43 protein-coding genes, 3 tRNA genes, 1 other RNA gene and 3 pseudogenes are annotated in these 52,280 nt (G+C 64.6%); 20 read left to right on the top strand and 30 right to left on the bottom strand.

What is annotated here, in order from left to right; translation table 11 throughout:
* Positions 1-43: 43 nt before the first annotated feature.
* The 4 genes and pseudogenes from NYP18_RS13840 to NYP18_RS13825 all read right to left on the bottom strand — a co-directional run.
* Positions 44-730 (bottom strand): annotated as a pseudogene (locus NYP18_RS13840) (transposase family protein); the annotation flags it as partial.
* A 139-nt stretch (positions 731-869) separates the two neighbouring features.
* A pseudogene (locus tag NYP18_RS13835) lies at positions 870-1,958 on the bottom strand (IS1380 family transposase); the annotation flags it as partial.
* Between the two features lie 788 nt (positions 1,959-2,746).
* On the bottom strand, positions 2,747-2,989 hold the full coding sequence (locus tag NYP18_RS13830; protein ID WP_259428780.1) for a hypothetical protein: 243 nt from the start codon (positions 2,987-2,989) through the stop codon (positions 2,747-2,749).
* A 50-nt stretch (positions 2,990-3,039) separates the two neighbouring features.
* Complete coding sequence (locus tag NYP18_RS13825) at positions 3,040-4,869, bottom strand: glycoside hydrolase family 15 protein (protein ID WP_259428779.1); 1,830 nt, start codon at positions 4,867-4,869, stop codon at positions 3,040-3,042.
* A gap of 479 nt (positions 4,870-5,348) precedes the next feature.
* On the opposite strand from NYP18_RS13825, the gene NYP18_RS13820 reads away from it, so the two are divergent.
* Positions 5,349-6,155: a YwiC-like family protein gene (locus NYP18_RS13820; RefSeq protein ID WP_259428778.1), complete on the top strand. Its 807-nt coding sequence runs from the start codon at positions 5,349-5,351 to the stop codon at positions 6,153-6,155.
* Between the two features lie 83 nt (positions 6,156-6,238).
* Here the strand turns inward: NYP18_RS13820 and NYP18_RS13815 are convergent.
* Positions 6,239-6,311 (bottom strand) — tRNA-Asn (locus NYP18_RS13815).
* 222 nt (positions 6,312-6,533) lie between these two features.
* Here NYP18_RS13815 and NYP18_RS13810 point away from each other — a divergent pair.
* A tRNA-Ile gene (locus NYP18_RS13810) sits at positions 6,534-6,607 on the top strand.
* 202 nt (positions 6,608-6,809) lie between these two features.
* Here NYP18_RS13810 and NYP18_RS13805 read toward each other — a convergent pair.
* Positions 6,810-7,850 (bottom strand): 2Fe-2S iron-sulfur cluster-binding protein, encoded by a 1,041-nt coding sequence (locus tag NYP18_RS13805; protein WP_259428777.1) that lies wholly within the window; start codon positions 7,848-7,850, stop codon positions 6,810-6,812.
* Positions 7,851-7,855: 5 nt separating this feature from the next.
* Positions 7,856-9,067 carry a cytochrome P450 gene (locus tag NYP18_RS13800; RefSeq protein ID WP_439648103.1) on the bottom strand — a complete coding sequence of 404 codons (1,212 nt, stop codon included), beginning with the start codon at positions 9,065-9,067 and terminating at the stop codon, positions 7,856-7,858.
* 143 nt (positions 9,068-9,210) lie between these two features.
* Here NYP18_RS13800 and NYP18_RS13795 point away from each other — a divergent pair, with 143 nt between their 5' ends.
* Entirely contained in the window at positions 9,211-10,167 is a 957-nt protein-coding gene (locus NYP18_RS13795) for an AraC family transcriptional regulator (RefSeq protein ID WP_259428775.1), read from the top strand.
* Between the two features lie 59 nt (positions 10,168-10,226).
* Here the strand turns inward: NYP18_RS13795 and NYP18_RS13790 are convergent, their stop codons facing one another.
* On the bottom strand, positions 10,227-11,204 hold the full coding sequence (locus tag NYP18_RS13790) for a UTP--glucose-1-phosphate uridylyltransferase (protein WP_259428774.1): 978 nt from the start codon (positions 11,202-11,204) through the stop codon (positions 10,227-10,229).
* A gap of 54 nt (positions 11,205-11,258) precedes the next feature.
* Positions 11,259-11,646 (bottom strand): annotated as a pseudogene (gene tnpA, locus NYP18_RS13785) (IS200/IS605 family transposase).
* A 47-nt stretch (positions 11,647-11,693) separates the two neighbouring features.
* On the opposite strand from tnpA, the gene NYP18_RS13780 reads away from it, so the two are divergent.
* The 4 genes from NYP18_RS13780 to NYP18_RS13765 all read left to right on the top strand — a co-directional run bounded on the left by NYP18_RS13780 (position 11,694) and on the right by NYP18_RS13765 (position 14,687).
* Positions 11,694-12,842, top strand: a complete 1,149-nt coding sequence (locus NYP18_RS13780) for an RNA-guided endonuclease InsQ/TnpB family protein (RefSeq protein WP_259428773.1) — start codon at positions 11,694-11,696, stop codon at positions 12,840-12,842.
* A 390-nt stretch (positions 12,843-13,232) separates the two neighbouring features.
* On the top strand, positions 13,233-13,601 hold the full coding sequence (locus NYP18_RS13775; protein ID WP_259428772.1) for a hypothetical protein: 369 nt from the start codon (positions 13,233-13,235) through the stop codon (positions 13,599-13,601).
* A 45-nt stretch (positions 13,602-13,646) separates the two neighbouring features.
* Positions 13,647-14,003, top strand: a complete 357-nt coding sequence (locus tag NYP18_RS13770; RefSeq protein WP_259428771.1) for a hypothetical protein — start codon at positions 13,647-13,649, stop codon at positions 14,001-14,003.
* Between the two features lie 270 nt (positions 14,004-14,273).
* Positions 14,274-14,687: a hypothetical protein gene (locus NYP18_RS13765; RefSeq protein WP_259428770.1), complete on the top strand. Its 414-nt coding sequence runs from the start codon at positions 14,274-14,276 to the stop codon at positions 14,685-14,687.
* A 91-nt stretch (positions 14,688-14,778) separates the two neighbouring features.
* On the opposite strand, the gene nrdF is transcribed toward NYP18_RS13765, so the two are convergent.
* The 4 genes from nrdF to NYP18_RS13745 all read right to left on the bottom strand — a co-directional run bounded on the left by nrdF (position 14,779) and on the right by NYP18_RS13745 (position 17,499).
* On the bottom strand, positions 14,779-15,780 hold the full coding sequence (gene nrdF / locus NYP18_RS13760; protein ID WP_259428769.1) for a class 1b ribonucleoside-diphosphate reductase subunit beta: 1,002 nt from the start codon (positions 15,778-15,780) through the stop codon (positions 14,779-14,781).
* Positions 15,781-16,029: 249 nt separating this feature from the next.
* Positions 16,030-16,842: an HAD-IIA family hydrolase gene (locus NYP18_RS13755; RefSeq protein ID WP_259428768.1), complete on the bottom strand. Its 813-nt coding sequence runs from the start codon at positions 16,840-16,842 to the stop codon at positions 16,030-16,032.
* Positions 16,843-16,973: 131 nt separating this feature from the next.
* Positions 16,974-17,117: an antitoxin VbhA family protein gene (locus tag NYP18_RS13750; RefSeq protein WP_259428781.1), complete on the bottom strand. Its 144-nt coding sequence runs from the start codon at positions 17,115-17,117 to the stop codon at positions 16,974-16,976.
* A gap of 139 nt (positions 17,118-17,256) precedes the next feature.
* A complete protein-coding gene (locus NYP18_RS13745) occupies positions 17,257-17,499 on the bottom strand; it encodes an acyl carrier protein (protein WP_259428767.1) in 243 nt (80 codons plus the stop codon).
* 32 nt (positions 17,500-17,531) lie between these two features.
* Between NYP18_RS13745 and NYP18_RS13740 the strand changes: the two genes are divergently transcribed.
* Together NYP18_RS13740 and NYP18_RS13735 are read left to right on the top strand one after the other, a co-directional pair.
* Positions 17,532-18,533 carry an alpha/beta fold hydrolase gene (locus tag NYP18_RS13740; RefSeq protein ID WP_259428766.1) on the top strand — a complete coding sequence of 334 codons (1,002 nt, stop codon included), beginning with the start codon at positions 17,532-17,534 and terminating at the stop codon, positions 18,531-18,533.
* Positions 18,534-18,539: 6 nt separating this feature from the next.
* A complete protein-coding gene (locus tag NYP18_RS13735) occupies positions 18,540-19,349 on the top strand; it encodes a serine hydrolase domain-containing protein (protein WP_259428764.1) in 810 nt (269 codons plus the stop codon).
* 9 nt (positions 19,350-19,358) lie between these two features.
* On the opposite strand, the gene NYP18_RS13730 is transcribed toward NYP18_RS13735, so the two are convergent.
* Genes NYP18_RS13730 through NYP18_RS13720 form a run of 3 tightly spaced genes read right to left on the bottom strand, consistent with a single transcriptional unit; the run spans position 19,359 to position 23,256 of the window.
* Positions 19,359-20,318: a formylglycine-generating enzyme family protein gene (locus tag NYP18_RS13730; RefSeq protein WP_500784499.1), complete on the bottom strand. Its 960-nt coding sequence runs from the start codon at positions 20,316-20,318 to the stop codon at positions 19,359-19,361.
* Positions 20,311-22,113: an arylsulfatase gene (locus NYP18_RS13725; RefSeq protein ID WP_259428762.1), complete on the bottom strand. Its 1,803-nt coding sequence runs from the start codon at positions 22,111-22,113 to the stop codon at positions 20,311-20,313. The genes NYP18_RS13730 and NYP18_RS13725 overlap by 8 nt, the downstream gene beginning before the upstream one ends.
* A 30-nt stretch (positions 22,114-22,143) precedes the next feature.
* Entirely contained in the window at positions 22,144-23,256 is a 1,113-nt protein-coding gene (locus tag NYP18_RS13720; RefSeq protein WP_259428761.1) for an NAD(P)-dependent alcohol dehydrogenase, read from the bottom strand.
* A gap of 172 nt (positions 23,257-23,428) precedes the next feature.
* Here NYP18_RS13720 and NYP18_RS13715 point away from each other — a divergent pair, with 172 nt between their 5' ends.
* The 3 genes from NYP18_RS13715 (at position 23,429) to NYP18_RS13705 (ending at position 27,630) form a co-directional block, all read left to right on the top strand.
* Entirely contained in the window at positions 23,429-24,895 is a 1,467-nt protein-coding gene (locus NYP18_RS13715) for an aldehyde dehydrogenase (protein WP_259428759.1), read from the top strand.
* Positions 24,896-25,019: 124 nt separating this feature from the next.
* Entirely contained in the window at positions 25,020-25,844 is an 825-nt protein-coding gene (locus NYP18_RS13710) for a PaaX family transcriptional regulator (protein ID WP_259428758.1), read from the top strand.
* A 118-nt stretch (positions 25,845-25,962) separates the two neighbouring features.
* Positions 25,963-27,630 carry a (2,3-dihydroxybenzoyl)adenylate synthase gene (locus tag NYP18_RS13705; protein WP_259428757.1) on the top strand — a complete coding sequence of 556 codons (1,668 nt, stop codon included), beginning with the start codon at positions 25,963-25,965 and terminating at the stop codon, positions 27,628-27,630.
* Between the two features lie 4 nt (positions 27,631-27,634).
* Here NYP18_RS13705 and NYP18_RS13700 read toward each other — a convergent pair whose 3' ends face one another.
* From NYP18_RS13700 to NYP18_RS13680, 5 genes are all read right to left on the bottom strand, one after another.
* Entirely contained in the window at positions 27,635-28,321 is a 687-nt protein-coding gene (locus tag NYP18_RS13700; RefSeq protein WP_259428756.1) for a DUF1707 domain-containing protein, read from the bottom strand.
* Positions 28,322-28,399: 78 nt separating this feature from the next.
* Positions 28,400-30,052 carry a (2,3-dihydroxybenzoyl)adenylate synthase gene (locus NYP18_RS13695; protein WP_259428755.1) on the bottom strand — a complete coding sequence of 551 codons (1,653 nt, stop codon included), beginning with the start codon at positions 30,050-30,052 and terminating at the stop codon, positions 28,400-28,402.
* A 51-nt stretch (positions 30,053-30,103) separates the two neighbouring features.
* Positions 30,104-31,903, bottom strand: coding sequence for a CoA-binding protein (locus tag NYP18_RS13690; RefSeq protein ID WP_259428754.1), 1,800 nt, complete (start codon positions 31,901-31,903; stop codon positions 30,104-30,106).
* Positions 31,904-31,905: 2 nt separating this feature from the next.
* The gene (locus NYP18_RS13685) at positions 31,906-33,435 is read right to left on the bottom strand and encodes an FAD-dependent monooxygenase (RefSeq protein WP_259428753.1); all 1,530 of its coding nucleotides are present in this window, start codon (positions 33,433-33,435) and stop codon (positions 31,906-31,908) included.
* Between the two features lie 88 nt (positions 33,436-33,523).
* On the bottom strand, positions 33,524-34,333 hold the full coding sequence (locus NYP18_RS13680) for a PaaX family transcriptional regulator (RefSeq protein WP_259428752.1): 810 nt from the start codon (positions 34,331-34,333) through the stop codon (positions 33,524-33,526).
* A gap of 120 nt (positions 34,334-34,453) precedes the next feature.
* Between NYP18_RS13680 and NYP18_RS13675 the strand changes: the two genes are divergently transcribed.
* Positions 34,454-35,815: an MFS transporter gene (locus tag NYP18_RS13675; protein ID WP_259428751.1), complete on the top strand. Its 1,362-nt coding sequence runs from the start codon at positions 34,454-34,456 to the stop codon at positions 35,813-35,815.
* A gap of 184 nt (positions 35,816-35,999) precedes the next feature.
* On the opposite strand, the gene aceE is transcribed toward NYP18_RS13675, so the two are convergent.
* Positions 36,000-38,753, bottom strand: a complete 2,754-nt coding sequence (gene aceE, locus NYP18_RS13670) for a pyruvate dehydrogenase (acetyl-transferring), homodimeric type (protein WP_259428750.1) — start codon at positions 38,751-38,753, stop codon at positions 36,000-36,002.
* 480 nt (positions 38,754-39,233) lie between these two features.
* On the opposite strand from aceE, the gene NYP18_RS13665 reads away from it, so the two are divergent.
* Both NYP18_RS13665 and NYP18_RS13660 read left to right on the top strand, forming a co-directional pair.
* Entirely contained in the window at positions 39,234-39,611 is a 378-nt protein-coding gene (locus tag NYP18_RS13665; RefSeq protein ID WP_259428748.1) for a DUF3052 domain-containing protein, read from the top strand.
* 82 nt (positions 39,612-39,693) lie between these two features.
* Positions 39,694-39,769 (top strand) — tRNA-Val (locus NYP18_RS13660).
* 837 nt (positions 39,770-40,606) lie between these two features.
* On the opposite strand, the gene NYP18_RS13655 is transcribed toward NYP18_RS13660, so the two are convergent.
* The 5 genes from NYP18_RS13655 to NYP18_RS13635 form a co-directional block, all read right to left on the bottom strand.
* Positions 40,607-41,317 (bottom strand): hypothetical protein, encoded by a 711-nt coding sequence (locus NYP18_RS13655; protein WP_259428747.1) that lies wholly within the window; start codon positions 41,315-41,317, stop codon positions 40,607-40,609.
* Positions 41,318-41,321: 4 nt separating this feature from the next.
* Complete coding sequence (locus NYP18_RS13650) at positions 41,322-42,074, bottom strand: hypothetical protein (RefSeq protein ID WP_259428746.1); 753 nt, start codon at positions 42,072-42,074, stop codon at positions 41,322-41,324.
* Between the two features lie 76 nt (positions 42,075-42,150).
* Positions 42,151-43,101 carry an SURF1 family cytochrome oxidase biogenesis protein gene (locus tag NYP18_RS13645; protein WP_259428745.1) on the bottom strand — a complete coding sequence of 317 codons (951 nt, stop codon included), beginning with the start codon at positions 43,099-43,101 and terminating at the stop codon, positions 42,151-42,153.
* Between the two features lie 34 nt (positions 43,102-43,135).
* Positions 43,136-43,639, bottom strand: a complete 504-nt coding sequence (locus NYP18_RS13640) for a low molecular weight protein-tyrosine-phosphatase (RefSeq protein WP_259428744.1) — start codon at positions 43,637-43,639, stop codon at positions 43,136-43,138.
* Positions 43,614-44,270 carry an HAD hydrolase-like protein gene (locus NYP18_RS13635; RefSeq protein ID WP_259428743.1) on the bottom strand — a complete coding sequence of 219 codons (657 nt, stop codon included), beginning with the start codon at positions 44,268-44,270 and terminating at the stop codon, positions 43,614-43,616. Before NYP18_RS13635 ends, NYP18_RS13640 begins: the two co-directional genes overlap by 26 nt.
* A 53-nt stretch (positions 44,271-44,323) precedes the next feature.
* Here NYP18_RS13635 and NYP18_RS13630 point away from each other — a divergent pair, with 53 nt between their 5' ends.
* The 4 genes from NYP18_RS13630 to rnpB all read left to right on the top strand — a co-directional run bounded on the left by NYP18_RS13630 (position 44,324) and on the right by rnpB (position 47,835).
* The gene (locus tag NYP18_RS13630; RefSeq protein ID WP_259428742.1) at positions 44,324-45,457 is read left to right on the top strand and encodes a Nif3-like dinuclear metal center hexameric protein; all 1,134 of its coding nucleotides are present in this window, start codon (positions 44,324-44,326) and stop codon (positions 45,455-45,457) included.
* Positions 45,458-45,467: 10 nt separating this feature from the next.
* On the top strand, positions 45,468-46,190 hold the full coding sequence (locus tag NYP18_RS13625; protein WP_259428741.1) for a zinc ribbon domain-containing protein: 723 nt from the start codon (positions 45,468-45,470) through the stop codon (positions 46,188-46,190).
* Positions 46,190-47,377, top strand: coding sequence for a bifunctional RNase H/acid phosphatase (locus NYP18_RS13620; RefSeq protein WP_259428740.1), 1,188 nt, complete (start codon positions 46,190-46,192; stop codon positions 47,375-47,377). The genes NYP18_RS13625 and NYP18_RS13620 overlap by 1 nt, the downstream gene beginning before the upstream one ends.
* Before the next feature lie 60 nt (positions 47,378-47,437).
* Positions 47,438-47,835, top strand: an RNA gene (gene rnpB, locus NYP18_RS13615) — RNase P RNA component class A.
* Here the strand turns inward: rnpB and NYP18_RS13610 are convergent.
* Complete coding sequence (locus NYP18_RS13610) at positions 47,829-48,038, bottom strand: hypothetical protein (protein WP_259428739.1); 210 nt, start codon at positions 48,036-48,038, stop codon at positions 47,829-47,831. The two genes, rnpB and NYP18_RS13610, sit on opposite strands and share 7 nt — an antisense overlap.
* Before the next feature lie 31 nt (positions 48,039-48,069).
* Here NYP18_RS13610 and NYP18_RS13605 point away from each other — a divergent pair, with 31 nt between their 5' ends.
* Positions 48,070-49,467 (top strand): RNB domain-containing ribonuclease, encoded by a 1,398-nt coding sequence (locus NYP18_RS13605; protein WP_259428737.1) that lies wholly within the window; start codon positions 48,070-48,072, stop codon positions 49,465-49,467.
* A 182-nt stretch (positions 49,468-49,649) separates the two neighbouring features.
* Here NYP18_RS13605 and NYP18_RS13600 read toward each other — a convergent pair whose 3' ends face one another.
* Both NYP18_RS13600 and NYP18_RS13595 read right to left on the bottom strand, forming a co-directional pair.
* A complete protein-coding gene (locus tag NYP18_RS13600; RefSeq protein ID WP_259428736.1) occupies positions 49,650-51,584 on the bottom strand; it encodes a metallophosphoesterase in 1,935 nt (644 codons plus the stop codon).
* 332 nt (positions 51,585-51,916) lie between these two features.
* Positions 51,917-52,280 (bottom strand): aromatic-ring hydroxylase C-terminal domain-containing protein (locus tag NYP18_RS13595; protein WP_500784498.1); only part of this gene is annotated, 364 nt, incomplete at its 5' end.

The raw sequence follows: 52,280 nt of genomic DNA, 5'->3' as shown, positions 1-52,280 counted from the left end.
CTACCGGATAGACCCAACCCCGCTACCGAAAAGAGCTCCATAACACCTGCTTCCGGAAGCTGGGGTCGCGTTCCTGCAGCCACGTGCGCAGCACTTCTGCGCTGCGTCCGGGGCGGATGTCCAGCAGTCGGGCGGGCCCGCGGCCGTCGACCAGGGGGGTGAGGTCCACAAGGATGGTCACCAGGTTGGACGGCTGACCTGGCTTTCGGGTGTGTTTCCAGACGTGCTCATCGACGCCGAGGATGCGGACGCCATCGAGGTGGTGCGGGTCTTCGTAGACAAGACTGTGGCAGGCATCCAGTGCGACCTGGTTGACCAGGTCCCAGCCGATGCCCAGTGCCTTGGCCGTGGCAGACACACTCATCCGGTCAATCGCCAGGCGCTGCAAGATCCAGCGGGTGACCCGGTGGGTGAGCTTGGCACCGTCATCCGCGCAGGCCAGGGATGCCTGGAAGATCTTCCTCGGACACGACGTGGCTGTGCACAGGAAGCGGGGGACGCGGACATCCAGCCGGGTGGGGAAGCCGACGACGGGAAGATCAACGAGTCGGCGGAGGATGTGGTCACGCAGCTTCCCGGGGTGCCCGCAGTCGGGGCAGGTGGTGGTCACGGCCACCGGGGTGGCGTCGATGATGGTGATGGTGCCGGCATCGGCGGCGCCGGTGATCGTCAAGCCGATCTCGGCGGTGCGGCAGATGGTGTCGGCGACGAGGTTGCCAGTAGTCTGCAAGGTGCGGGTCCCTGGTGTGTTCAGATGGTTGTGTAGGAACTTTCATCTTCACACCGGGGACCCCTATATGTTGTGGTGACCCGCTGAACCCGTGGTGGTCTTCTTCACCCCGCTACGCACTCCGAAACCGGAAGAGCCTCTTATCCGCGGCCACGGTATCGAGGAGGTCTGGGTCAGCGGTGGTGAACACCGCGTGGAAACGATGCAGGTCAAACAGTCCCGGCTGATCAATATCTTTCTTGTTCAGTTCCGGGATCCGGCGCACCACCAGCCGTCCCGGAACCTGATCAGCCTCCTTCTTCGAGGCGAACGCGGTGAACGGTACTTCCGCGACCTCGGCCGAGGAGATCCATCGCTGGGTGTCCTCATCAAAAAGCGCGTCGGTGTACCGGATGGTTGTCCACGCCCCATCAGCGATGGTGGCGATGGCTCGTTTCACGTTGGGGTCCATCCGTACCGTAACTGACACATCCGCCCCGGCCTTGATCGCCGCGCGGATGCTGGGGCGACCGTAGAACGCGGAGTCCGCCCGCATCAGGAGTTTCTGGTGCTGGAGTCCTGGTAAACGCCGGGTGGTGGTGATCGCATCGGCGATCAGGCGCCCAGCACCGCGCGGGGAGCCGCACGAGCCGCGGCGCAGGCGTTGGGCCACAACCACCGGAGCAGAATCCTTCGTGGTCACCGTGGCCAGCAGGGCGTTGAGCCCACGGATACCGGAGTAACCGAAACCGGCACCTTGTTTCTGATGCCCGTGGACTTCGATGATGGTGTCGTCGACATCAATGAAGACATACCCACCGTCACGTCCCCTGCTGCTGGTGGTAGCCGGGGCGGGCACCAGGCCCGGTGCCTGGTCAGCCAGGCCCATCAGGAAGCGGGAAGCGACCGCATCCAGCTGGCGCACGTGTCCGAAGGTGAACGACCGCAGGAACGACCCCAGGGTCGACGGTGCGTAGATCCGGGTGAACAGTCGGTTCATGCCGCCGTGGCGCAGCTGGTCCATATCGTTGATGGAGTCGGCACCGGCGACCATGCCGGCGATCAGGGTGGTGATCTTCGCCCCGGCGTTGGCGCCCTTGTCGCCTGCGACGGTCATTCGTTGCTGCGCCAGGGTGGACAGGCCTGCTTTATCGGCCAGGCGCATGACCGGGACCAGGCCTGCGGCCGACACGAGGTTGGGGTCATCGAAGGAAATAGATAGTGCGGCGGGAGTGTGAGATAGTTGCACCTGTGAGGTGCCTTTCTGGGCAGGAGAATCGAACTCTAGACAAGCTTGATTATCCCAGTTCAGAAGGGCATTTCTCTTTTTCCACGCCGCCTACCGCTAAATCACATCGGTGAATCCAGGCTAAGTCAGGTTCCAGGAGGGTCAGTCCAAAGCCTCACAAGCCCATAGTGAAGGGCCGAATATCCGTTTACCGCCTACACTTAACTACGTGGACATCGGAAGAGGGCCAGCCGCGAGGCGGCGGAGTAGGATATCGCGACGGATTATGGCCGGTGTCCTAGTTTTTTTGTCCCTAACTGTTGGTGTTCCCGCTTGGTTGCTCTACCCTCCCAAAGAAATGCCCGTTCCCAGCGATGCGGTCATGGTGATCGCTGGCTACTCCGATGGGAGACACGAATTAGGAGCTCAATTGATTGAGGATGGAGTATCACAGTATTTTGTGGTCTCTAATCCATCGGGCACCAAGGATAGAGTCGGTTCAGCACATTGTCGTGGGATAGATATGCCTGAGGCAGCACTCGAGACGTGGTGTCTCACGCCCGACCCCGTCACGACGACTGGCGAGGCCCTCACTATGGGGAAGATGGCCGAAACGCAAGGTTGGACCACCGCGACTGTCGTGACCGGTCGAATGCACGCCCGTCGAGTGCACACAATGTTCGAGCAGTGCGCGAACATAGATGTGGTGGTTAAATACCCGGATTATATTCGTTGGAACCGGGTCCCCTACCAAATCGGTCACGAGGTCGGCGGCTACATCAAGTTCTGGCTTACCAACCCTTGCTGAACTAATCCTGATCCGGCTCCAGCACCGCAGACCCATCCTCGCCCCGCAGGTTTTTGACTTCCTTCATCCGCGGCTGGGGGTCCAGGCGGTCGGCAATCGCTTTGCGGGTGGCCTTGACTGCTGCCTTGGTCGCCGGGGAGTTGATGGCGGTTTCGTAACCCTTCTTGATCTGTTCGAATCGGCGGCGTCCGGCTCTGGTGCCCAGGACGTAGCCGGCGGCTGCTCCGATGACCAACTGGATCATGTGGGGTACTGCTCCTCAAAGAAGTGGTGTGGAAGAGATCTCCGCCCAGCCTACCGTGAGGCTTCCGGATCGACGGGTGTCTCCGGGTGGCTGATGGCTGCTGCGGCGCGGATGAGACCGAGGTGGGAGAAGGCCTGGGGGTAGTTGCCGGCGAGTCGCTGGTGGGTGGGGGAGTATTCCTCGGCGAGCAAACCGAGGTCGGAGGAGACGGCGAGGATGCGTTCCATCATCTCGCAGGCCTCGGTGAGACGACCGGAGTGGGCGTACTGCTCGATGAGCCAGAAGGAGCACAGGAGGAAGGGGTATTCTTCGCCGGCGATGCCGTCGACGCCGGTGCCGGTGGGGTAGCGGTGGAGGAAGCCGTCGTCGCTAAGAAGTTCTTTTTCAATGCGGTCGACGGTGGCGAGCATGCGGGGGTCGGTGTAGGGGAGGAAGCCAACCTGGGCGAGCTGGAGGAGGGAGGCATCGACGGCGGTGCTGCCGTAGGTCTGGGTAAAGGACTGGAGTTGGTCATTCCAGCCGTGGGTGAAGATTTCGTCGCGAAGCGACTCGCGCAGCTCCCGCCAGCGCTCGACGGGGCCGGTGCGACCGTGGTTCTCCACGGCCTTGATGCCGCGGTCGAAGGCCGCCCACATCATCGCGCGCCCGTGGGTGAAGTAGGCGGGTGCGCTGCGCATCTCCCAGATGCCGTGATCCTTGGCCTCGAACATCTCCTCCTGGAAGGCGAGGATGGACCGCTGCAGGTCCCAGGAGAATTCGTCGTCGTCGATGCCGGCGATACGCAGCGTCTCCAGGGCGATCATGACCTCGCCGACCACATCCGCCTGGTACTGCTCGGCGGCGCCGTTGCCGATGCGCACCGGGCGCGAATCCTCATAACCCGGCAGGTGATCGAGTTCGAATTCGGGCAGGTGCCGCTCGCCGCGCAGACCGTACATGATGCGCAGCTGCTTCGAATCACCGGCGATGGCGCGCAACAGCCAGTTGCGCCAGTCGGTGGCACGCGCCGTGAAACCGGATTCCACGAGTACCTCAATGGTCCAGGCGGAATCCCGCAGCCATACATAGCGGTAGTCCCAGTTGCGCTGCCCGCCGAACTCCTCCGGCAGGGAGGTGGTGGGGGCGGCGACGATGCCGCCGGTGCGGGCGTCGGTAAGCGCCTTGAGCACCAGCAGGGAACGTTTGACCTCCTCCTGGTACTCACCGGTGTAAGTGTTGCCGGCAGCCCAGCTCTCCCACGTGTGCTGCGTGATGTCGCGCGCCTTGGAGTAATCGGGGGCGGAGGGAATCTGCAGATGGGAGGGGAACCACGTGAGTACCCACTCGAGCTGATCGCCCTCCTGGAGCGTGAATTCCCCGAGGTGGGCGTTGGAGTCCTCATTGAGGGTGAGATAGGGGCCGATGAGGTGGACCGAATCTGGGCCGGCGACGCTGAGGATCTCGCCGATGTTCTCATCCGGATCATTCACCCAGTAGCGGTAGTAGGGGGTGGCACGGCCGTAATCAAAACGCAGGCGCAGGGCGGTGCGGATGTCGACCGTGCCGGAGATGCAGTGGACCACCCGCATCATGTCGGTGAAGCGGTACTGCTGGGTGCCCGGATCAATGGGCATGAAGTCTGTGACGGTAGCGACCCCGGTGGGGGTGGTCCACGTGGTCTCCAGCACGAAGGAATCACCGATGTAGCGGCGGCTGGAGACATGCCCACCTGGGGCCTCGATGGTCCAGTGACCGTGCTCCTCCGTGCCGAGCAGGGCCGTGAACACCGCCTGCGAATCGAACCTGGGTACGCACAGCCAGTCGATGCTGCCCTCCTTTGAGACCAGCGCGGCGGTGCGCATGTCGGAGAGCAGGGCGTAGTCCTCGAGCGGGGTGGTCATGGTGCCCAGCCTAGATATGGTTTCGGGCGCAGGCTCCGCTGTGGCGGTGGGTGTCTGGAAGGTCGCTGAAAATATCCCGGTGGAAATATCACGATAGGCGAATATTTAAGAAGAAGTGCGGGACTTTAAGTACGTAGCGGGGTATTTTCATATCAGCAGGTATCTGACCAGGAGGTGGCGGTGAGCGGGGAGTACGCGGGGCGTTTAGCCGGAGGAGCATCAGCCGCTCTGGCATTCATCGCCCTTGTCTACGCCAATGTCGGAGAGCTGGACATCATCGGTGAGGCCTCTCGATGGGGCACGGCGATGAATGAGACGGGTGCCCCGGAAGGAGTTTGAGCGGGATATATCAAACTTTCGGTTGATATAGGGTAGGGGGCATGACAACCACAACTCAGGAGACAGCATCATCCGGGAGGGCGCGTCGGGGTGGGGCGCGTGGGAGTGGGGTGCGGCGCAGGAAGGGTATTTCTCCGTGGGTGCCCAACCAGCATGGCGCATGGGCGATGCTCATCAGCCCGGCTGTCCTGGGGCTGATTTCCGGGGTGACTATGGGGGTTCGTACGGGTGCTCCCGTGGGCTATCTTGCGGTGCTGTCCGCTGTCCTGGTGGCGTGGTTCTTCGGTTATTTCGCCTTCTTCGCCTTCGGCCTGGCGGTGAAGGCGCGGAATCCGAGGCGTCGGGCCCGGTACCTGAAACCGGTGTATGTGTACGGAGCGGTAGCTTCGGTGGGGATCGTAGGGGCGCTGTTGCTGCAGCCGGAACTGTCCTGGTGGGCGGTGCCTTTCGCGCCACTCGTAGCTGTCGCGGTGGGGGAGACGCTGGCGGGCAGGGGACGCTCGACGCTGTCGGGTGTGGCCACGACCGTGGCTTCAGCACTGCTTTATCCGGCGCTGACCATGGTGGGACAGATGGGAGCTGCGACGCCGCTGGATGTTGGGCCGCTGGCCTGGACGAGCATGCTCTTCCTGGCGGTGTATTTCTCCGGGACGATCCCCTTCGTGAAGTCGATGATCCGGGAGCGGGGCAACCCGCGGTATCTCGCCGGCTCAATCAGCTACCACGGGGTGGCTGTGCTGGCGGTTCTGGGGATGGCCTTGCTGTGGAGTGTGGGCTGGGTGGCTGGCCTGCTCATGGTTGCAGCGATGCTGATTGCGCTGTTCCGGGCAATCTACATCCCGCTGGCTGCCCGGGCCGGTGCAGACTGGAACGCTAAACGTCTCGGTATGGCGGAGGTGCCGGTACTGCTGGTGGCGTGTGCGGGTGTGCTGGCGACACTGGTTTAGGTTCCGGCGGTTGGGCTGGGATGGCTCCGGTCGACACCCCAGACGCGAAAAGAGCCGCCGGAAATCCGGCGGCTCTTGATCTGCTCCCCCAACTGGGCTCGAACCAGTGACCTTTCGATTAACAGTCGAATGCTCTGCCAACTGAGCTATAGGGGATTAAATTGTGGTGCTGGGGTTTGCTCTCGCTCCCCTGCAACGTTTCATTACTATATGGCAGCTTCCTGAAACCCACAAATCCCCAGCTTGAAGGACCTTTTTAAGAAGAGCTTGTTGATCTAGTGAAGATCGGCGTCAGTTTGGAGTGGGACGGCAGGAGAGTGAAGGGCCGGCAATGTGTCCGCTCATGAGTGTTGTAGATATACTGAGCAGGTTCACAAAGGGGCCATAGCTCAGTTGGTTAGAGCCGCGGACTCATAATCCGTAGGTCGCGGGTTCAAGTCCCGCTGGCCCCACAATGTCGTGCACCGGGACCTATTCCCGGCTCAGGCCCTTCCACCTCAACGGTGGGAGGGCCTGAAACTTTTCGTTGGTTCGAACTGTTGAGGGTAGTGGCGGTGTTTTTCTCCACTGACCTGCCCTCCGGGCCCAGACAAGCCCTCAGGATGCCGCTGCCCGTCAGGGTGACGATCCCGGATCGGCCCGGCTGTTCACTGTCTACACCGCAACCGGAACCTCCTCGGTGACGGCGGTGGTGTACTTCTCCCACTGGATCTGCCGGGGCGACATACGGCGGCGTTTGAAGGCGCGTCGGCCGGCGTCAACCAGTGCGGGCGGGCCACAGAGGTAACCGGACCAGCCGCGCAGCGTGCCGAATTCCTCGGGGATCATCTCGGAGGCGTAGCCGGTGCGTCCCTCCCACGTCTCGCGGGTCAGGCAGGGTTTGACGTGGAGATTCGGGTGGCGGGCCTCCAGCGTGGCCAGCAGCTCCCGGGCGTAGAGTTCAACCTCGGTGCGGGCGGACTGGTAGAGGTGGACCTCCCGTTCCGGGCGGGCGGCCAGCAGGGTCTGCAAGATGGGCAGGATCGGGGCCAGGCCGGTACCGCCGGCGATCATGATCACCCCGCCGTCGGACTCGGTGTCGGTGCAGCGGAAGTCTCCGAGCGGGCCGCTGATCTCCACCTGCTCGCCAGGGGTGATGCTGCCGAAGACCCAACGGTCGGAGGCCACGCCGCCGGGATCGCGCTTGATGTGCAGCTCGATCTCGTTGACGGTGCCGTCAGCGCCGGGCATGTTGGCGATGGAGTAGTGACGTTTGTCAGCGGTGCCGGGGACGGTGAGCTCGACGTACTGGCCGGGGGTGAAGGCCAGCGGGGCGTCGAGAAGCAGGATGAGCCGGCGGGTCTGCTCGGCGATGTCCTCGACGCTGGCCACGGTGCTCACGAAGTCGCGCAGCGGATGGACAGTGCTCGAGCCGTCCGCGCCGTGGGCGGGTTCGATGAGCACGTCGCCGCACGGGGTGGCCTGGCAGGCCAGCGCCATGCCCTGGCTGCGGTCGGTGGGGGAGAGGGTGACGTGCGGGCTGTCGCGGTGGTCGACGCTGCCCTCCACCACGCGGACGGTGCAGCTGCCGCAGGTGCCCTGGTTGCACGAGTTGGGCAGCCAGACGCCCTGGCGGAGGGCGGCATCAAGAAGCGGCTGGTCGGGGGAGCAGGGGACCTTTTCCCCGGAGATGATGGAGACGGTGTGCTGAATCATGGTTCTTAGACCTCCCACTGTGCGGGCAGTTCGGTGGGGCCGCGGAAACCCCAGCCCCAGAAGTTGATGTCGTGATCGGGCTTGAGCTCAAGGTTCGGCAGCGTGTCCAGGAGCTCCTCCAGTCCGATGCGGCAGACGTGGTTGGCGAAGTAGATGCCGGCGCAGGCATGGTTGCCCGCCCCGAATGCCAGGTGGGGCAGCGGCGGGCGGCGCAGGTCATATTCCGAGGGTGCCTCGTAGGCGTTGGTGTCATGGTTGGCGGAGCCGTAGGACATCATCACCGGCGTGTTTGCCGGGAGATGGACACCGTCGATCTCGATGTCCTCCTCACAGATACGGGCCGTGGCCGACCAGATCGGTGAGGTCCAGCGCATTCCCTCCGCGATGGCGCGGGGCAGCAGCGCCGGTTCATCGATGACGGCCTCGATCTGCTCGGGCCGGGAGAACAGCCCCGCCAGGGTGGAACCCATCGCGTGGCCGGGTTCCTGCAGCGCGCCGAGCAGAAAGACATACAGGGTGGGGTAGAGGTACTCGCGGTCGCGGGTCTGTCCCTCCGGCATGCCGTCATGCAGCCAGTGCGACATCGCCGAATCATCCGGGTGCGCAATCCACTGGTCAATGAGCGGATCAACAATGGCCCGGATCTCCGCCTTCGCCGCATCACCGTCATCGAAACCTTCCGGGTTGGCGAAATCCCCGTTCTCATCCAATGCGGCGTTGGTGAAGGAACGGCTCAGGCGGTGGAACCAGTCGCGCAACGTGGACTCGTCGACCGACCTCAACCCGAGCAGGTCCCCGACGGCGCGGACCGAGACCTTCTCGCAGTACTCGGCCATCAGGTCGGCTGAGCCGGTCATCTCAATCTCCGCCACGAAGCGCTTCGCGACGGGCCGCACCACCCCCTCCACCCATCTGTCCACCTCCGAGGGCTGGAGGGCGGGGTCGACCATCGACCGCAGATCATCGTGGATTTCACCGTTGACGCCGATCACGGCCGGGTGCCCGAAAGTCCGGCCGCCTGCCCGGGTGATCACCGCACCGAATTTGGGGTGCTTGGCGATGGTCTCGCACATCCGCCGGGTCGAGGCGACATAGGAACCGAGAACCGGCACATACGCGAGCGGAGCCTCATTTCGTAGGCGCTCGTAGAACGGGTAGGGGTTGCGCTCCAGCTCCGCCATGGTGATCTCGGCGATCCACCGGGGAGTCTCCTGCATGGTCAGTGTCATCTGTGCATCCTCTCTCACGGGCGATGTGGGGAATGTCCCTATGCGGTGCATGTTATGGTGTGCATCACATCTGCTCTATCCGTTGTGCGCACCGGCTATCCGGAATGCGCACCCTTTCCCGGAGGGGATTGATGACTGAAGTCAGTACCGTGCAGGATCTGCGTTCCACCTGCCTGAAGGAGATGCAGGCGGCCGTCGCGCGTGCCTATTTCCCGCATGAACTGCAGAAGCTCGGGCGGGAAGCCGCCCCGGGCTTCGTGCGCACACTGGATCTGGGGCCGTTGACCCTGGGGAAAATCCGGTGGGGTGCTGACATCGCGCTGGACTGCGATTACGCAGAGGACGCCTACGAAGTAAATATCGTGCTTTCCGGCCACCTGTCCTGGACGCGGGGCTCCCGCAGCTGGTCCGCCGGCCCCGGGGAAGCCGCTGTCTTCCTTCCTGGCAAGCACAGCACCATCACTCATTGGGACGCAGATGCGACGGTGCTGGGCATCAAGATCGGCCGGGCGGCACTCCATCAGCATCTCCCGGCCGGCTCCGCGGTTGCCGGATCATTTGAGGAGACGGTGCCCCCTTCGCTCGACCTGCGGACTGAGCAGGGGAAGTCGTGGGTGAACTTCATCCGATCCACTGCTGGACATGTCATCTCCGATCCCGTTGCGACCGCTTTACCTGCAGTCCGGGATTCGATGGTGGCCTCCATCGCCGCCCCCATGGCTGTATTCCTGTCGCCGGCTGAAGCGAGTGCCCCACCGGGCCCCTATATGATCCGCCGCGTCCGGGATGCAGTGGAGCAGGATCCTTCCCGGCGTTGGACCCTGGATGATCTGGCCGCAGTCTCGGGGGTGGGACGCCGACGCCTGCAGCAGGTATTCCGGGAGTACGTCGGGGTATCACCTACTGCCTGGCTGCTGCGTGTCCGCCTCGACCGCGCGCATCAGTTACTTGCCGCCCCCAGCGGCGGCGGAGGGAGCGTCAGCGAGGTGGCATACGCCTGCGGATTCAACCACCTGGGCCGGTTTTCCCAGGAGTTCCGTGGACGCTTCGGATGCACCCCCTCGGAGGTCAGGGCGCAGAAGGGGTAAGGCACGCGGTTTTCGGACCTTGACCTCGTGCTGAAGGGGCCGGGGCAGATCGGCTTTGTCTAACGAAGCGCCGCCGGTTCGGGGGATCGGGCGCTCTCGATCTCGTCGTCGACCACATGCTCGGCGAGGATGGCAGTGATCGCCCGCTTCAACCCCGGACCATACGTCGGATGCGACAGACCGAAATCCACACACGCCGGGATATACCCCGCCGGATTACCCAGATCATGACGCTTACCCTCATGCACCACGATATGCACCGGATGACCCTCCCTAATCATCAACTCAATCGCATCCGTGAGCTGGATCTCCCCACCCTTGCCAGGTTCAATCCGACGCAACGCATCAAAAATGCCGCGGTCCAGCAGATACCGGCCCGTGGCCACCAGGGTTGACGGCGCATCCGCCGGATCCGGCTTCTCCACCATCCCCACCACACGCTTGACCCGCTCAGCCGGCAGATCACAGTCCGCCGGGATCTCCGCGATGTCGAACACCCCGTAGTTGAAGACCTCATCCCGGGGCACTTCCACCGCGCACAACACCGAACCCCCCAGCTCGGCGCGGACCGCGGCCATCTTCTCCACCACCCCCATCGGCAGCACCAGATCATCCGGCAGCATCACCGCGACGACATCCTCGTCATCATCAAGGACACTCTCGGCCAGGCCCACGGCATGACCCAGGCCCAAAGGCCGGGCCTGTTCCACCGCCACCGGGGTCATCAGCTTGCCGGCACGCTGGACCTTCTCGACCTGTTCGAACTTCCCCCGTGCGGTCAGTGTCTCCACCAGGTTGGGGAACTGCTCGAAATGCCGCATGACCTCCTGCTTATTGGGGGCCACGATCACCGCCAGGCGGGTGGCGCCCAGGGCGTTGGCCTCCTCGGCGATCAACTCGATACCGGGGGTGTCCACGACCGGGAGCAGCTCTTTCGGCACGGTCTTGGTGGCCGGTAGGAAACGGGTACCCATGCCGGCGGCAGGCACAATCACGGTCTTCACGCCATGCCGATGAGTGGAGATAGAAGAGTTCATCTAAGGTCACCCCTGGAAACCCCTGCCTTCAGGCATGGGGAGGAAAGGGGTGCGCTAGACGTTTCGCTGGTTTTCGACATACTGCTTGACAACCTCCACAGTTGCGCCGCCGACAGTTGCGACGAAGTACGAGTTGGTCCAGAGCGTGGGAAGCCTGGACTTGAGGGACGGGAACTTTTGACACAGAGCATGTGAGGACCTTCCTTTGATCTGTTTGACGAGCCGGTGGATGCCGTAGTGCGGATCGCATTCGATGAGTAGGTGCGCATGATCGGGCATGGTTTCCAGCTCCATGATGGCGCATTCCCGTGTCGGTGGCGACCTCCCAGGCGATCTGTGTGAGCCTGTCCGCCACATCGTCGGTGATGACGGGGCGACGGCATGTCGGGCACTATACGAGGTGGTATGCACGGCGGTACACGACGTTGTTGTCCGATCTGATGTGATACCTCTGGACGGTCTATAGCGTAGTGGGGTATAGCTGAGGGTGTGGACGAGATCGTGCGTTACACCTACCGCCTCAGGCCCGGTGTGCAGGCGCAGCGATCGCTTCTCCAGGAATGGGGTCGCTGTCGATTCCTGTGGAACGAGGCAGTCCACCAACAGAAAACCGGCAACAAGCCGACTCTGACGAAACTGGGGAAACTGCTCACCGAGCTGCGGGGCAGGAACGCGTGGATGCGGGAAGGATCCCAGGTCGCCCAACAGGCCACGCTCCGCTCTTATGCGCAGGCACTCCAGCAGTCCTACACAATCAAGGGCAGGGGTCGGCCCACCTACAAGACGAAGAAACGCACGTCGGCGTCCCTGGAGTACAACACCCGCGGGTTCTCGATCCGGGACGGTCGACTGCGACTGCCCAAGGGTGTGTCGATTCCGGTGGTGTGGTCGCGGGAACTGCCCTCCGACCCGACCAGTGTGCGCGTCTACCAGGACAGCCTGGGACACTGGTACGGCTCGTTCGTGGTCCGCCGCGAAGTAGAGCCAGCACCAGAGGCCACCGGTGGAATCGGTATCGACTGGGGCGTGTCCACCACCGCGACGACCACCGACGAACACTACGACCTGCCCTATCTCGGGCACCGGAGACGCTGTGCCGCCGAGCTGGCCAAGGCTCAACGCACGATGGCGCGGCGTCGCCGCAAGGGGCAGAAACAGTCGAAGGGGTACAAACGTGCCCGCCGCCAGGCCGCGAAGCTGCACAAGAAAGCTGCCCGGCAGACCGAGCACGATTCCCGGGTGTGGGCGAAGAAGATCACCGACAATCACGACCTGATCGCGATAGAGGACTTCAAGCCAAAGTTTCTCACCAAGTCCACCATGGCCAGGAAAGCCGCTGATGCCGCCATGGGTGCGGCCAAGCGCGAACTTGTTACCAGTGCCGAGCGGGCTGGCCGGAAGGTGGTGCTGGTCACGCCCGCCTACACGACAATGACGTGTTCGAAGTGTTTCGCGAGAGCCAAGCAAGCACTCGAACTCGGTGAACGAACCTTCCGGTGTCAGGCCTGCGGACATGTCGCAGGCAGGGACCGGAATGCTGCCAGGGTGATCCTGGCTGTGGCAGAACGGGGCCACACCAGTGTTGAGGACATAAGACATGTGCAGCCGCCCTCCGGGGAGGTTGTGGATGCGGTCTGAGCTGGAAATCCCCCGGCTTTAGCCGTGGGGAACCGTTAAATCGCGGGAGCCTAATTGATCCAGACTCCCTTTACCGGACGCCACGAGTTTCTGCGTCCGGAGTCAGGGCCGGATTAGCCCGAGAATGGGCCATTAAGTTTCTGCCTTAATTTATATGGGCTGAATGGGGAATAAGGATAGATCGATGCTTCTTGGATGGCATTTAGTTGCAGCTCAGGGAGGTTGTTTTGGCTTGCCTGGCCCCTGTAGCAGGAGGAGATAAATATATTCACCTCAGTATGGTGTGACTACTTGGGAAAACTTCAGTTGATCGCATTCATAAGTGGAACTATTTGCAGAGTGCTTTATGCTTCCAGCGTCCCTGATTTTCGCGATCAAAGGAAACGTCTCATGCGCTCTTTCCGTAACGCGGCCGTCGCAGGTATCTCTGCGGTGGCCATCACTCTCAGTTCCACTGCGGTCGCCTCCGCGCAGACCACGGACGCCGTCACCGTTGCTGAGCACCCGGCCGCCCCCGCCCCGGAGGGCAAGAGTAAGAGCAAGGGTTCGTCGCCGTCCTCGGACGCCAACGAATTCCTCGGCCTCGACGGCGATCAGCCGGCCGACGGTACCGCTCTCTTCGGTTCCTCCAAGGAAGGCTTCGGCGACCAGCCGAGCTGGGCCAAGCTTCTCTACGCCGGCACCGTGATCACAGGGGTGGGTGCCGTCCTCGGCGCCATCATCGCCCCGATCTACAACTTCTTCACCCACGGTCTCTAGGCCGACCGTACTTGCAGATTCACAGCTGAGAGAAAGAAGAGAAACATGCGTAATTTCCGTACCGCCTCCGTGGCGGCTACCACCGCCCTTGCCCTGACCTTCGCGGGCACCTCCGTCGCCTACGCCGACAGCGAGGACCGCAAGGATGGCCGCGGGTCCACCATCCCCACCTCCTCCCAAATTGGCAAGGAGTGGGGTGCCTGGACCGACAGTGAGGATGGTCCGGTCGTCGAGGATGAAAACAAGGTCACCGGCACCGATCTGCTCGGTAGCAGCGTGTCTGACGATAACCCGGAGTGGGCCGATAACTGGCGGGACATGACCTACCTCGGCATCGCAGGCTCCACTATCGGCAGCATTTTTGCTGGCCTGAACTGGCTGAACTTTGTGACCACGCGCTAAGTCCTGCTGGACACATATCAGGGACTCCCCGAGGGGGTCCCTTTTTTGTTCGCCCAGCATGGGTATGTGCTTAAACACCAACTCTCAACTTCAACTTGAATAAACGGGGGCTGAAGTGGAGGTTTAGAGTTGCCGGTGGGGCGGGAGGGGTGGACCATGGGTCTCGGTGTATTACGAGGCCGTTGGGGAAGACGAACCTCGTCTTACACCGCTCCTGGTTCAACTGAATTGATCCAGTAGCGGTGGTGGTTCTGCCGAAGGATTTTCGACATGACAACCCTTGCACCTACGCTCGCACGCTGGTTGGGCGCCGCCGATTCCTCGGCGCCTGATTATCCGTGGGAGAACTCCGACGTACCCGCATACGCGCCGTTGACCTGCGAGGTCAACCGCACTGCGGTCCTGAACATCACGGGCATGCCGGGCACCCTGCGCCCGCGCGTCGAGACCGCCATGGTGCTGTGCATCCCCAGCGAATCCGAGCTCTGCGCCTACGACTCCGATCCGCTCACCGCCGAGTGGTTCACCGCCTGGCACCGCTGCGCCGAGGCTGGGGACGGCCCCCGCATCGCCTGCCGCCAGACCATCACCGGCACCGAGGACGAGTTGAGCCGCCTGCGCACCATCATCGGCAACCTCGCCCGCAACCACGGCTTCCATGCCGAACTGACGGTGGGGGACTGACCACCACCCCACGGGGGATGCACGGGGCGCGGGGAAAGAGAAACGCCGCCGGCTACCTGGGGTAGCGGCGGCGTCGATAAGCGAGCTGGAATTAGAAATCCCAGTCGTCGTCCGTGGTCTCCTCAGCGGTGCCGATGACGTAGGAGGAACCCGAACCCGAGAAGAAGTCGTGGTTCTCGTTCGCGGAGGGGTCCAGCGACGTCATCACGCCGGCGTTGAACTTGCAGGTGTCGGCGGGGAAGATCCCCTCGAAGCCCAGGTTGTTCATCGCCTTGTTCGCGTTGTAGCGCAGGAAAGCCTTGACGTCCTCGGTCCAGCCGATCGAGTCGTAGATGTCCTGCGTGTAGTGGGACTCGTTGTCATAGAGATCCATGAGCATCTCCAGCGCGAAGTCCTTGTCCGCTTCCTGCTCCTCAGCCGACAGGTGCTTGGCGGCCTGCTGGAACTTGTAGCCGATGTAGTAACCGTGGACGGCCTCATCACGGATGATCAGCCGGATGATGTCCGCAGTGTTGGTCAGCTTGCCCATCGAGGAGAAACGCAGCGGCAGGTAGAAACCCGAGTAGAACAGGAAGGACTCCAGCATCACGGAAGCGATCTTCTTCCGCTGCGGAGTGCCCGTCTGGTACTGCTCGATGATCGTGCGACCCTTGTACTGCAGGTTCTCATTCTCCCGGGACCAGCGGAAGGCAGCGTCGATCTCCGGGGTGGCGGCCAGAGTCATGAAGATGTTGGAGTAGCTCTTCGCGTGCACCGACTCCATGAAGGAGATGTTGGTGTACACGGCCTCCTCATGCGGAGTCGCCGAATCCGGCAGAATGCTCACCGCACCGACAGTGCCCTGCATCGTGTCCAGGAACGTCAGGCCCGTGAACACACGCATCGTGGCCAGCTGCTCATCCTTGGTCATGTGACGCCATGCCGAGACGTCGTTGGACACCGGGATCTTCTCCGGCAGCCAGAAGTTGCTGGTCAGACGGTTCCAGATGTCCAGGTCGACCTGGTCGGGGATGTGATCCCAGTTGATGGAGTCGAGGATATGGCCCGGCTTATAGTGCACCGGCGTGCTGATGGTCTGAGTTGAAGTGGTCACGCTCTCCCGCCAGGACTCGAACCTGGGTCTTCTTTACCCCGGTTAGGGGTTTGGGTGTGCTGCCTGTTGCACCACGGGAAAATCCCCTTGTTTGGCTAGCGGCTTTCAGCTGTCGGCACAGGAAAGGGTGCACCCTGTCGTCCACATGCTAGCGCGATACGACGAGATAGGACAACGGCGCAGTTCCGTGCATTTATGGACGTAAACGGACATTTGAGGCATGGAACACAGCAGTGCGGGCCCAGCTTCCTACGTCTCAGGGGCGGTGTAGTAGCCGTCCTGGAAGGGGTCGAGGACCCGGTCAGCCAGCTGGCTGATGTCGTCGATCACACTGGTGGGGCGGAAGGGATACTTGTCGATCTCTGCGTCGTTGGAAATGCCTGACCGGACCAGGATGGTGCGCATGCCGGCCTCGAGGCCGGATTTGACGTCTGTGTCCATGCGGTCGCCGATCATGACGGCCCGCTCCGAGTGCGCCCCGATGGTGTTGAGTGCCGAACGCATCATCACCGGGTTCGGTTTGCCGATGTAATAGGGTGCCATCCCGGTGGCCGCTGTGATAAGTGCAGCCACGGAACCGGTGGCCGGCAGCACGCCGTGCGGAGCCGGGCCGGTGACGTCCGGGTTGGTGCAGATGAACCGCGCCCCGCCCAGGATGAGGTTGATGGCGGTGGTGATCGCCTCGAAAGAGTAGGTGCGCGTCTCACCCAGGACCACGAACTCCGGATCCGAGTCGGTGAGGATCCAGCCCTTCGCGTGCAGAGCGGTGGTCAGCCCCGACTCGCCGACGACGAAGGCAGTGCCCTCCTTGCGCTGGTTCGACAAGAAGTGGGCCGTGGCCGTCGCGGAGGTCCAGAGCCGCTCCGGCGGGATCTGCAGCCCCGACGCAGCCAGACGTGCCGAGAGATCCCGCGGCGTGTGGATCGAGTTGTTGGTGAGCACCATGAACTCGATGCCGTTGTCCCGCAGGGCCTGCAGGAAACGGTCTGCGCCCGGGATCATGTCACCCTCGCGGATGAGGACGCCGTCCATGTCGGTCAGGTAGCTGATGCTGGCGGTCATACCGCCATTGTGCTCTTTTAGTCCGGGTTTGGCGCGTCGGAGTGGGTGCTGGTGGCGGACTTCGTCAGCACGGGCAGGCCGGTGGAGGGGCCGTGGAGTGTGTCCCGAGGCCGGAGGTTGGGACGCTCGTCTCAGACGAGACCAAAACGCGCGCGTGCGCGAGCCACCAGCTCATCAGCGCTGATCTGGCCATCGATGTATTGCTCTGCATCCTGGCGCCCCGCCGGGGTTACGTGCAGACCTTCCATCTCACCGCTGTGAAGCGCCTGAGCCACGCGCCATTCACGCTCGCTCCTGGTGGTTGCGATGTTCCTCGAAGTGACCACGCTGCGCCCTTTCACCCGAGTCCGATTCTCTCAGTTTACGGAGCTTGTCAGTGACCAACCCAGCAGGAAGCCGTCAGCTGCAGGGCGTTTATTCTGACTCTGGTGCGTCGGCGTGGGTGCGGACATACTCCGACAGATCGCCCACGGTCTTGAGGTTGTAGACGACGTCATCGTCGATCCGGATACCGAGGGCGTCCTCGACGCGCACGGCGATCTCGATCATCGCCAGGGAACTGATCCCCAGCTCGCTCAGCTTCGCTTCCGGGGTCAGGGCCTCGGCCTCGATGCCGGAGGCCTCCTCGATGATGCGGGCCAGTTCAGGAGAGGTCATGGGGACGATCCTAGTAGGTAATGTCTTTCCTTATGTTGACCGCCCTTGCACCCCTGCGCCGTTCGGCGTTGCGGCTGACGCGGAGCGGGCGGCGTCGATTAGCTCTTGAGCTCGGCGCCAGCTATTCCGCCACCCGTGAACCCGGCCTGAAGAACATCGAGCGCACCGGCACCGTCGACAGTGACGGCATTCCTGTGCGCTGGTATGAGTACGGCCCCGAATCCGCGGAGATCACGGTGCTCTTCCTCCACGGCTTCACCATCCCCGCGGAGTCCTATTACCGGCAGGTCGAGCATCTGCGCACCAACTCACCTGAGGTGAAGCTGCTGCTTCTGGATATCCGCGGCCACGGCCAGACCGGCCCCGTCCGCCCGGACCTCTGCACCATCGACGGCGCCACCGACGATGCCCTGGCTGTGCTCACCGCCCGGAACATCACCGGGAAGCTGATCATCGTCGGCCATTCCCTCGGCGGGCTGATGGCGATGAACCTCGTCCGTCGCTGTCCGGATGAGCTGCGCGCCTGCATCGCGGGACTGGTGGTCGTGGGTACCTCCATCGAGGCTTTCGCCGATCAGGGTCTGCCGCAGCTGCTGGCCTCCCCGGTGGCGGACCAGGTCTACAACGCGATTGAGTCCGCTCCTGATCAGGCGACGCAGTTCCGGGAACAGGCCGCCGGCATCCTCGCCCCGGCGCTGGCCGTCGCGATCTTCCATCGGCCCACCGACTATGAGCTCGTCCAGTTCCACGCGGCCATGATCCACGAGACACCCCTGGAGACCTTCGTCGGCTACTTCGATGACCTTCAGGTCCATGATGAGCTCGCTGCCGGACCGCATCTGCAGGGCATCCCCGGTTACGTCATCGTCGGTGACAAGGACGACATCACCCCGCTGAGCCAGGCGGAGAAGATCATCGAGGTCTGGCCCGATGCCTGGCTGCAGATCGCGAAGGAGGCGGGCCACATGATCCCGCTGGAGGCGCCGGGCATCCTCAACGCCGCGATCGACCGGCTGATTCTCCGGGTAGGCTGAGTGGGTGTGAAGGCTCTTGATCTGGTGAAGGAATGGCCCGTCGATAATTTTGCCGCGGCGGTGATTGACGGCGACGACATCCACCGGGTGGGTGACCTGGGCAAGGTCTTCCACCTGATGAGCGTGACCAAACCCTTGAGCGCCTACGGCTTCCTCATGGCGATGGAGGAGGGCGTCTTCGAACTGGACACCCCGCTGGGCCCGGAAGGTTCCACGGTGCGCCACCTGCTGGCGCACGCCTCGGGTGTCGGTTTCAAGGAGACCGACCGCGTCCGCGGGGCAGGGGAGCGGCGGATCTACTCCAACTACGGTTTCCAGATTCTTGCTGACGCGGTCTCCGAAGCCGCCGAGATGGACTTCGCCGAGTACCTCCGCCAGGGCGTGATGGAACCGCTGAACATGCAGTGGACCCGCCTGCTCGGCGAGGCCGGCTGGGAGGCCCAGGGCACCGCCCACGACCTCATCACCTTCCTTATCGAGCTGCTCAATCCCACCCTCATCCACCCCTCCACCATGGCTGAGGCCACCACCGTCCAGTTCCCCGAATTGTCCGGCATCGTCCCCGGCTACGGCATGATGAAGCCCTGCCCCTGGGGCCTCGGCTTCGAGATCAAGGGTGACAAGAGCCCCCACTGGACGGGTTCCAACATGCCGGCGGACACCTTCGGCCACTTCGGCCAGTCCGGCACCTACATCTGGGTCGCGCCGGGCACCGGCCGCGCCATGGTCGCACTCACCGACCGCCCCTTCGGCGACTGGGCCAAGCCGTTATGGGCCGAGACGAATGCAGCGATCTGGGAGGAGCTGGAGGGCTGAGCATGCGGCTTACTCTTCTCCGGAGGCGACCACCCGGAAGCTGATGTTCCCTGAGGTGGACTCCGGCGTGTTGGAGTTGCGTGCCGCGACCCGGTAGCGGTTGCAGTAGGAATCGTGGCACAGATAGGAACCACCCCGGAGCACCCGCCGCTCCCCGGACTCGGGACCGCGGGGGTCGGTGGGCGGAGCATGCCGGTAGTAGCCGGGGCCGAACCAGTCCTGGCACCATTCCCACACATTGCCGGCCATCTGCCATAGACCGTAACCATTGGGCTGGTACGTCTTCACCGGCGCAGTCGTGAGGTAACCGTCCTCGGCGGTGTTGTCATGGGGGAATCTTCCCTGCCAGATGTTGCAGTTCCACTCACCGTCCGGGTTGAGCTCATCTCCCCACGCCAGCCGCTTTCCCTGCAGGCCGCCGCGGGCGGCGTACTCCCATTCGGCCTCGGTAGGCAGGCGGGTGCCCGCCCACCGGCAGTAGGCCTGGGCATCCTCCCAGGAGACATGGACCACCGGATGGTCCTCGATGCCCTGCAGGCTCGAGGCCGGTCCGTTCGGATGCCGCCAATCTGCTCCCTTCACCGCCAGCCACCAGGGGACTCCCGCCGCCTGGTTGAGGATGTCGGAGCGCTGCCCCTGGAAGGCCGCGTAAAAGACCGCCGACACCCCGTACTGCTCAGCGGTGGTGCGGTAACCGGTCTTCTCCGCGAACAACTCGAACTGAGCGTTGGTCACAGGTGTGGTCTGCATCCGGAAGCCGTCCAGAAGCACCTGGTGGACCGGGGTTTCCCCGTCTGCTGGATACCCTTCATCATGGTGGTCACCCATGGCAAAGCCGCCGGCGGCGATGTCCACGAACTCGCCCGGTGTCCGCGCAGAGGTGACGTGGGGGAGGGATGGGGCGTCGATAAGCATCTCCCGCCTGGTGGGCGTGAGATCACCACTCGACGGGGAACAGCAGTTACTCATTATCAGTGGCTTCCGTCCCGTCCGCCCAGTCCATGGCGTACCAGTTGTCGGCAGCGGTCTGCGCGCCCGCATTGACGTCCTCGAACTCGACGACCGCCACTCCATTGTCCTCGGCGTAGCGCTCCCACTTCTCCTCCAGCTCCCGGGCGATGTCCGGGTGGTCGGCGATGACATCGAGGGTCTCACCCGGGTCCTCGGCAAGGTTGTACAGCGCATACTCACCGGTCCCGCCCATCGGTTCCGGGGTGAAGATCAGCTTCCAGTCACCGGCGCGGTAGGAGCGGTGCCCGAAGTGCTCCCAGCCGAACTCATCGTCACCGATGGTCTCAGAGGTGCCGTCCAGCAGCGGTTTCGCGGAATCACCCAGCAGGTTGCCCGCGGATCCGAGATCCGCGCCGGCATAGTCGGCGAAGGTCGGGTACAGGTCAGTGATGTGGGCGAACGTGTCCACGAGGCGGTGCTCATGGTCGCCATCCGTCGACGGTGTCTTGATGATCGCCGGCACCCGGGTACCGCCCTCGAACAGGGTGTTCTTCGCCTGGAAGTAAGGACCGGAGGACACCTGGGCGAGCGGCAGGCCGATGGACGGGAAGGAGCCCTGCTGTCCGTAGACCTCCATGTCTCCCATCCGCGGGTAAGCCTCTTCGTGCCAACCCTCCGAGCCGAAGCCGAGGTAGTTCAGCTGGGTGCTGGCTGCGGCGCCGTTGTCACTGACCACCGCGATCACGGTGTTGTCGTACTCCCCGGTCTCCTTGAGCCGGTCGATGACACGGCCGATCTGCTCATCCGCCTCGTGGATCACCGCTGCGTAGACGGCCATGCGGTAGGCCAGGTCCCGCTGCTGACCTGCGGTGAGGGAATCCCATTCGGGAGTGCCGTCCACCCACCGGATGTCCTGGGCCTGGTCGATCAGGCCCAGCTCCACCATGCGCTGGATACGTTCGTTGCGCAGGTCCTCGAAGTTCTTGTCCAGATAGACATCGAGGTACTGCTCGATGAGTTCCTCATTCTCCACGTGCAGGGGATCGTGGGGCGCGGTGTAGGCGAGATAGCCGAAGAAGGGCTGATCCGCTTCCACACTCTGATCCACCATCTGGAGCATCTCATCGGTGTAGGAACGGGTGGAGAAGAAATCATCCGGCAGCTCATCGAGGATCTCGCCGTTGCGCTCGTGGATGACGGTATCGACCGGCTCCACCGGCCTGTCGAAGAGACGATGGCCGTCGGAGAAGTAGGAGGCGCCGGCGTCATAGAGCGTGAAGTTCTGATCGAAGCCAAGGTCCTGCGGGGTCTGGCCCTCGTCCCCGCCCAGATGCCACTTACCCACCTGGTAGGTGTCGTAACCGTTGTCACCCAGCAGCTCGGCGATGCCGGTGAAGTCTCCTTCCAGACTGCCCTTGTATCCCGGGGTTGTCTCGGGGACTCCCGGCGGGGTCAGGCCCTCCATGGAGCCCAGTCCGACCTGGTGCCGGTCCTGTCCCGTCATCAGCGAGGCGCGGGTCGGGGCGCACAGGGGAGTGGTGTGGAAGTCAGTGAACTGGGCACTGTCCTGTGTCAGAGCAGCCAGGTTCGGAGTCTCCACCTCGCCGCCGTAGGGGCCCAGGTCGGAATATCCCAGATCATCCATGAGGATCATCATGATGTTCGGCTGGTCCTGAGTCTGAGCGGTTGCGGTGGACGCGGAATCCGAGGAGCTGGCGCAGCTCACCAGACTGGAGCCGAGGAGGGCGGAGACACCCAGGGAGAGGCCGGCCAGTGCCAGGCGGGAGGGCCGGTTCTTGTGGGAGGGCTTCATGTACTTCAACTTTCAGTGCGGGGGATAGGGTCAGCGGGACAGTCGGACGATCGGCTTGATCACGGAACCGTCGGCGGAATCCTCGAAGCCCTGGTTGATGTCCTCCAGCTCGTAGTGCTTGACCAGCTTCTCGAAGGGGAACTGGCCCTGCTTCCACAGCTCGACCAGACGCGGGATGAACACCTGCGGTACGGAGCTGCCCTGGATGATCGTCTTGAAGGTCCAGCCCTGGATGAGGGAATCACCGATCTCGAAGGGGACCTCGGTGCCGGAGGCGGTGGCGGCGATGGTGGCCAGGGTGCCGCGCTTGGCCAGGGACTTCGCCGCCCGGGTTAGCAGGGCCGGGATGCCGGTGGTGTCGAGGATGTTGTTGACGCCCTCCCCGCCGGTGATCTCCATGAGCTGGTCGATGACCACCTCGGCGTCGCGGGAGTTGATGGTGTGGGTGGCGCCGAGTTCCTTGGCCAGCTCCAGGCGGGAGTCGTGGATGTCGAGGGCGATGATGGTGGTGCAGCCGGCGATCTTCGCGGCCATGATCGCGGCGCTGCCCACCGCACCGGTGCCGAAGACAGCCAGGGAGGTGCCTGGGTCGGGCTTGAGTTCGTTGAGCACGGAGCCGGCGCCGGTGTTCAGGCCGCAGCCGAGGACACCGACGATGTCGAGAGGGGCGTCCTTGTCGATAACGATGAGGCTTTCCTGCACGACGTTGGCGTGGGTGGCGAAGGAGGACTGGCCGAAGAAGTGCGAGGAGATCTGCTCACCGTTCTTGGACAGGGAGGTGGAGCCGTCGCGGCGGCGGCCGCCGAAATCCTCGGCGAAGACGTGCAGGCAGTAGGCGGGGTTGCCGGAGCGGCACTGGGTGCAGGTACCGCAGTAGGCGGCACCGAGGACGACGTGGTCGCCGACCTCGACGTTGGTCACGGCCGAGCCGACCTCCTCGACGACGCCGGCCCCTTCATGGCCGAGGACAGCCGGAATAGGGGTGGGGTAGATGCCGTCACGGACCACGGCGTCGGTGTGGCAGATACCGGTGGCCACGATGCGTACGCGCGCCTCGTTGGGCTTGAGGCCATCGAGATCGATGTCGTTCTCAATGGTGAGGGGTTTGTTGTGTTCGCGTACGACGGCTGCGGTGATCTTCATGGTGGATGTCCTTCCGGAGGTGAATGGGACGGCTTGAGGGGCAGAGACATGACCCTCTTACGTGCCGTGGTTCACACTCTAGATAAATATGTGATGTAACGCTAGGGTATTCATAAACGTGTTAAGTGTTTCACGTTGACCGATCTCGATACCTGCAGAAGGAAGCCCCCTCATGACCATCGCCTTCCCCATGACTTGCCAGCTCATCATCGACAACTCGCCCCGATCCGCTTCCGACGGTGCCACCTTCGACCGACTCCATGCCCAGGAGGGGCACCCCATCACCACCGGTGCTGCTGCAACAGTTGATGACGCAATTGCTGCTGTTGAGTCCGCTTCGCAGGCCTTCCCGGCCTGGGCGTCGACCGGCCCGACCGAGCGTCGTCGCATCCTGCTTAAGGCTGCTGACCTTCTTGAGGAGCGCGCTGAGGAATTCATCGCCACCATGATGGCCGAGGTGTCCGCCTCCCCGGACTGGGCCGGCTTCAATGTATTCCTCACCACCCAGGTGCTGCGGGAGGCCGCCAGCATGGCCTCCATGCTGCTCGGCGAGACAATGCCCAACGACCGCGGTGTCCTGTCGATGACCGTGCGCCAGCCTGCAGGTGTCGTGCTGAGCATGGCACCGTGGAACGGTGCGGGTGTGCTGGGCATGCGCGCGCTGGCTTACCCGATCGTGTGCGGCAACACCGTCGTGTTCCGTGCCTCCGAAGGCAGCCCCCGCACCCACCAGATGCTGGTGGAGGTGCTCATTGACGCCGGTCTGCCCGCTGGTGTCGCGAACTTCGTGACCAACGCCCCGGAGGATTCCGATGAGGTCGTCGAGGCGATGATCAAGCACCCGGCCGTGCGCCGCATCAACTTCACCGGTTCCACCCACGTGGGCCGCATCATCGCTGAGAAGGCCGGGCGCCACCTCAAGCCGGTCCTGCTCGAGCTCGGTGGTAAGGCACCACTGGTCGTGCTCGATGATGCCGACGTCGACGGCGCAGTCAACGCCGCCGTCTTCGGTGCTTTCATGTACCAGGGGCAGATCTGCATGTCGACCGAGCGCATCGTCCTCGACGAGAAGATCGCCGATGAGTTCATCGAGAAGTTCACCGCGCGCGTCGCCGAACTCAAGGCCGGCGACCCGATCGAGGATCCTTCGGTGCAGATCGGCTACGTCTACCAGCCGCACTCCGGTGACCGGATCAACGCCATGATCGATGACGCCCTGGAGAAGGGCGCGACCATCGCCGTCGGCGACCGCGCTGACCGTGCCGCCCACCGTCCCACCGTGGTGGACCACGTCAAGCCGGGGATGCAGATCTACAAGGAGGAGACGTTCTCCCCGATCACCACGATCGTGCGGGTCAACGGCTTCGACGAGGCGATCGCCACGGCGAACGACACCGAGTACGGCCTGGCCGCCGCCGTCCACGGCACCGATTCCTTCCGCACCCTCAAAGCCGCGATGGCCATTGAGGCCGGGCACGTCCACATCAACGGCGCCACCGTGCAGAATGACGCCAACGCCCCCTACGGCGGCATGAAGGCCAGTGGTTACGGCCGTTTCGACGGCCGCAGCGTCATCCGCGAGTTCACCGAGGAGAAGTGGATCACCATCGAGGACCCGAAGCAGCAGTACGCCCTCTAGGCTGCTGACGCTGATCCTGCTGCCCGGTGCGCCCCACACAGTTGGGGTCACCGGGCAGTGGCATCTTCGGGGTGGCGGGTGATCGCTGCATATGCTTGACAGCTGACGTGAAGGAGAGATGGGGATGAGTATCGGCGAGGCCATGCGCACCCGGGAACTGGTGATGGATCTCTATGGTGACTACCTCCGTTACCTCGGGGGAGAGGCACGGCTCGCCGTGCTGACTGAGTTGCTCGGAGTGTTCGATATCGAGCCTGCGACGGCCCGGGTCACCCTGTCCCGCATGAAACGTGAGGGGTGGTTCGAGACTCGGCGCTACGGCCGGGAGATCGCCTACCTGGCCAGTGGGAAGATGATGAACACCCTGGATGAGGGGCGGTCGCGGATCTTCGAGCCGGCTATCGCTCCGTGGGGCGGGCGCTGGACCATGCTCCAGATGACCACGCCACCGACCGGCAAGGAGGAGCGTCAGAAGTTCCAGAGGATGCTCTCCTGGCGCGGTTTCGCGCAGCTCCATGAGACGACGTGGATCTCCCCGCGGGAAGGGCGGGAGGAGATAATCCGTTCGTGTTCCCGGCGTGGCTGGAAGGCGGATGTCTTCACGTTCTGGACCGGCGATCTGGACCGTGACCGGGAGCTGGCCGAGCGATGCTGGGATCTCACCGATCTGCATGAAGGCTACGGGCGGTTCGTGGAGGCGTGGGAGCTCTGGTCCCGCCGCGATCTGACAGAGGTGTCGGGAGATGAGGCGTTACGGGCCCGGGTGCTGCTCGTCCATGAGTACCGCGGGCATCTGTTCAGCGATCCTCTCCTGCCCCGTGCCCTCTGCCCGGCGGGATATGCGGGAGCCGAGGCCTTCCGGGTCTTCGTGGACATCCACCAGCGGCTTTCTGACCTGGCGACTGTGCGGGTCTCCGATCTGGTGTTCCCGGAGGGGGAGGGGATGTAGCGGGGACAGCGGGAGAGAGAACAGGCGGGCAGCCTCCCTCCGGGGACAGAAGATGGTTTGATCGTTCTTGAGGCTGTGATCGAGACAACATTTCCGCATGGATCCTGGAGGAGACGTCATGAGCACCCATTCACGCCGAGGTATCACCCGCTGGCCGGAGGCGGTGGAAGAGCATTATCTTCAGGTCGGGGTATGGGAAGAGCAGACGATCCAGTCCTTCATCCGGGAGGCTGCGGGGCGGGTGCCGGACAAAGAGGCCTACTGCGACGCTTCCAACAACGTCCGTTTCACCTACCGGGAACTCGTCGAGCATGCCGATCACGCGGCGGCTGGTTTCCTGCGGCTCGGTCTGGTTCCTGACGACCGGGTCATTCTGGCGCTGCCCAACGGCTGGCGTTTCGTGCTGGTGCTACTGGGATGCCTCCGCGCCGGGATCATCCCGGTGATGGCCTTGCCAGCGCACCGGCATCATGAGCTCTCCGCCATCGGGGAGAAAGCGGAGGCCCGGGCGATCTTCTGCGCTGATGAGAGCAGGGGATTCGATTATCAGGAGCTGGCCGGGGAACTGAAGGAATCTGTGCCGGGCCTGGAGTGGGCCTTCATCGCCGGTGACGCCCATGCCCCGAACATCAGCCTCGATGATCTGCTGCTCCATGAGAAGGCCAGCCTGGACGAGGTGGCACAGCTCGATGAGCGTGAAACTGGGGGAACGGATCCGGCACTGTTCCTGCTCTCCGGTGGGACCACCGGGGTACCGAAGATCATCACCCGGACGCACAACGACTACGTCTACAACATCAAAGCGTGTGCGGAGGTCGCGGGGCTCAGTGAGGAGTCCGTGTATCTGGCCACCATGCCGGTGGCCCATAATTTCCCGCTCGGCTGCCCCGGAATACTCGGAGCGCTGTTTGTCGGAGCCCGGGCCGTCACACTGGGCAGCCCGGCCCCGGAGAAGGCTTTCCCGGTGATCGACGCCGAGAAGGTCACCATCACCGCAGCAGTTCCGGCAGTCGCACAACGCTGGATCGAGTACGAGGAAGACAATGCCACCGGTCTGCTGTCCTCCCTTGAGGTGCTGCAGGTCGGTGGGTCCCGCATGCCTGACACCCTTTCTGCCAGAGTCGGACCTGTGCTCGGTTGCACGCTGCAGCAGGTTTTCGGGATGGCGGAGGGCCTGATCAACATGACCCGGCTCGACGACCCGGCAGAGATCATCACCACCACGCAGGGGCGACCGGTGTCGGAATACGACGAGATCCGGATCGTGGACGAGAGTTTCCAGGACGTGGCGGTGGGGCAGCGAGGGGAAATCCTCACCCGCGGTCCTTATACGCCGCAGGGCTATTACGCGTCGCCGGAGGCGAACGAGAAGTCCTTCCAACCGGGCGGGTGGTACCACCCCGGTGATGTGGTGGAACTGGGGCCGGGCGGCAACCTCATCGTCCACGGCCGCAACAAGGACATCATCAACCGTGGCGGGGAGAAGATCTCGGCAGAGGAGATCGAGTCACTGGTCTACCAGCTGTCGCAGGTGAAGCTTGCGGCGGTCGTTGCCATGCCTGATACGGACTATGGAGAACGGATCTGTCTCTATGCCGTGGTGGGGGAGGGGCAGACACTGACGCTGGAGGAGGTCCGCGAGCATCTTCTGAACATCGGTGTCGCCGGCTTCAAACTCCCCGAGAGGCTTGTCCTTTCCGATGGTCTCCCCATGACGAAGATCGGAAAGGTGGACAAGAAGGAACTGAGAAACGACATTGCCGCCCGACTGGAGGCCGAGCAGTAGTGGATCACCCCCCGAACAGTTTGTTCCACATGCTGTTCGGGTCCGGCACGGCTTTGGTGATCACCTTCAGGCTGCTGCCCCGGATCGAGCCGGTGAGTACCACGCGTGGAGCGTTGGGGTGGGGCTGGCTGGTGTCGATGGTCATGCTCGACCAGGTGTCGCTGAGCCGGTTCTCCACGTAGACCCCCGGCGGGACGATGATCTCGATGGTGGCGATCGTCGCCTGGATGTCGAAGGTGCACACGGGCGCCTGGGCCTGCGCCTGGCGCAGGTCCAGCTTGAGGGTCGCGCCGTTGAGTTTGAAGCTGGAGTACTCCGGCACCGTCCATACGCCGGTGCGCTTGACCTCACCCATCGTGGACACCACCGGCTGATTGTGTGCCGGGATGGGGCGGTGCTGCGCACCGGGCTGGGCCATCGGCATGGGCTGCGGCGGCTGCGGTGTCAGTCCCGGGACCTGTCCGGGATAGTGCTGCGGCAGGTTCTGGTGCGCCTGCGGCGGCTGCGGCGGATGGTACGTCAGGTACTGCGCGCGGATGCGGTCCAGGACGGACTTGTCGTGGGTGGACCACACCACTTCCGTCAACTGGTCGAACTCCTCGAACTGGAGACGCCCAGCCCCGACCAGACGGGTCAGGTCGGCGTGGAGCTGTTCGCGGTCCTCATCGCGCGGGGGTACGGGTCGGTTCATGCTGGAGTTCACCCTGCCCACGATACCGGTCCTGCCTGCGGGAGGAAACGTCGCTCGGGGCCGCGGCGGCGCTGTCAGTCATTGCTGTTCGGCGGCCAGTTTCGCGGCGATGTCCTCACGGAGGGCCTTCTTGTCGATCTTCCGGATCTTGGTCATGGGCAGCCGGTCGACGACTTCGAGGCGCTCGGGGTGGTTGTGCGTGGCGATGCCCACCTCCCGCAGGTGCTCGCACGCCCGGTCCAGCGTCAGCGTTGCTCCCTCTGTGACCACGGCGTAGAGGCAGACCTTCTCCCCGTAGACCTCGTCCGGCATGGCCACCACAGCCAGCTGTTCAATCCCGTCGAGCTGGTAGAGGAGGGATTCGACCTCCTCCGCGGAGATCTTCTCCCCGCCGCGGTTGATGATGTCCTTGTCGCGCCCCTGGACCACGAGGTTGCCGTCGGGGCGGCGGACCACCACGTCACCGGGGCAGTACCAGCCGTCCATGAAGGATTTCTCGTTGGCCTCGGGGGCGTTGAAGTAGCCGCGTGGGGTGTAGGGGCCGCGGGTGAGCAGCAGGCCGCTCTCCCCGTCGGGCAGGTCCTTGCCTTCGTTGTCGACGATGCGTACCTCGTCGTGAGGACTGACAGGTCGGCCCTGCGTGGTGGTGATGATCTCCTCCGGGTCATCGAGCCGGGTCATGTTGATCAGGCCCTCCGCCATGCCATAGACCTGCTGCAGGGTGGCGCCCAGTACCGCCGGGACGCGGGGAGCGAGCTCGTCCGGCATGCGCGAACCGCCGACCTGCAGCACCTTGAGGGATGAGGTCTTGCCGGTACGGTGTTCCGCCTCATGGGCGATCCACCGCTGGGCTACGGCGGGGACCACGACGGCGGTGGTGACCTGTTCCTGCGCCATGGCCTCGAAAACCTTGACCGGGTTCGGTGAGGGGGCGAGCACGGAGGTGGCGCCGGCGGTGAGCGCACCGAGGACGCCGGGGCAGGCCAGACCGAAGTTGTGGGTCAGCGGCAGCGCGGCGAGCTGGACATCATCCGCGGTCAGTCCGGCGACCTCGGAGCACACCTTAATGTTGTAGGCGTAGTCGTTGTGGGTGCGGGTGATCAGCTTCGGCAGGCCGGTGGTGCCGCCGGAGAGCTGGAAGAGTGCGGGCAGGAGCGGGTCGATGCTGAGCCCGTCGAGCTCCGCGGTCTGCGCGGGGCTGAGCTCGAGGGGAGCGAGCAGTGCGTCCAGGGAACGGGCGTGGGGGCCGTGGTCGCGGGCGATGAAGCTCCACTCCAGCAAGTCGACCTCCTGCTGCAGCTCCTGCGCCAGGGGGCGGAAGTCGAAGTCACGCCAGGTGTCCATGGTGAACAGGGCCCGGGCCTGCGAGCGGCTGCTGATGTGGGTGAGTTCGTAGCGGCGGTGGCCGGCCAGCGCCATGACGGGGATGACCCCGGTGCGGAAGCAGGCCAGCAACAGGACCACCAGCTGCCAGGAGTTGGGCAGGACGATGACCACCCGGTCCTGCTGCCGGAAGCCGAGTTCCCGCATCCGCCAGGCGGCGGCGTTGGCGCGGTCGATGACCTCGCGGTAACTCAGCCGGGAGCCGTCTCCGGTGTCGACCAGGGCGGTTTTCTCAGGTGAGCTGCGGGCGGTGTCCTCGATGTACTGGAACAGGTTGCGGTCCTGCCACAGTCCTTCCGAGCGGTAGCACTCGACCAGTTCCTCCGGCCACGGAACCATGCCCGTCATCTGTGTCTCCCACCTTCCCGCGGCTCACCCGCGTTTGTTGTTCTGTCTTTTCTACCCCACCGGCTGCAGGGCCGGCTGGCGCAGACCCGTCACCTGGAGGGCACCGTCGGCGGTGGCGACCAGGTCCACGGAGATGGTCTCCGCCTGCTCGTCGGCCTCCAGCGCGGCGGCGAGAGCGGCGAGCAGCTTATCTGCGCCTGCCGCATCCACCTGACCGTTCTCCCCGCGCAGCAGCGCCGCGCCGCGGAGCTCGCCGAGCATCTCAGCCGCCAGGCCCTCGACGATGGGGGCCACGCGGACGGACTCGTCACCGAGACCCTCACCACCGAAGCCGAGTGCCACGGTCACACCGAAGATGTTATCCCGGCGGGCCTGTGCGATCAGGCGGATGCCGGTGGCGTCCTCATCCACGGTCAGTCCCAGGGCCGCGATGTCCTCGATTCCGGCCAGCGCCTCGGCGGTGACGGCGGGGCGGTTCTTGAGGAACTGCGCCCGGGCATCCTCGGCCAGGGCACGCAGGCCCACGGCCAGTGCGGTCGGCCCCAGCACCAGCGGGACATTCTGCTCCACGGACTTGGCCGCGGCTGCACCGACGGTGTCCACGGTGCCGTCGATGGCGGCGATGACCGGGACGTCCTGCACACCGGACTCGATGAACTCGGTGGTCAGGTTGAGGGTCTCCTCGACGATGGCGAAGGCACCGATGGCGTCGATGTTGTCGTCCTCACCAACGGCGGCGATGACCTCGCGCAGGCCCGGTGCCGGGCGGCCGGTGTCCACCGGGTTCTTCATGTGGGTCATCGGCGGCAGCATCGAGCTGATCTTCTCGAAGGGGCCCTGCGCCAGCTCCGGCAGCTTAATGCCGTCGCTCTGCAGGCGGTCGGCGATGATCATGCCTGGTCCGGCCTGGCCGGTGACGAAGGCGACCTTCGGCTCGGCCTTGGGGGCGATGCGGCGCGCGGAGAGGGCGACGGCGGCGTCGGCAAGCTCCTGCTCGGTGTCCACGACCACGGCACCGGCCTGCTCCAGGATGGAGCGGGTCAGCTGCCAGGAGGTGTCCAGGGAACCGGTGTGGCGGCGGGCGAATTCCTTGATGTCGGTACGGCCGATGACCAGTGCGACGACCGGCTTGCGGGTGGTGGCCTCGCGGATGGCGTTGATCAGGCGCGGGCCGTCCTCGACCTTCTCGATGTGCAGCGCGATGACCTCGGTCTGCTCATCCTCGGTGAGGTACTCCACGACCTCGGTGGCGGTGAGGTTGATGGCGCCGCCGATGCCCAGACCCAGGCGGATGCCGCGGCCGGAACGGTGCAGGTTGTAGCAGGTGGCCAGGTTGACGCCACCGCTGGAGGAGACGACGGAGATGTTGCCCGCCTTCAGCTCCTTCACGCTGGGTACGAAGCAGGCCAGCAGGTCCTCGCCGGGCAGGAAGAAGCCGGAGGTGTTCGGGCCGAGCAGGCGCATGCCGGTGTCCTCGAGAGCCTGGAGCAGCTCCTCCTCGATGGCGTCACCGGGGCCGCCGGCCTCGCTGAAGCCACCGGAGCAGACCAGGGCCGCACCGACGCCGGCTTCGGAGGCCTCACGCAGTGCCTGGGCGGTGGGGGCCGCGGGGACGCAGGAGATGGCCAGGTCCATCGGCCCCTCGGCGGCGACGGCCTCGGCGACGGAGGTGTACAGACCCTCGCCACCGCGGGGGTTGATGCCGACGACCGGGCCGGGGAAGTCCACCAGGGACCTCATCATGATGCTGCCGAGCTTATCGGGGTTCGCCGAGGCGCCGATGACGGCGATGCCGCGCGGCTGGAACAGCGGCCTGAGGTTCTCGGTCACGGACTGGGTGTTGTTGGTCATGTCTACTTCCTTGCGATGGCGTCCGTGCGGCCGGACAGGATTTCGGTGCGGGCGTGGTCTTCTGCATTGGCGTCATCGGTGTCGTCGACGATGACGGTGGGGATGTCGCGGACGAGGCGGAACTCCTCCGAGACCAGACGGCGGGTCAGGCTGTCGCCGCCCTGGACGACGATGAAGGAGGCGTTCTCGATCCTGCCGACCAGGTCAGCGACCTCGGTGTCGCGGGCCGGGGCCTCGATGACCCTGCCACCGGCGGCGGCGATGTCGAGGACGGTGCCGTCAGCGCTGAGGGTGGAGCCGTCGAAGGCGAGCAGACGGCCGGCGAAATCGGTGCCGTTCAGCGCCAGGGGAGTCTGCAGCGGCTCCGTGCCGTAGCGGCTCTGCCAGGCGTTCTCGGCGGCCTCGGCGAACTCCGGGTCGCGCCTGCGGATCTTCTCCAGGGTGATGGAACGGGTGAAGAAATGGAAGGTGAACTTCAGCGGGTCGAAGGCGTTGTGGTAGCGGCCGAAGTACTCCCACCAGGACAGCGAGGGCCGTGCCTGGGTCTGCACCTTGTTGACGCGCGGCTGGGCCAGTTCCTCATAGCGGGCGAAGGCTGCCTGGATGTCATCCGGGGATTCCGCCAGGGCCTCGGCCAGCGCGATGGAGTCCTCCATGGCCATCTTCGTGCCGGAACCGACGGAGAAGTGTGCGGTGTGGATCGCATCGCCCAGGAAGACGACGTTGTCCTTGTACCAGCTGCGGGTGGAACGGCCGCGGAAGTTGGACCAGCGGGAGTTGTTGACCACGATCTCCTTGCCCTGGATCTCCTCGGCGAAGAGCTTCTCCAGGTACTCCTTCGACTTCATGTCGGAGATCCCCGGCGGCTGGGTCATGTCGAACTCGTCGAGGCCCGCGTTGCGCCAGGTCTGCTCGTCGGCCTCCACGATGAAGGTGGAGAGCTTGTCGCTGATGGGGTAGGCGTGGACCGCGAAGTTGCCGTGCTCGTTCTGACGGTGCAGGAAGGTCAGACCGTCGAAGATGTGGGTGGTGCCGAACCAGATGAACTTGGCGCTGGCGACCTCGAGGGTGTGGCCCAGTGCCTCCTCACCGACGTACTCACGGGCCTTGGAGTTGGTGCCGTCGGCTGCGACGATGACATCGTAGTCGGCCAGATCTGCGACGGTACGGTCCGACTCGAAGTGCAGGATCGCGCCGGCGGCACGGGCCCGCTCACGCATGAGGCTGAGCAGCTCACGGCGGTGCAGTGCGGACATGCCGTTGCCGGTGAAGGAGTGCTTCTCGCCCTTGGCCAGCACGTCGATGGTGTCCCAGTGGGCGCCGTAGGCCTCCAGGGCGTCCTGGAGGACCGGATCCGTCTCATTGATGTAGCGGAGGGTGGCGTCGGAGAAGACGACACCGAAACCGAAGACGTCCTCCTCCCGGTTGCGTTCGAAGATCTCGACGTGCGAGTCCGGCAGCTTCTGCTTGATCAGCTGTCCGGCGAACAGGCCTCCGGGGCCTCCTCCGATGATTGCTACACGCAGTCCCATGCTGTGGTCCTCCTCTTTCGGTTTTGTGAGTGTGTTCTACCTCTCAGAAGCGAACAGTAACTAGTTTCCGAGTATCGCGCAAGTCTTGTTACATATCTGTGTGGGGCGGGGTGATCATGTCGGCCGCATAGGACATGGAAGGTATGGCGAGCGCGTTGTGGACGGAGAGGAAGGTCTGGAACGCCCGCCTGCCCAGCCAGTCCTCCGGCTGCAGGATCCGCGGCAGGAAGGGGTCGAGGAAGAGCACCTGGCGGTACGTGGTGATCACCTCGATGCGGTCGCGCAACGCCTGGCGCGGCTCCAACTCCGCCATCTCACGCTGCAGGTATCCCTCCCAGCGCTCGAGGAAGTCCGCGTACCAGGAATCCAGACTGCTCAGATCCCAGCACCGCGCCACCAGCGCCCGATCCTTCTCCAGTGAGCCCGTCTCCATGGTGACCACGTCAATCTGATCGTCATCCTCCACGTTGAGCAGCTGCTCCACATCTGCCGTGTTCTGCCTGGGGGAGATCCAGGAACTGGAGTTGAGCTGGCCGAACCCCTCCCAGCTGAGTATCCGCTTGAGCCGGTCGCGTCGGGCGCGCTCCTTCTCCGGGATCTGCAGCATCACCAGCGTCCAGCGGCCCACCCACTCCTGGATCGGGGGCCGGAAGATGCGCTCGTGGCCCGCGTCCAGGTACTGGACGAGCTTCGGCGTCATCCGGTAGCTGGTCTCGCGGCCCCGGCGTTCCGTCTCGAACCACCCCTCCTTCCGCATCCGCGACATGGTCACGCGGGTGGTGGGGGCGCCGATGCCGAAGTCCTCCAGCAGTTCCGTGATCACGCCCAGACGGATCTCTCCGCCCAGGTAGCGGGCGTAGTCACCGTAGAGGTCAAAGACCAGTTCCCGAGCCTTCATGCCATTGCTCCAGATTCCTTGATTTTCCTGCGGTCTTGTGATTCAAGACACTTTGTGTTGTGATCTGTAATGTAACACTTCATCGTAGGTTCGTATCTGCACCGTTCATTGGGGAGAGCAATGAGTATTTCATCCACCACCACCGGCGCCAGGCAGCACCCCGCGGGACCGTCATCGCATGATCCGTCCGGACAGTCGGGTGGCACCACCGCTCTGCGCCGCAAATCACCCGCCTTCGTCATCTTCCTCTGCTTCGTGTCCATTGTCTTCGACGGCTACGACCTCGTCGTCTACGGCACCATCGTCCCAGCCCTGCTCAACTACGAAGCCTGGGGCCTGACCCCCGTCGAGACCGGTGCCTACGGCAGCTACGCCCTGGCAGGTATGTTCATCGGCGCCATCCTCGTCGGCTACCTCACCGACATCGTCGGACGCCGGAAGATCCTGCTCTACTCCGTCGCAGCCTTCTCCATCCTGATGCTCGCCACCGCACTGGCCCCCTCGCCCCTCTGGTTCGGTGTCTTCCGCTTCCTGGCCGGCCTGGGCCTCGGCGGCGTGATCCCCACCGCCATCGCCGTCACCGTCGAGTTCTCCCGCCCCGAGCGCCGCAACTTCAACAACGCGGCAATGTTCTCCGGCTACGCCGTCGGCGGTATCCTCGCAGCCCTGCTCGCCATGCTCCTGCTGGACCTCATCGGCTTCCGCGGCATGCTCGCCATCGGCGCACTCCCGATCGTCACCGTGCTCCCGCGCATCTACTTCTTCATGCCCGAGTCGCCCGCCTTCCTGCGTGCCCGCGGACGCACCGAGGAAGCAGACCACATCAGCAACACCTACGGTCTGCAGATCCCCGCGCGGACCGCCGGTGAGGCCGACGCGACCGCAGAGAAGCAGAAGTCGCCCATCGCCACCATGCTCGGCGGTCGCCTCCTCGCCGCGACCATCCTGTTCTGCCTCGCCGGCATCGCCGGACAGACCCTCGTCTACGGACTCAACACCTGGATGCCGCAGCTGCTGATCATGGCGGACTACTCCATGACCTCCTCCCTGAGTTTCCTGCTCACCACCAACATCGGTGCCGTCGTCGGCGTCCTGGTCTCCTCCAACCTCGCCGACCGCTTCGGCCCCCGGGTGATGACGGCCATCTCCTTCATCGCGTCCGGCACCGCCCTCGTCCTCATGGGCACCGGCGTGTTCCCCATGTGGGCGATGTACCTGCTCGTCGCCATCGTCGGCTTCGGTTCCATCGGCGCACAGATCCTGGTCAACGGCTTCGTCGCCACCTTCTTCTCCGACTCGGTGCGCGCCACCGCCCTCGGAGTCACCCTCGGTGTCGGCCGACTCGGGGCGGTCCTCGCGATCGCCGGCGGCGGCGTCCTCATCGCCGCCTCCCTGCCCACCATGATCAACTTCTCCATCTGGTCCGCAGCCGCCCTCATCGGACTGATTGCCGTCCTGCTGGTGCCGCGCACCCGGAACTGACTGCCTGACTGAACCCGGCAAACACACTGCCCTGCCACCGTGATGAGACCACGGCGGCAGGGCAGTTTCTGTCGGGGATGGATGGCTGAAACGTCGCACACAGCCCAGGGAGGGAGGGGCGTCGAGAAGCGCTGATCCCCGCCCGCAGCAGCGGACGGGGATCAGTCAGGAGACTACGACAGGCTTAGGCCTTGGTCGGGTCGTCCAGGTTGAACTTCTTCGCGGCCTCAGCGGCGACGGAGATGTCGATCTTGCCCTCGCGGGCCAGGCCCATGAGGACGGCGACGACGACGGACTCGGCGTCGATGTTGAAGTAGCGGCGGGCGGCCGGGCGGGTATCGGAGAAGCCGAAGCCGTCGGCACCCAGGACGATGTACTCGCCCGGGACGTAGGCGCGGATCTGCTCCTGCAGGTCGGTCGCGAAGTCGGAGACCGCGACGAAGGTGCCGCTGTCAGCCTGCTTCAGCTGGGTGGTGGCGAAAGCCTCGTCGATCTGCTTGTCCGGGTAGCGCAGCTGCTCCTTGTTCTTCGCCGCGCCCTCGCGGGCCAGCTCGACCCAGGAGGTGACGGAGAAGATGTTGGACTTGATGTTGTAGTCCTCGGCAAGGATGTCACGGGCCTTCAGGGCAGCACCCATGCCGATACCGGAGGCCAGGATGGAGGCCTCATGGCCCTCGACACCGGCGTCGGCGGCGGGGGAGTAGAGGTAGATGCCCTTGTGCAGGCCCTCCACATCCAGGTTCTCCGGCTCGGCCGGCTGCGGGGTCGGCTCGTTGTACACGGTGACGTAGTAGATCACGTTCTCGCCGCGGCCCGGGCCGTACATGCGGTCGATGCCCTCACGCAGCAGGTGCGCGATCTCATAACCGAAGGCCGGGTCGTAGGAGACGACACCCGGGTTCGTGGAGGCCAGGATCTGGGAGTGGCCGTCCATGTGCTGCAGACCCTCACCGGCGAGGGTGGTGCGGCCGGCGGTGGCACCCACGAGGAAACCGCGGGACATCTGGTCGGCGGCCGCCCAGATGCTGTCACCGGTGCGCTGGAAACCGAACATCGAGTAGAAGATGTACAGCGGGACCATCGCCTCGCCGTGGGTGGCGTAGGAGGAACCTGCGGCGATGAACGACGCCATGGAACCGGCCTCGTTGATGCCCTCGTGCAGGATCTGGCCGTCGGTGGCCTCACGGTAGGACAGCATCAGGTCATGGTCGACCGGGACGTAGTTCTGGCCGTGTGGGTTGTAGATCTTCAGGGTCGGGAACCAGGAGTCCAGACCGAAGGTACGGGCCTCATCCGGGATGATCGGGACGATGCGCTTGCCCAGCTCCTTGTCACGCATGAGCTCCTTGAAGGAACGCACGAGCGCCATGGTGGTGGCGACCTCCTGCTTGCCCGAGCCCTTGCGCACGGAACGCAGCTTGTCGATCTCCGGGACCTGCAGCGGGGTGTAGGTGGAACGGCGCTCCGGGATGAAACCGCCGAGCTCCTCACGGCGCTTCTTCAGGTACTGGATCTCCGGGGCATCCTCACCCGGGTGGTAGTACGGCGGCAGGTACGGATCCGCCTCCAGCACCTCATCGGGGATCGGGATCTGCTGCTTGTCGCGGAAGTTCTTCAGATCCTCCGCAGCCAGCTTCTTCATCTGGTGGGTCGCGTTACGGCCCTCGAAGTTGTGGCCCAGGCCGTAGCCCTTGATGGTGAAGGCCAGGATGACCGTCGGCTTGTCCTTGGTCTCCACCGCACGCTTGTAGGCGGCGTGGACCTTGCGGTAGTCGTGGCCACCGCGCGGCAACGCCCAGATCTCCTCATCGGTCATGTCCTCGACCAGCTTGAGGGTGCGCTCATCGCGGCCGAAGAAGTGCTCACGGACGTAGGCGCCATCGTTGGCCTTGAAGGTCTGGTAGTCACCGTCCGGAGTGGAGTTCATGACGGTGACCAGCGCGCCGTCCTTGTCCTTGGCCAGCAGCTCGTCCCACTCGCGGCCCCAGATGACCTTGATGACGTTCCAGCCGGCACCCGTGAAGAAGGACTCCAGCTCCTGGATGATCTGGGTGTTGCCGCGGACGGGTCCGTCAAGACGCTGCAGGTTGCAGTTGATGACGAAGGTCAGGTTGTCCAGGTTGTTCAGCGCTGCATGCTGGATCAGGCCGCGGGACTCCGGCTCATCCATCTCACCGTCACCCAGGAAAGCCCAGACATGCTGCTGGGAGGTGTCCTTGATGCCGCGGTTGTGCAGGTAACGGTTGAAACGCGCCTGGTAGATCGCATCCATCGGGCCCAGGCCCATGGACACGGTCGGGAACTCCCAGAAATCCGGCATGCCGTGCGGGTGCGGGTAGGACGGGATGCCGTTGCCCTCACCACGGGAGACCTCCTGGCGGTAGCCGTCGAGGTCCTCCTCGGACAGACGGCCCTCGAGGAAGGCGCGGGCGTACATGCCCGGGGAAGCGTGGCCCTGGAAGAAGATGTGGTCGCCACCGCCCGGGTGGTCCTTGCCACGCCAGAAGTGGTTGAAACCGACCTCATAGAGCGGGGCGGCGGAGGCGTAGGTGGAGATGTGGCCACCCACACCGATGCCCGGACGCTGCGCGCGGTGCACCATGATGGCGGCGTTCCAGCGCATCCAGCGACGGTAACGCTTCTCAATCTCCTCATCACCCGGGAACTCCGGTTCCATGGTGGTGGGGATGGTGTTGACAAAATCAGTGGAGGTCAGGTTCGGCAGCGGAACCCGCTTTGCCGAGGCACGCTCCAGGAGGCGCAGCATCAGGTAACGCGCGCGCTCCGGGGAGGACTCGGTGAGTAGTCCGTCGAGGGAATCCATCCACTCGCGGGTCTCCTCGGGGTCCGAGTCATTGAGGTAAGAAGCGACACCGTCGCGAATCAGCGGGAAATTGGAGTCGTCCTTGACGCCGGTCGCGTTCAGGTCTTCTGCCATGTCTAGCCTCCAGAATTGTGGTTATTAGATGGAGCACTCGTGCACGCCAGGAGGTGGTCCGACGCGCCCGAGGATCGGTATTAACGATACTTGTTTTCGTTCGCCAACGTTCCTCCGGGTCTTTGCAAAGTTTGTGAATAACGCTGGTGAGCGGGGTGATGGGCCCTGCATTAATTGTCCCGGAGTGGTGCGGGCCTCGTATCCCGTGCTTAACAGCGGCAGGTGGATGGAGATGGTTTTCCGGCGTGGGGCCGAAGGCCTGCAGGTGGCGCAGATTGCGAATCCAGGTCCCCTACCCCCGAAGCAACAACCTGATCTCAGGTTGGTGAAAACAGGAAAATCCTGGCATTACCTTGTATTCTGCCTAGGAGGAATTGAAACAGGCCGGACCCAGACGGGGTCCAGCCACCGACAAGGAGGAAATACACAGTGGTGGACGCTCCGGGCGTTGTGAAGAAAGACGCCCAGGAATATGCACAGATGCTCGGAATCCAGGCAGGGATGACCGTTCAGGAAGTCGGCTGGGACGATGACTGTGACGCCAGTATTTCCGAGGCAGTGGAAGACATCATCGGCGAGGAACTGCTCGACGAGGACACCGACGAGCTCTGCGACGTCGTCCTCCTCTGGTGGCGGGAAGAAGACGGTGACCTGGTCGATGGCCTCGTCGACGCCATCCGCCCCCTCGCCGACAACGGCCGCATCTGGCTGCTGACCCCCGGCGCCGGCAAGCCTGGCACCGTGGCACCCGGAGAGATCTCCGAATCAGCGCAGCTCGCCGGCCTGGTTCAGACCAAGGCGGAACGCCTCGGCGCCTGGCAGGGATCCTGTCTCGAGGCCAGCGGCCCCCAGAAGTGACCCCTCTGCATGGACTTCCGGTCCGTGCGTGGTAATCTTCACGGAGCTTGACCGACAGGTGAGACCTGTAGGTCGGTATCCAGCGCTCTTAGCTCAGCTGGAAGAGCAATTGGTTTACACCCAATAGGTCGGCGGTTCGAGCCCGTCAGAGCGCACCAATGTAATAGCAGGTCATGAGTGGTTTCCTGGGAACCCTCATGGCCTGTTTTCTCGTCCGTGGGCGTATTGTGGGCACACTCGCCGGTGAACAGCATGCCCGGTGTCTGGGGAGGAGTACGAGACAATTGGGTACTGTTGTGACTGGTAGACCCCCTGTTCGCTCTCGCCCGGACGGAAGCAGGTGCACAAGCGATGAAAATTACGATCAGAGCAGCAAACCGCCGAGCCCGGGAACGGGGCGTGGATCTGATGGAAATCAATCCGCGTCCCCTGAGAACTCCTCGCCGGCTGCAGGAGAGCAACCCGAGACTGACCATCAGCGGGGCATGGGAGCGGACCTTCCGCGAAATCGACAGGGCCTCGAGCACGATTTCGTCGAACCCGACGAAGCACTGGACGCAGAACCGGTAACGCGGGCTGAGTTCCGTCAGGCAATCGCCAGCTACTGGGCGGGGCCCACACCCTCGCCGGAGACGCGGAAACAGTTCAAGAAACTCGATCCAAGCTTTGCGGAACGCGCGTTTCAGATGTCGGAAGACTCTGTGAAACCGCAAACTATGAGCGCCGTAGGCTGATCGACGGCGATGTATCAGCAATTGCTCGGGGACAGTGGATGAGCGTTTCCCTGACCGTACTTTCTGTCAGCACTCTGTCTCGCCCCACCAGTATTCCAGTTCCGCGGGAAGATGGTCCGCACTGTTCTCCAGCAGGAGAACGACCACATTCCTCCTGCTGGGGATAGCGGTAGCTCTTCTTCTGAGTAGGGAAACGTCCGAGTAGTGGCGTGCGCGAAAACTCTGCGATCAGTGCTATTTCGGGACTGATCGCAAGGCAGCCTACTGTGCCTCAGCCGGCTCTGACACAGGGGCCTCTTCGTTTTCTCTGTTCAGGGCCTTGATAAGCCCGTCGTCGCTGTCACTGGGAATCCAGATGGTCACCGGCTTTACGCTGGGCAGGGCGTAGAAGGTATACGCGTCGTAACCGTAGGGGGCCACGCCCTGCAGGATCTCTGCCTCGACCTGGGCGTCACCGAAACCGGGGTCCAGCTCGAAGGAGTGGTCCCGCACGGTCTGGTCAATGGTGTAGCGCAGGCTGCCAGTGGTGGTGGAACCGGGATCGAGCATGACCACGATGTCGCGCAGCTGGTCGGCGGTGCCGGATCGCTCGGCAGCCTCGGTGATGAAGCACTTCAGGTCGTCAACAGTGGTGCGGGTCAGCTCGCCCTCGTCGATGAAGACGCGTTCCATGAAGGGGATGCCGTCCGGATCCACCTGGGTCAGGATGGTGGTCAGGGGACGGTGCCGGAAATTCGGGTCGTCGATGGGGCGGTGGGGGAGGTGGCCGCTCAGGTCGGTCCTCCTGTGGATCAGGCCGTACCTGCCCATCAGCTTGATGCTCTCATCGAACTGGTAGATGAGCGGGTTCGCCGGTGGTGTCCGGAAGGGCGGCAGATCCTTCGCTGGGCTCTCCTCCACCGGGGTGTTCGCCGCCACGGTCCTCACGGCCCTGGTGGTCTTCTTCCGGCGGTTCTTCTTCCGGGCACTCATGTACTTACTCCTGATCGATGATGCGGTGACGGTGACGTTCCTCGTAGAGGCGACCGGCGAGGCGGGCCTCGGCGGCGGTGTCCTCTGAGGCGAAGATACGCGCGACCGCCTCCGCGCGCTCCTCCGGCACCCACACATGTACCGCGAAGTCCCCGGTGGCCACCCAGGTGTGGCCCTCCGGTGCGGCGTCCCGGAAGAGGCGGCGGATGACCTCGGGGTCAGCCCATTCACCCTCCACGGCGATGTCGTGGTGGACGGGTTCACCGTCGAGGAGGTAGTCGAGTTCACCGACCGGGTTGTTGTGGAAGAAGGGGCCGAAGTGCAGGTCGCAGTGGATCTCACTGAAGCGGTCCGTGGTGCCCGCGGTCTGCGCGATCTGCTCCAGCAGCCGGGAGTAGGTGTCGTTGGATTCCACACACTCCGGGTCGAAGTGCACGGTCCTGGGGAACAGGGGCGTGCCGTCATCCTCAGTCAGGCGCAGCAGTGCGTTGAGGTGTTCCAGACGGAAACCGTCCGCCCCGTTGTAGTAGTCGAAGTCGACGTCGTCGACGGTGATCTCCCGCTTCGGCTCGAAGCCGTGCTCAGCCGCGTTGTTCACGGCCAGCAGGAGTGCCTGTGCCGCCACCCGGGGGTCGCAGCACATCATGTCGTGTTCTTCCGCTGCACCCCAGCGGCGTGGTGAAGGGGTACCTGCCGCGCGTGCGTCCACGATCCGCTCCGCGCCGGAGGTACCGATGAGTCTATTCCAGAAGCCCATGATCAAATCCTGCGGAAACTAGTTGGGTTTACAGGTCCAGCCTAGCCCTCCGCAGAGGTTTTTTCCCGGGCAAAAACTAGAAACGCTCCCGCCCGCGCTTCGCCAGTCGACCGTAGTGGTCGGGGCGGGCATCCCCGTACCGGCTGCGGGTCACCGGGGCAGCCGCCGCAGCAGCCTCAGCGGGCTCCGCCGGGGACTCGGGCCGGGTGGGGGAGGAGGGGGCGCTGACAAGCTCCTGCTCCTCCGCGCGCACACGACGGCGTTCACGGATCTCGGCCCAGATGAAGTAGCCCAGGCCGAGGGGTGCCATGATGCCGAAGGCGATCCACTGGAAGCCGTAGGACAGGTGCGAACCACGGTCCAGCTGCGGGATCGGGATGGCGTTGAGTACCCCCGGCTCCCCCTCGGAGAGCTGGACGAAGTCCTGGGCCAGGTCCACACCCACGACCTGCCCGATCTGGTCGGTGTTGATGCCGTAGACCTGGCGGTAACCGTGGTCGGTCAGCGGCTCGGAGCTGGGCATCTGTTCATTGAAGCGGGCATGGCCGGTGATGGTCAGATGCCCGGTGGGGGCAGCGGTGATGTCGGGGACGTTGCCGTCCAACGGCACCGTGAAACCGCGGTTGACCAGGATCGCCTCGCCCGAATCCAGCTGGAACGGGGTCAGCGCCTGGAAGGCGGGGGAGGTATCCACCGGGCGCAGGCGCAGCAGGACCTCATCGTCGGTGAGGTAGCGGCCCTGGAGGGTCACGCGCCGCCACTCGTCCTCCGGGCTGACCGTGCCGTCAGGGCCGAAGATCTCCGTGGCGGGGACGGGGTCGACCCGGAAGGCGGCGTCGATCTGCTCGTTGCGCTGGACGATGTCATCGTCCTTGCCCAGCTGCCAGGGGGCCAGGAAGCTGAAGGCGGCATAGGAGAACGCCACGATGGCCAGGAACATGAACACCCAGCCGGGTTTGAGGAAGACCCGCCAGCCCTTCTTGCCCCGGCTGTGCGAGCTTCCGTACCTCTGCCTCGTTGTACTCATCAGGGGTCCAGTGTACCCGGCTTATCCAGCAGGCCTAACGACTCACCTGGACGGCACCGCGGGAAAAATCCAGCAGGCCGGTGACGGCCGCCTCGATCTGCTTGCGGGTCTCGGTGAAACCCTCCGGACCGCCGTAGTAGGGGTCGGCCACGGAGGCCTGCGCCGGGGAGGTGGGGTCGAAGCTGCGCAGCAGGCGGATCTTCTCCTCCGGCACGCCGCGGGCGATGAGCTCGGAGACGTGCCCGGTGTCCAGGGCCACGATGAGGTCGGCGGCCATGTCCTCCGGGCCGAACTGGGAGGCGACGTGCTCGGAGCCGTCCAGACCCGCGGAACGCAGCTCGGTGATGGCACGGCGGTCCGCACCGTTGCCGACATGCCAGCCGCCGATACCGGAGGAGGTGACGCGGATGTACGGCGCGAGACCGGCGCTCTCCACCGCGTCGTGGAAGATCACCTCAGCCATGGGGGAACGGCAGATGTTGCCGGTACAGACGAAATCGACGTGGTAACGCTCATCCTCGTGCGGCGAGCCAGTCATGGACGATCCCTTTCAGATCTTCGGGCGTGTGGGCGGTGCGGGCGGCGGTAGCCCACTCCGCTGGGGTTCCGTATCCCCACGCAACGGCAACCGTGTTGATGCCGTGCTCGGCCGCCCCCTCAATGTCGTGGGTGCGGTCGCCGACCATGAGGATATCGGAGGTGTCAACATCCCACCCATTCGTGGCCAGGACGTGGTCGATCACCGCGGATTTACCCCGCCGCGGGCCGTCCTCCTGCGCCGCGCCGAGGAAATCGATGTGCTCCAGGAAACCCTCCCGCTCCAGGATCAGCCGCGCGAATTCCTCCCCCTTGGAGGTCGCCGTCGCCAGCGTCAGACCCGCGGCCTTCCAGGCGCGCACCAGCTCCAGCATCCCGGGGAAAGTCGTGGCGTTGGCCCAGCCGCCGCGCCGGGTGTAGTCCAGGTAGATCTGCAGCCCCTCCCTGGCCAGCTCGGGGCTCATGCCCAGGGAGCGCAGCGTCACCTCCATCGGCGGTCCGGCGATGTGGTCGATGAACTGCTGGTCGGGGTGCGGCCAGCCCAACTGGTCCAGGGTGTGGCGGAATCCGCCCTGGATGCCGGGCAGGGAATCGATGAGGGTGCCGTCGACGTCGAGAAGAAGAATGCTCACGGCCCCCAATGTGCCAGAGAGCTCGCCACGGTGCCCGTCTACACTTGGTACCCATGACTACTGTGGCTGAGATCCGTTCCATCCTGGAGGAGGCCTACCCGCCCTCGCTCGCGGAGAGCTGGGACGCCGTGGGCCTGATCTGTGGCGATCCGGCAGACGAGGTGGAGAAGGTGGCCTTCGCCCTGGACTGCACCCAGGCCGTCGCCGAGGAAGCGGTGCGCACCGGCGCCCAGATGCTGGTGATCCACCACCCGCTGCTCATGCGCGGGGTGACCTCCGTGGCTGCCGACACCCCCAAGGGCAGGGTCATCCACACCCTGATCAAGGGCGGGGTGGCCTTGTTCGCCGCGCACACCAACGCCGATTCCGCCCGCCCCGGCGTCAATGACAGGCTGGCTGAGCTGGTGGGCATCAGCTCCGGCCGGCCCATCCTGCCGAAATCCGGGCAGGCCGTGGACAAATGGGGCGTGCACATCCCGCCGGCTGACGCGGAGGAGGTCAAGCAGGCGCTTTTCGAGGCCGGCGCCGGCCAGATCGCCAACTACCGCGCGTGTTCCTTCGACATCGAGGGCACCGGCCAGTTCATGCCCGTCGAAGGAGCTGACCCCACCGAGGGTGAGATAGGCGAACTGCACCGCGCGAAGGAGATCCGCGTCGAATTCGTCGCCCCGGCCCGCCTGCGCGGCATGCTCCTGGAGACCCTGCGCCAGGCCCACCCCTACGAGGAGCCGGCCTTCGACATCTTCGAGTCCGTCGACACCTCCGACGTTGCCCAGGGCGTCGGACTGGGACGTATCGGTGAGCTGCCCGAGCCGATGAGCCTGCGGGACTTCACCCAGCAGGTCGCCGACGCCCTGCCGGTCACCGAGTGGGGCGTGCGCGCCGCCGGTGACCCGGATGCGATGATCAGGCGGGTGGCCGTCAGCTCCGGCTCCGGCGACAGCTTCCTCGACGCCGTCCGGGGCCTCGGCGTCGACGCCTACGTCACCTCCGACCTGCGCCACCACCCCGTCGACGAGTACCTGCGCGCCGGGGGCCCGCCGGTCATCGACACCGCCCACTGGGCCAGCGAATTCCCCTGGACCGCGCAGGCGGCGGGGATCGTGGGGGAGGGGGCGGGCGTGGAAACCCACGTCATCGACCTCCGAACCGACCCCTGGACTCTCTCCGCCCACGCGACTAAGTAGAAAGATAAACATGAAACTCGACCCGACGCAGCAGGCCGTCCTGCTTGAGCTCGCCAACACCGAACGATCCCTCGAGGTGGTCGGCGACAAGGCCTTCGTCACCTCCGAGCAGAAGGAATACGACCGCCTGCTCCAGGAGCAGCAGCGCATGCAGAACGCCTCCGCGGCCGCCCAGATGGCCGTCGATGACATGGAGGCCGAGATCCTGCGCATCCAGGAGGACGAGCGCAAACTCCGCCAGCGCGAACGCGCCGACAAGGCCGCACTTGCCGCCGAGACCGACCCGGACCGCCGCCGCGACCTCGAACACGACCGCTACTCCGCGAAGTCACGCATCGCCGACCTGATGAGCGAGCTCGCGGAGAGCCACAACCAGATCCACGCCCTGCGCAACAACCGCGACGTCCACGGCGCCAAGGCCGACGAGCTGGTCCGCCAGATCGAGGTGGCCAAACGTGCCGCCGAGACCGCCAACGAGGCCGCCGCCGCCATCAAGGACCCCGAGGTCCACATCGCTGAGCTACGCGAGCAGCTGCCCGCGGACGTGATCGCCGAATACGACGCCCAGAAGAACGACTCCGATGTCGGCGCCGCCGATTTCAACGGCCGTACCTGCGGCGGCTGCTACATCGTGCTCTCCGGCATGGACCAGCAGCGCATCAACCGTACCCCGGCCGATGAGCTGCCCCGCTGCCCCGAGTGCGGCACCTACCTCATCCGGAAGCAGGCCTAGTGGCGGGACATGACCATGTGATCATCTACGCCGACGGCGGCTCCCGCGGCAACCCCGGCGTCGCCGGTTCCGGCACCGTCATCTACGCCGCCGACGGACGCACCGTCCTGCGTGACGTCGTCTACGTCGTGGGCAAACGTGCCACCAACAACGTCGCCGAATACCACGGCATGCTCCGCGGCCTGGAGGCCGCCCGGGATCTCGGCGCCCGCACCGTGGAGGTCCACATGGACTCCAAGCTCGTCGTCGAGCAGATGAGCGGGCGCTGGAAGATCAAGCACCCCGACATGCAGCAGCTCGCCATGGAGGCCCGCCGCCTCCTGGACCACTTCGAGTCCGTCACCTTCACCTGGGTGCCGCGCGGACGCAACGAGGTTGCCGACGCCCTGTCCAACCAGGCCATGGACGCCGCCGCGAAGGGCCATGAGCCCGGCATCGTGGGCGGGACCTCTGTTCCGGAAGCGTCGGCAGAGACCGATGAGCATCGCGGTGCCGATGACTGCGAGATCGTCGCCACCACCCAGTCCACCTCCGGCACCCCGGCCCACTGGACCGGGGCGACCACCCCGCCCACCCGGTTCGTGCTGCTGCGCCACGGCCAGACGGAGATGTCCGCGGCCAAGCAGTACTCGGGTCTGTCGGATCCGGTGCTCACCGACATCGGTGCCGGCCAGGCCGCGGCTGCCGCGCAGATGCTGGCCAGCCGCGGTGGCATCGACGCCATCGTCACCTCGCCCCTGACCCGCTGCGTGCAGACCGCTCGCGCGGCCGCCGAGGTCCTCGGCCTGGAGGTGGAGATCATCGACGGGCTCATCGAGCAGGACTTCGGCGAGTGGGAGGGAAAGACCTTCGACGAGGCCCACGCCATGTCCCCGCACCTGCACGAGGAGTGGCTGTCCAACCCCACCATCACCCCGCCGGGCGGTGAATCCCTGCAGAAGCTCCACAACCGGGTCCGGGTCGTGCGCCAGGAACTGGAGGAGCGCTACCGCTGCAGGACCGTACTGGTGGTCAGCCACGTCACCCCGATCAAGTCCTTCATCCGCCAGGCCCTCGACGCCGGCCCGCACGTGGTCTCCCGGATGTTCCTGGACCTGGCCTCGTTGAGCGTGGTGGAGTTCTTCGGCGAGGAAGCCCGCGTCGGCTCCACGCTGCGGGTGTTCAACGACACCGCGCACCTGCGCTGAGGCCCTTGAGCAGGCCTCTTCCGGATCCCGGGTGCCGGGAGTAAGGTGGGGGTCTGCGAATGAGTTGGCCGGGTGATCGCGGCCTCTGAACCAGCCCTTCAGGGCCAGGCAGAGGTCGAGGAAAGTCCGGACTCCACCGAGCACGGTGGTTGCTAACGGCAACCCGGGGTAACCCGCGGGCACGTGCAACAGAAAGTAGACCGCCGCCCTCCGGGGCGGTAAGGGTGAAAGGGTGCGGTAAGAGCGCACCGGCAGGCCAGGTGACTGGTCTGGCCAGGTAAACCCCACCGGGAGCAAGGCATCATGGCCTGTCACATCGGCAGGCCGGATCGGACGCTTGAGGGCTGCTCGCCCGAGTCCGAAGGTAGCTGCTTGAGGCGGTCAGCGATGACCTGCCCAGATGGATGATCACCGCCCCTTGCGGGGTACAGAATCCGGCTTACAGGCCGACTCATTCGCCTTTTACTGCCGCGCGCAGCTGGGCCTCGACGGCCTCGCGCGCCGCGGCGATGTTCTCGCTGGCGGTGCACACCCCCTGGCGTGCTGAGTAGCGTTCCCATTCCCGGCGGATCAGTTCCGCGACAACTTGGTCGGGGGAGCGGCCGGATTCATCGGCCAGCATCTCCAGTTGTGCCTGGTGGGTCTCGGAGAGATGGATCATGCCAGCAGTGTACTTGTGTCACACTGGGCCCATGAAGCTCTACGCCGCACCCCTGAACTTCCGTGGCATCGCCGAGGAATTCGAGGTCCCCACCGACTTCTCACCCGAACTCCACGCGGCCGCCGCCGCGGCGCACGACAGGTACGCGGAGGGGCGCAGAGAAGCACGCGGCATCCCCCTGGTCACCATCGACCCCGTCGGCTCGCAGGACCTCGACCAGGCCGTCCACATCGAGCGCACCGCCGACGGTTACCGCGTGCACTATGCCATCGCCGACGTCGCCGCCTTCATCGAGCCCGGCAGCGAACTGGAGGCCGAGTCCCTGCGCCGCGGGCAGACGATCTACCTGCCGGATGAGCCCGCGCGCCTGCACCCCGAGGAGCTTTCCGAGGGCTCCGCCTCCCTGCTCCCCGACGTTGACCGCCCGGCCGTCCTGTGGACCTTCGAGCTCGACCCCGCCGGCGAGGTCGCGGATTTCCACGTCGAGCGCGCCCTGGTCCGCTCGCATGCGCGCCTGAACTACGACGACGTCCACGCCCACTACCTCGCAGGCAGCATGCACCCCTCCATCGAGCTGCTGCCCGAGGTGGGTCAGCTGCGCGAGGTCTCCGCTCTGCGACGTCACGCAATCAACCTCCGCCTGCCCTCCCAACGCGTGCGCGCCCTCGAGGACGGCACCTACGAACTCATCGTCGAGCCCCGCCACGAGGTCATGGACTGGAACTCGGAGATCTCCCTGCTCACCGGCATGTGCGCCGGCACCCTCATGGTCGAACACGGCGCCGGCCTGCTGCGCACCCTGCGCCCCGCCGACGACGAGGCCGAGGCGACCTTCCGCACCGAGGCCCGCGCCCTGGGCTACGAACTCCCCGCGGACCAGGAGATCGGCGAGTTCCTCCAGCTTGTCGACGCCACCGGCCCCCGCGGCATGGCCGTCATGCGCGAGGCCCAGAAGCTGCTGCGTGGTTCCGGCTACGCCAGCGTGGGCAACGGCGACGCCGAGGTCCACGCCGGCATCGGCGGCCACTACGCCCACGTCACCGCACCCCTGCGCCGGCTGATCGACCGCTTCGCCACCGAATACTGCCTGGCCCTGTGCGCCGGCACGGAGGTCCCGGAGTGGGTGTCTTCGCGTGCCGACGCCGTCATCGAGGTCATGCAGCGCACCTCCCAGCTCGCCGGTGCTGTCGACCGCGCCTGCCTCGACCTCACCGAAGCCACCGTGCTGGCCCCCTGGCTGGGCCACAACTTCGACGCCGTCATCCTGATGACTGACCAGGAACGCTCCCAGGCCCGCATCTTCCTCCCCGAACCCCCGGTCCTGGCCAACGCCCTCGGCCACCCCGCCGAAGGCACCACCACGAAGGTATCCCTCATCCGCGCCGACGTGGAGACCCGCGACGTGGCGTTTGCCTGGCCTGCTGACTGAGCCCAGCAGCAGCACGGAAAACGCCCCACAGTTCGGAGCGGAAACCACCCGGCCCGGGCCCGAACTGTGGAGCGTATTCCGGCGGCTGGCTGTGACAGATGTGGGGAGAAACGGAAAAACCGCCGGAGGCGTGAAGCTGTGCCTACGGCGGTGGGGCAGGTGTCCGGTCTACCAGATATCCATCAGTGAGAGGACAGCGATGATCCGGTCGGGCGGGAGGACTTGTCTGTCGGATCCCCGGAGGTGTCATTGAGGGAGAATTCATCCAGCAACACCGGCTCGGAGGCAGGGTCGCTTCCGTCGAAGATCCAGCTCTGGACCTTCCCGGTGCCGGAATCAAAGGCCGTGAACACCGAGTAGTCGTTGGAGGCGACGTAGGGGGCCGGCTGCGTGGGATCATTCGCGGCAGGGAAGGGGTTTTCTGAGGGGACAATCGGTTCCAGCCCACCCGGGCTGCCGTAGGCCAGGTAGTGCTCCGGGTTCCACGGTGCTGGCGGAGTCGGACGCGGTCCATCCGCTGACAGCGGGTGGCGCGCGCCGTAGGAGTTGCCGACATTGGAGGTCTCGATGAAGTTGACCCCGTTCTCGGACTCGAAGCGATTCCAGACGTGGGAATGGCCGTTGAAGACCAGATCGACCGGAGTTCCCGGTGTGTCCACCAGCGGCATCAATGAGGTGAGGAGCTGATTGCCGGACGCCGGGTACTCATAGCGGATCCCTACAAGATTGCCGTTGTCATCGCGCTCGTGGATCTCCACCGGATCAGCGAAGTGCGGCATGACGTTGTTGCCGAGCGAATGCGGGGACTCGTGCAGCATGACGATGACGTTCTCAGCACCTTGAGTCTCCGGGGAAGCCAGTTCGGCTTCCAACCACTGGTACTGCTCGGAGTCGACGGTCAGGTCCTCGAAGATGAAATCACCGTGGCCACGTTCCAGCGGCTTGTCCAGGACATCTGCGGACTCCTGGTAACGGGAGATAGTGGTGCGGTCCGCCGGGTCGGCCTCAGCGTCGGTGCCGCGCCAGATACGAGTCGAGTACAGCGAGATCAAACGGGTGTTGCCGATGGAGGTGGCGTAGTAGCGTTCCCCACCTGATTCCGACTCGGGAAGGGAGAAGATCTCCTCGTAGGAGGTGGTGGAAAAGGAGTTGTCCTCGATCCAACGCTCCCGGATCTCCGGGTCGCCGATGGGGTTGACCTCGGCGGCAACCTTCTCGTATTCGGCTTCAGCGACCTCGCGGGGAACCGGGTAGTTGAAGGAATGATCCAGGGAGGTTTGCCCGTCGATCCGGCCCTGAACCTCATGATTGCCGATCACCGGGTAGATCACGGCGTTCTGGGCGATCTCACCACCGTCGTAGGTCTCACCGTTGGGAGCGGTGAAATTGGCGTTGCCTTGCATACCGGCAAAAAATGCGAGCCCGCCCTCGTGATCGAACCACTCGGAGGCGCGGTCGGGAACATTGACCAGGTCACCAGCCACCAATGCGACATCGATGTCACCGAGGGGCTCGGCGGCCCACTGGAGGTTGGCGGGCGCGTTGTTCTTCTGCTGGTGGTCAGAAGTCAGCAGCATGGTCACATCCTCCTCCGGGGTGAAGTGGTCCTTGGCCGCGTAGACGTCGGAGAGTACCGCTTGGCCGTCGATAAGCGAGACCACGCGGTAGGGGGTGGAGCCTTCGGCGGCGATCCCGGTGACGGTGGCTTCATGGCGGTAGACATCGCGGGCGACGATGCCGTCCTCCAGGGTGGGAGCATCGCTGAGCACGGATGCGGAGTCCTCCGCCATGCGGGAGAGCTTTCTGGTCTCAGCATGGTGGACGGTGATGTCGTCCATGTCCCCGGTGGCAGCGGACCTGGCCTGCTCGGGAGTCAGATTCTCGATGCCCTCTCCGGTGAGCACGACGTGGGTGTTACCGGGGTGCTCGGTGAACCAAACGACGTTGACCTGTCGATCCTCGGGCAGCTGGAGGAAAGGATCTGTCAGCAGGACCGGGGCATCGGTCTGACCGGGCAGGGCATGAGCGGTTCCGGCGAAGAGAGTCGCGGCGACTGTGATGGAGGCGCAGGCAGCTGCCAGCGGGCGAGGAAAACGCGGTAGATACTGACCCTTCACTGTGTAGGATCCTTTCAGCACAAGAACAATCAGGGAGCCAAAGAACGCCCCAACCGTAGGTGGCAAAAGGTATTACTAGAAGGGTTGTGTTGAAGAGTTCCCCTGATATTCATCGCAGTTTTAAGCAGTTCACCCGGGGTTTGAGTCTAATGGCGAACCAGGGAGGCGGGGTTCTTTCACTGCGCGTCTGGTTCATCCGAGGGCAGAGCACTGAGCACGGGACCAGCGAAAATCAGGAGATCAGCGCTCCGGGCCGCCCACGACGGCAAGGACCAGCTCAGCTATCGACTGAACTGGTCCTTGCCTTTGTACTGCTGCTTCGCGGAGAAGCTCTACTGGGCGTCGGCCTGCTGGAGTTCGCGGCGGCTCAGCTGCAGCAGCTCGTCCTCGACGTCCGTGGACAGGGCGGTGTCACCCTCGTTGAGGTGCAGCAGGCTCCGGAGTGCCTCCCGCAGTGCGGCCGTCGGGTCCTGCGGCTGCTGCAGGGCCCGGTAACCGATGTGGTTGTCGGGGCGGACCAGCACGCACCCGTCGTCGGCGATCTCGCGCAGCCGCTGCCAGTCACCGTAGGTGTCGGTGTAGTCCTGGTCGGGGCCGATCCTGTACACCGGGATCTCGATACCCAGCTCCGCGGACACCGTTGCCGCTGCCTCCACCCACCCCTGGCCGTTGGTGCCGGTGAGGACGGTGAAACGT

This window comes from Corynebacterium lemuris, from assembly GCF_024919295.1.
GTDB classification, from domain to species: Bacteria; Actinomycetota; Actinomycetes; order Mycobacteriales; family Mycobacteriaceae; genus Corynebacterium; species Corynebacterium lemuris.
Note: the sequence above shows the minus strand (reverse complement) of the source record. Positions and strands in the feature narration are given on the sequence as shown.

Bases quoted from the DNA above. Each gene is read 5' to 3' on its own strand.
- NYP18_RS13830 (WP_259428780.1), bottom strand. From the start codon at position 2,989: ATGATCCAGTTGGTCATCGGAGCAGCCGCCGGCTACGTCCTGGGCACC.
- NYP18_RS13825 (WP_259428779.1), bottom strand. From the start codon at position 4,869: ATGACCACCCCGCTCGAGGACTACGCCCTGCTCTCCGACATGCGCACC.
- NYP18_RS13805 (WP_259428777.1), bottom strand. From the start codon at position 7,850: ATGATTCAGCACACCGTCTCCATCATCTCCGGGGAAAAGGTCCCCTGC.
- NYP18_RS13800 (WP_439648103.1), bottom strand. From the start codon at position 9,067: ATGCAGGAGACTCCCCGGTGGATCGCCGAGATCACCATGGCGGAGCTG.
- NYP18_RS13795 (WP_259428775.1), top strand. From the start codon at position 9,211: ATGACTGAAGTCAGTACCGTGCAGGATCTGCGTTCCACCTGCCTGAAG.
- NYP18_RS13790 (WP_259428774.1), bottom strand. From the start codon at position 11,204: ATGAACTCTTCTATCTCCACTCATCGGCATGGCGTGAAGACCGTGATT.
- NYP18_RS13775 (WP_259428772.1), top strand. From the start codon at position 13,233: ATGCGCTCTTTCCGTAACGCGGCCGTCGCAGGTATCTCTGCGGTGGCC.
- NYP18_RS13770 (WP_259428771.1), top strand. From the start codon at position 13,647: ATGCGTAATTTCCGTACCGCCTCCGTGGCGGCTACCACCGCCCTTGCC.
- NYP18_RS13765 (WP_259428770.1), top strand. From the start codon at position 14,274: ATGACAACCCTTGCACCTACGCTCGCACGCTGGTTGGGCGCCGCCGAT.
- NYP18_RS13755 (WP_259428768.1), bottom strand. From the start codon at position 16,842: ATGACCGCCAGCATCAGCTACCTGACCGACATGGACGGCGTCCTCATC.
- NYP18_RS13745 (WP_259428767.1), bottom strand. From the start codon at position 17,499: ATGACCTCTCCTGAACTGGCCCGCATCATCGAGGAGGCCTCCGGCATC.
- NYP18_RS13740 (WP_259428766.1), top strand. From the start codon at position 17,532: ATGTTGACCGCCCTTGCACCCCTGCGCCGTTCGGCGTTGCGGCTGACG.
- NYP18_RS13730 (WP_500784499.1), bottom strand. From the start codon at position 20,318: ATGAGTAACTGCTGTTCCCCGTCGAGTGGTGATCTCACGCCCACCAGG.
- NYP18_RS13725 (WP_259428762.1), bottom strand. From the start codon at position 22,113: ATGAAGCCCTCCCACAAGAACCGGCCCTCCCGCCTGGCACTGGCCGGC.
- NYP18_RS13720 (WP_259428761.1), bottom strand. From the start codon at position 23,256: ATGAAGATCACCGCAGCCGTCGTACGCGAACACAACAAACCCCTCACC.
- NYP18_RS13715 (WP_259428759.1), top strand. From the start codon at position 23,429: ATGACCATCGCCTTCCCCATGACTTGCCAGCTCATCATCGACAACTCG.
- NYP18_RS13710 (WP_259428758.1), top strand. From the start codon at position 25,020: ATGAGTATCGGCGAGGCCATGCGCACCCGGGAACTGGTGATGGATCTC.
- NYP18_RS13705 (WP_259428757.1), top strand. From the start codon at position 25,963: ATGAGCACCCATTCACGCCGAGGTATCACCCGCTGGCCGGAGGCGGTG.
- NYP18_RS13700 (WP_259428756.1), bottom strand. From the start codon at position 28,321: ATGAACCGACCCGTACCCCCGCGCGATGAGGACCGCGAACAGCTCCAC.
- NYP18_RS13695 (WP_259428755.1), bottom strand. From the start codon at position 30,052: ATGACGGGCATGGTTCCGTGGCCGGAGGAACTGGTCGAGTGCTACCGC.
- NYP18_RS13690 (WP_259428754.1), bottom strand. From the start codon at position 31,903: ATGACCAACAACACCCAGTCCGTGACCGAGAACCTCAGGCCGCTGTTC.
- NYP18_RS13685 (WP_259428753.1), bottom strand. From the start codon at position 33,435: ATGGGACTGCGTGTAGCAATCATCGGAGGAGGCCCCGGAGGCCTGTTC.
- NYP18_RS13680 (WP_259428752.1), bottom strand. From the start codon at position 34,333: ATGAAGGCTCGGGAACTGGTCTTTGACCTCTACGGTGACTACGCCCGC.
- NYP18_RS13675 (WP_259428751.1), top strand. From the start codon at position 34,454: ATGAGTATTTCATCCACCACCACCGGCGCCAGGCAGCACCCCGCGGGA.
- aceE (WP_259428750.1), bottom strand. From the start codon at position 38,753: ATGGCAGAAGACCTGAACGCGACCGGCGTCAAGGACGACTCCAATTTC.
- NYP18_RS13665 (WP_259428748.1), top strand. From the start codon at position 39,234: ATGCTCGGAATCCAGGCAGGGATGACCGTTCAGGAAGTCGGCTGGGAC.
- NYP18_RS13655 (WP_259428747.1), bottom strand. From the start codon at position 41,317: ATGAGTGCCCGGAAGAAGAACCGCCGGAAGAAGACCACCAGGGCCGTG.
- NYP18_RS13650 (WP_259428746.1), bottom strand. From the start codon at position 42,074: ATGGGCTTCTGGAATAGACTCATCGGTACCTCCGGCGCGGAGCGGATC.
- NYP18_RS13645 (WP_259428745.1), bottom strand. From the start codon at position 43,101: ATGAGTACAACGAGGCAGAGGTACGGAAGCTCGCACAGCCGGGGCAAG.
- NYP18_RS13640 (WP_259428744.1), bottom strand. From the start codon at position 43,639: ATGACTGGCTCGCCGCACGAGGATGAGCGTTACCACGTCGATTTCGTC.
- NYP18_RS13630 (WP_259428742.1), top strand. From the start codon at position 44,324: ATGACTACTGTGGCTGAGATCCGTTCCATCCTGGAGGAGGCCTACCCG.
- NYP18_RS13625 (WP_259428741.1), top strand. From the start codon at position 45,468: ATGAAACTCGACCCGACGCAGCAGGCCGTCCTGCTTGAGCTCGCCAAC.
- NYP18_RS13610 (WP_259428739.1), bottom strand. From the start codon at position 48,038: ATGATCCATCTCTCCGAGACCCACCAGGCACAACTGGAGATGCTGGCC.
- NYP18_RS13605 (WP_259428737.1), top strand. From the start codon at position 48,070: ATGAAGCTCTACGCCGCACCCCTGAACTTCCGTGGCATCGCCGAGGAA.